The sequence below is a fragment of the Petralouisia sp. genome (assembly GCF_056822245.1).
Map to the genome: position 1 here is coordinate 1 of NZ_JBQIOP010000017.1, position 57671 is coordinate 57671.

Here is a 57671-nt window from a genome sequence, read left to right on the forward strand (position 1 = left end):
TTTTCTATATGAAATCTCTTTTTTTCTGTATTCCTATTGAATTTACTTTTTCAAAGCGGAATTTAATCTTACAAAGTGGAATTTACTTTTTCAATTCACCAAATTTTCCAGAACCTTTCTTAATGCAGGTAAATTCCTGTAAAATTGAGGCATTCCCGGACTTATAGTGTCTATAAATAGAAGAAAGCTGTTGGTTCTGATACCTGGAAGCCGGCCGTTTTTGCAGATTAAAGCTTAAATCCTTTACTGCAGCGCCAGTTATGGCAGTCTCTCGTCCGGCAGATACATTTTCCAGTTGGTATCATCTATAACAACAGCTTTCCCCGTTTTTGTAAAATTATTCCTCTTCTTTATGAAGTTCCTGCTCAGTAAAATCAATTGTCTCTTCTTCCACAGTCTCTTCGTCTATCTCTTCGTTTTCATTTCCAGGCGTTACAGCCTCTTCTTCAAAAATGGACTCGCATTTTGCGCCGCATTTATTGCAGAACACTGCATCCTGTTCCACCACTGTTCCGCAGGCGGGGCATTTTTTCTTGCCTTTTATCTCGGCTATCTCTGATTTCAACCGCTCAATCTCCATCAAAGACTCTGATATCAGATTGATTTCTTCAAATAACGGCTCTTCATCTTCTTTATGAAGTTCAAAATACTGTTTTCCGATTTCTGTATACTGCTTTTCAATGAAATCTTCTTTTGCTTTCATATCCAGATTCAGCCTTGCAAGCTCCGTCAGTTCTTTTGCTTTCTGAGATACATCTTTTCCGGTTGCCGAAATTGTTTCTCCTAACTTTGTAAAAAATGTCATAGCTTTTCCTCCTTAGGCTGCCGCTGCACCTTAACGTGTACAAATGTATCCCACATATCCGGCATACATTGCAAGCATAATCGCTCCATGTAAGCGGCTGATTTGTTTTTTGCGCCATGCAAATATCCACACAACAGCGCTCATTCCAATTAAAATTATATCATCAATCAGATTTTCCATCAAGACTTCCATGGGACTAACTGCTCCCGCCACCCCAAGAACCAATAAGATATTGAAAATATTGGAACCGATGACATTTCCAATGGCCATATCGGTTTCCCCTTTTTTTGCGGCCACTAAAGAGGTCACCAGTTCCGGCAGCGATGTGCCGAAGGCCACAATAGTAAGGCCGATCAGCGTGGGACTTAACCCAAAGCTCTCTGCTATAGCGGAAGCGGAATCCACCACAAAATCCCCGCCTGCCACAATGGCTCCCAGGCCCACCATAATATAAAGTATGCACTGCCACCCATTCAGTGCGGCAATTTCTTCTTCCCCGCTCTGATTTCTGGCCTTTTTTGCCTCCATCACCATCCATGCCAGAAATGCGGCAAATACCGCAAGCAGAATCAGCCCATCTGCTCTGCCTATCATCATGCTTTGATTTCCCATCACCCAGAGCAGTACGGCTGCCAGAATTGACAGGGGGAATTCCTGTTTCATTGTGGATTCTTTCACCGGCAAAGGCGCAAATACCGCACAGGCGCCGCAGACAACCATCAGGTTAAAAATATTAGAACCCACCACATTGCTGATCGCCATGGTATTGCTTCCTTTTAATGCAGCCGCCACGCTGACTGCACATTCCGGCGCGCTGGTTCCCATTGCCACAATGGTCATTCCGATAATCATTCCGGGAATCCTGAGCTTCCTTGCAACACTGGCGCTGCCGTCCACAAAAAAATCCGCGCCCTTTATCAGCAGTGCAAATCCTACGATAAGAAATACATAATCCAGCATCTTTCCCTCCAAAATCTGAATCCGGCAAAAACCTGCCTCTCATAAATAATTCCAATCCAGTAAGCCCGCTGCTCCATTTCCAAAAATCAAATATTAAAACAGCACTTTTACCTCTGTTCCCTGCCCCGGTTCGCTTTCCAGTGAAATCTCCGCTTTATGCTGCGCGACGATATGTTTTACAATGGCAAGCCCCAGGCCTGTTCCTCCGTTTTGTCTGGAACGGCCTTTATCCACCCGGTAAAACCGTTCAAAAATTCTCTCCTGGTGCTCTCTTGAAATACCGATTCCTGTATCCCGCACCGACAGAAGGGTTCTGCCGGCTTCTGAAGCCACCGTTACGGTTACTCTGCCGCCCCGGTTATTATAGCGTATCCCGTTGCTACAGAGATTGTACAAAAGCTCATCTATCAATTCCCTGTTGGCAAAGATCATCCGGGATTCTCCCTTCAGCTCCAGTGTTATCTCCTGTTTGGACGCCTGTATATCCATCATGTCCAGGCAGTGCTCCGCCGCCTTATATAAATCCATCTGCTGAAACTCAAATTCCTGCTCTCCCACATCCAGTTCTGACAATTTCAGGATATCATTGATCAGAGACAGAAGGCGGTCGGAGCATCTGCGTATCTCTCCGCCGAAACGTTTCGCGTCCTGTTCTTTGGCCATCCCGCTCTCAATCAGCTCCGCATATCCTGAAATGGCTGTAAGCGGAGTTTTCAGCTCATGGGAAACATTGGCGGTAAATTCCTGGCGCAGCCTGGCATGATCCAGAATATTCACATGCTGCCTGCGGATGGTCTGGATCAAGGGCAGGATTTCTTCATACACCGGCTCCTGGCTTTTGCCGTCTAAGTTGGAGGCCAGTTTTTTGATGGGCGACAGCAGCCGCCTGGTCAGATACCGGGACAGGATTCCGCACAGCAGTACGCTGAACAAAGACAGTACGGCAATCAGCGCCGCCGTATGTTTCAGAATCTGAAAAATATTTTCCGAATCCTTCCCGATTCTCAAAATCCCGCCGTTTTCCAGACGTTTTGCATAATAAAAGGTATGCACAGAGCTGGTGGCAGACCGGCGCACCGCTGTTCCCTGGCCGGATTTTCCTGCGGCTTTGATTTCCGGACGGTCTTTATGGTTTTCCATGTTCTGCTGATCGGCGCTGCTGTCATATTCCACGCTTCCGTCTTTTCTGATCAATGTAATTCTCAGTCCGTCTTTTTCCAGAAGGACACGGTTTTCCTCTAACTTCTGCTTTTCCTGGATTAATGCCTGTATTATATGAGTATCATCTTTCAGGTCATCATATACCTGATTTTTGAAAATATTATAAAATAATATCATGGAAGTAACTGAAGCGGCCACAACGGCAAAAGACGACACCATAAGAAACTGAAAATTTATCTTTTTTTTCATATTTATCTGCCCATCACATATCCTACATTCCGAACGGTTTTGATTGCACCGCCGCCTTCTCCCAGTTTCTGCCGCAGAGTCTTGATGTGCATATCCACCGTGCGGCTCTCTCCCTCATAATCGAATCCCCAGACCTGATCCATGATTTTGTTCCGGGACAGAACGATTCCCTGATTAATCAAAAGCATTTTCAGCAGTTCAAATTCTTTGAAGGTCAGCTCACAGACTGCGCCGTTTACGGTTACAATCCGTTTCTCGGTGTCCACCTCAATGCTGCCGCTGGTGAGAACAGGCGTTTCCACCATGTCTTTTGTCCGCCGCAGCAGCGCTTTTACCCGGGAAATCAGCTCCATAATGCCGAAAGGTTTGGTCATGTAGTCGTCTGCGCCCAAATCAAGGCCTTTGACCTTGTCCAGCTCTGAAGATTTGGCCGTTACCATAATAATAGGAATCCGGGAAGTGGCATTGTTTTTCCGCAGCTTTAGCAGAATATCCAATCCATCCTCCTCCGGCAGCATAATATCCAGAAGAATCAGGCTTGGAAGCGCGTCCTCCAAAGCTCTGCAGAGTTCTTTGCCGCATGAAAACTCCTGCACGTCAAACCCGCTGTTTTTCAGGGCATAGCGTTGGATTTCACGGATATTTTCATCATCTTCTACAATATAAATCAAGGGCATCTCTATTCTTTCCCTCCAAGCGAATATTTACTCTGGAAAAATTCCTGCATCTCATCAAAGCGCATTCTGGTGGTTCCTGAAAGATGGTTCACATAACCATGAGCTTCCACCGTATTGTCCTCCATCTGAATCATATACACCGCAAGATTGGAGCAGTGATCCGCCACCCTTTCATAATTGATGGCAATCTCAGACAGCACCAGTCCCAGTTCAATGGTACATTTTCCTTTTTTCAGACGCTTAATATGGCGTTTTTTCACTTCTTTGTTTAATTTATCAATTACTTCCTCCAAAGGCTCCACAGTCAACGCCATTTTCGTGTCATTCTGAATAAACGCCTGTATGGAGCGGTTTAAAATATCCTGCACCGCGCCGCCGAAAATTTCCATTTCATGTTTTGCCTTTTTCGAAAATTCCAGTTCTTTTTTCTTCATGGAGCCGGCAATTTCCGTTAAATTCAGGGCATGATCGCCGAGCCGCTCCAAATCGCTGATACTCTGCAGCAAAACAGACACGTTCTGTCCGTCTTTTTCCGACAAATCCTGGCTGCTCAGCCGGGTCAGATATGCGCTGAGCTTATCTTCATATTTATCCAGTATGTCCTCCTGCTCCTGTACAAGCTTTGCCTGTTCCGGGGAAAAACTTTCGAACAGTCCCATAGCCTCCCAAACAGCCGCTCCCGACAGCTCCGCCATTTTCTTTGTAAGGGAAATGCACTGCTCAATGGCATAGCCCGGGGTAGAAAGAAAACGTTCATCCAATACCTTGAATTCATCTTCTCTGCCGGAGCTTTTCAGCTCTTCTTCCGATACCGGAATGGTAAGGTAGGCCAGCTTCTCCAACCCTTTGGTAAATGGAAGCAGCACCAGGGTTGCAAATATGTTAAACACGCTGTGAATTGCAGCAATTCCGGCCGCTCCTACCGTCTCACCGGCAAAGCTGAACTGGAACACGGCATCGGCAATACTGTAGGCTGCCAGAAACACCACAGAGCCAATCACATTAAAGTAAAGATGTACAAAAGCTGTCCGTCTTGCGCCTTTATTGGCCCCCACTGCAGAAATCATTGCCGTCACACAGGTGCCGATATTCTGTCCCATGATAATCGGAATCACCGATCCATAAGTAAACGCGCCGGTTACCGACAATGCCTGCAGAATACCCACCGACGCGGAGGAGCTCTGTATCACTGCCGTCAGCAAAGCTCCCACCAGGATTCCCAGCAGCGGATTGCTGAATTTGGTAAGTATTCCGGTAAATTCCGGTACGTCTGCTAAAGGCTTCACTGCGCCGCTCATGGCCTCCATGCCATACATCAGCACTGTAAATCCCAGTAAAATCTCTGAAATATCTTTTTTGCGGCTGCTTTTGGCCCCCATCAGGAAAATAATTCCCAGAATTGCCAGAATAGGAGAAAAAGACGAAGGCTTCAGCATACGGACAAAGAAATTGCCCCCTTCAATCCCAGTCAGGCTTAAAAGCCAGGAGGTTAAGGTAGTGCCGATATTTGCCCCCATAATAATCCCAATGGCCTGAGACAGCTTCATAATGCCGGAATTGACAAATCCCACCAGCATTACCGTAGTGGCTGACGACGACTGTATCACGGCGGTTACTCCTGCTCCAAGCAAAACTGCTTTCAGCGGGTTTGAGGTTAATTTTTCCAAAATCCGTTCCAGTTTGCCGCCGGAAAGTTTTTCCAGGCCGCCTCCCATCACATGCATCCCATAAAGAAACAGGGCCAGTCCGCCAATCAGCGACAAAAATCCAAATATATCCATTTTTATCCTCCAGTGTATTCAAATATTTATGGTTTACATCTGAGAATATTCTACACGGTTTCTGTAAATGGAATACATAATCTGTGTAAAATCTGTGTAAAATTACACTCTTTGATTCACCCAGTCACGGAACAACGCATAAATCACAGACATCAGCGGAATGAAAATCAGCATTCCGGCAATTCCCATCAGCTTGCCGCCCACGGTTACTGCAAACAGCACCCAGATAGAAGGCAGGCCCACGGAATTTCCCACCACATGAGGATAAATCAGATTGCCTTCAATCTGCTGCAGCACCAGAAACAGTATGATAAAAAATACTGCCTGCATAGGATTTACCATAAGTATCAAAAACGCTCCCACGCAGCATCCGATAAACGCTCCCACCATGGGAATCAGGGCTGTAAACGCAATCAGCACTCCCACCAGCAACGCATAGGGCATACGGAAGATCGTCATGCTGACCAAAAACATCATGCCCAGAATCAGCGCTTCCAGGCACTGGCCGGTTATAAATTTAGAAAAAATTCTGTGGGACAGACTGCAGATGTAACATACTTTCTCCACCGCTGCCGGTTTCAGGAAGGCACGGATTACTTTATGGCACTGTCTGCCCAGGGTTTCTTTCTGAATTAAAATATAAATTGAAAAAACAAATGCGATAAAAAATGTCATAACCCCATTGATCACAGTCATAGTGGCAGACATTGTATAGGAAACCACGCTGCCTGCACCGCTCAGGGCAAAATCCTTCACGCCGTTGAGCCAGTTCACCCAGTCAAATTTCAGGGATTTAATATAAGCTTCTATCATATCCCAGTCACGGAATATATCCTCCAGCCATTTCTGCATTTGAGGCAGAAACGTGGCCATGCCTGCGCTGATGCTGTCAAAGGTTTTGCCAAGCTGGGGAATCACCACTACAATCACAATTGCAAGAACTGCCAGTACGCCCACAAGGGATAAAACCAGACTTACCGGGCGGGCCGGCTTTCCGCCTTTGGGAAACAATTTCTGTTCTATGGCCGTCATGGGGATGTTCAGGATAAACGCCATTGCAAAGCCTAAAATAAAGGGAAACAGAATTCCCCATAAAAAGGCCAGAAACGACCATACTTTTCCCATATTCATCAGCAATGCCAATAAAACCAGTGTAAATGTTATGATACCCAGTATTTTCTTTATGTTATTCTTATTGAAATCCATTCTTTCTTCCTTTCGTTATGATATAATTGGTATTACTCCGGCGGTTAAATATCGCAGCAGACAGAATTCTGCCAGGGAAGCTGTCGCGATATTTAGCCGCCGGAGTAATATGTATCATACCACAGGAAGAATGGTTTCCGCAACACACTAAAAAAAGAAACTGATTTTCTGTCTTGACAAATCCCCCTCTCCCCCCTATAATGGCATAAATAACTGCATGCAAAAGCTATGACGGGAAAGAGCAGCATACCAGAATCCTACAGAGGGCTGCCGGAATCTGAGAGGCGCAGAAAGAACCTCGTCCTTTTATGGACGGGGATTTTTTATTTTGCGGATTACTGCGAAACAATTTTATTTAATATTCAGGAGGTTACTTTATGACAGTATATGAAGAACTGGTTGCCAGAGGGCTGATTGCCCAGGTAACAGACGAAGAGGAAATCAAAGAACTGGTAAACACCGGCAAGGCTGTGTTTTACATCGGCTTCGATCCCACCGCAGACAGTCTCCATGTGGGACATTTTATGGCTCTGTGCCTGATGAAGCGTCTGCAGATGGCCGGAAATAAACCGATTGCGCTGATCGGCGGCGGCACTGCAATGATCGGAGACCCCTCCGGCAGAAGCGATATGCGCCAGATGATGACAAAAGAAACCATTCAGCATAACTGCGACTGCTTTAAGGCCCAGATGAGCAAGTTTATTGACTTTTCAGAGGGAAAAGCCATGATGGTAAACAATGCAGACTGGCTGTTGGATCTGAACTATGTTGAAGTGCTGCGGGAAGTGGGAGCGCATTTCTCTGTCAACCGGATGCTCACTGCAGAATGCTATAAACAGCGGATGGAAAAAGGGCTTAGCTTCCTGGAATTCAATTACATGATCATGCAGAGTTATGATTTTTATGCATTATTCCAGAAATACGGCTGCAACATGCAGTTCGGCGGCGACGATCAGTGGAGCAATATGTTAGGCGGCACGGAATTAATCCGACGTAAACTGGGCAAAGACGCCTATGCCATGACCATCAACCTGCTTTTGAATTCCGAAGGCAAGAAAATGGGCAAAACCCAGTCCGGGGCAGTCTGGCTTGATCCTAAGAAAACCTCGCCTTTTGATTTTTACCAGTACTGGCGGAACGTAGCCGATGATGATGTGTTAAAATGCATCCGTATGCTGACCTTCCTTCCTCTGGAAGAAATTGATAAAATGGACGCCTGGGAAGGCGCGCAGCTAAATACCGCCAAAGAAATTCTGGCCTTTGAACTTACGAAAATGGTGCATGGGGAAGAAGAGGCTGATAAAGCCAGAAATGCGGCAAAAACTTTATTTTCCAGCGGAAATGCGGCAGATATGCCTTCCGTGACTTTGACTGACGACGATTTTACAGAGGGCGTTATAGATATTTTAGGACTTCTGGTGAAATCTACGCTTACTCCTTCCCGTTCGGAAGCCCGCCGGGCCGTGGAGCAGGGAGGCGTCTCCGTAGACGGGGAAAAAGTGACAGATATTAAAACGGTATACAATGCCGATCTGTTTACGGAAGGCGTGGTACTGAAAAAAGGAAAGAAAAATTTCCGAAAGATTCTGAAATAAATTATCACTGTATAGAAGAAAGAAACGCTCTGCAGCGAGCTTTTCTTATTTGGAATGGTATAGAACTGCAGGTTGTCTGCTTCAGGGGCTGTTTTCCGACAGCCCCTTTTTCATTACACTGAAACGTATGAAACTGAGACCTATGCTTCCGCATCCATACAAATATACCTGACGTTTTCATTACACTGAAACATATCAGAATGGAACAAGGCCTGCTTTACAGTTCCTGCATCAATTCCCGCAATTCTCCTTCCGCTTCAAAAAATACGTCCAGCAGTTCCGGCTCAAAGCTTCTGCCTCTTTCTTTTTCCATAATTTCAAAGGCCTGTTCTAAGGGCATGCCCTTTTTATACTGACGCTCGGATACCAGCGCGTCAAATACGTCTGCAATTGCCAGGATTCTGGCGGAAAGGGGAATCTCTTCTCCTTTTAAATTCCTGGGATAACCGCCGCCGTTCCATTTCTCATGGTGAAATGCTGCCATATCTCTTGCAATTTCTACAAATTCCTGGTTTACAATCCGATTCATATTTTCCTGAATCAGTCTTCCTCCTGCTTCTGCGTGAAGCTGAATCAATTCATATTCTTCCTTTGTCAATGCCCCTGGTTTCTGCAAAATCCGGTCAGGAACCGTAATTTTACCGATATCATGTAAAGGCGACGCCTTCTGCATATAATTTATGTATTCAGGGGTCAGAATTTCTTTGTACAGGCCCTTTTCATGCATTTTTTCAATCAGAAGATTCACATAGGCACTTGTCCGCTTTACATGCTCTCCCGTAGTTCCGTCCCGGCTTTCAATCAAATTCGCCATGGTAATAATAATGTCCTGCTGCAATTGGGTAATTCTCTGAAGCTGCTGCTCCACCATATGTTCCAGATTCTTCTTGTATTCTTCCAGTTCTATTGTTCTCCGCACCCGCTGCAGCATAATCGCCGGCACAAAGGGCTTGCCGATATAATCCACCGCTCCCATCTGGAAACATGTCTCTTCCGTTTTCTCCGTACGGTCTGCAGTCAGAAAAATAACAGGAATTCCCTTCCACTTCCGGCTTTCCTTCAGTCTGCGCATCACTTCAAAACCATCCATACCAGGCATCTGGATGTCCAACAGCACCAAATCCGGTTCATTTTCCTCCAGGTAAATGAAGACATTTTCACCGGAATCCACCGTTTCCACGCAGTATTCTCCTGACAAAAGATCCCGTGCAATTGCAAGATTGAGTCTGCTGTCATCGACTACTAAAATTGTTTTTTTCATGAAACCTTCTCCTGCCGCCTAATGATTCCTGCGATTCTCAAGAATATTTTTGTCCTGTTTTATCATATGCCCGCTGAAATTCTGAAAGAACCGCTTGCTTTTTCAACTTTTTCTGATAAATAATATTCTATCAGATTTATCGGCAAAAAGGAACCTTTTTTCTATATGACAGCAAATAGAAAAAAGGTTCCTGCTTCACCGGTTTTCTTTATATCTGATACCAGATGATTTCATTTTCTTTTAATGACAGGGAAAAACTTTCCCCGTTTCCTTTATAGACAATGGTCTCCTGGGGTTCATAGGTATTATTCACCACGCAGAATTTACCGTTTGCCGGATATGCATGAACCTCTGCATTAAAGTTGCTGCTGTACCAACGATGAAGATTTCTCTCTTCATGGGCGCTCCAGAGAATAGAACGGTACAGCAGACGGTTGTTTTCGAAACTGTAGGGCAGGCCGCTGAAATAAACCGCCCGGCCTTTTCCAAAATCGTTCACTGCCAGCTGAACTTCTTTTTCTTTCTCTGCCAGAATCCGGGTCCCTTCTAAGGCATATACATTCTTCTGCCCTTCTCCGAAGTCGATTTCTCCTTTGCAGTCCTCGGTGATAAAATGGGTGTGGCTGTCCCAGTTGTATTTGTCATAGCCCAGGGTAAAGCCTTTCTCTTCCTCTACGCCGAATACGCTGGCAAGCTGGAAAAACCGCCCGTTGGCCTGATGCCCGCTGGGTTCTCCCACCCCGATGATTCCGCCGCCTTCGTATACGAATTTCTTAACTGCCGTAACGATTGCTTCATCGCACCACCATTCTCCGCCGGTATGAGCTGTATCTGCGCCGCCTATATTCAGCAGGACATCAATATCGTCTAAAACAGACGGATCTTCCTTTATATCTTCAAAGCTGATAAATACCACCTCGAAGGGCGCGCCGGACAAAGCTTCAATTACTCCTGCATAGGAATAATTCTGCTTCTGGTACAGTGCATGATGTACCATATGGCAGCCCCAGGCACGCATTTTCCCCCAGCAGTTTAAAACAGCGACTTTTTTCTCACAATAAGGAACGCAGCCCTTCACGTTCTCATACAGTTCCCGGAATTCTTCGCAGACACTCTTTACATACTCCACAAATTCCGGAAAATCCAGCGCCAGTTTCAGATATCCGCCGTAGCCAATCCGATCAATGGGTTTCCTTAAAATAGCCCTTCTTGCGGTAACCCAGTTGACTTTTGCTTCTTTCACCGGATCGCCGCCTTCACAGAAGGTATCCGGGAAGAAATAGGGCAAAAGCCGTCCCTCGGTATATTCCACTCCTTCAATGTCGCTGATCAGACGCAGGGTAGAGCCGTTTCCTACGCTTCCCACTACAGCGTCCAGTCCGATGGAGGCAAATTCCTCTAAGAAAGGTTCTGTGCCGATCCAGTGATCTCCCAGAAACATCATGGCTTCCTTGCCGCATTCATGGGTAATATCCACCATTTCTCTGGCAATTTTGGCTACTTCTCTGCGCTGAAACGCCTGAAAATCCTTGAATTCTTTGGTGGGAATCCGGTACTGCCCGTTATAATAGCCCTGATCAATAATATATTCCGGACGGAATTTGTAGCCGCATTCCTGTTCAAACTGCTCCAGAATATAGGGGCTGACAGAAGCGGAATATCCGTACCAGTCCACGTATTTTTCCCTGGCCAGTTCATCAAAAATCAATGTAAACTGATGAAAAAATGTGGTAAACCGCAGCACATTCACATAGGGATGCTCTTCTATAAATTTCCGCAGACGCTTCATGGTAAATTCATGGGTTTTGGGCTGACGGACATCAAAGGTAATCTGATGCTCCACATCCTTCCACCCATTGGTAACTGCATTGTACATATGTACCGGGTCCCAGATAATATATGCCAAAAAGCTGACTGTATAATCATGGAACGGAATGGAGGTCAGCCTCACTTCTCCTGCGCTCTCTTCATAACTCCACGCTTCGGGAGGCACAACCTGCCCGGTGGTACGGTCAATCACTTCCCACCAGCGGGTAATATCATCCCGGCTGTTGGGCTTTAACATATCCGGATACAGCCCTTTCATCAGAGGAATGCTGAGCTGATTGGTCTCTGACATATAAAAAGGCGTCATTACATACATCTGCTGAATTTCTTCCGGATGGGCCATAGCCCATTCATTGTCTTTTCTGGTGGTATAATAAGTGGAGTATATTTTGCCGTCCACATTCTGAAGTTCCCTGGGAAAATCTGTTCCGTCGCAGTCCCTTACTGCGTCTGCGCCCCATTGTTCCATCAATTCCAACGTCTGGGGTATTACATCTAAATCTGTGGGTATCGTCACCCTGCCTTTGGTGTTGCTCATAAAAACCCTCCGTTACAATTCAAAACTTACCAAACCTTCTACTGTTTCATGTTAATTAAGCATATCGGATAGGAAAGTTCTTTTCAAGGCATATCTTGCTTTTGATTTTAGAAATATTGCTATTTAACTAAAATGATATAAAATTAGGCTGCGGAGAATTTATATTTTATTATGCCTGTGTCCAACGTCAGAAACGCCTTGACAGGACAGAATTCCCCCTGGGATATACGCATACGTTTTTGGTTCTGCACAAATCATTCCAGAATATTCCGGTATATTCTCTCATCTTCTTCCTGAAACACATTGAAAATTACTTTCTCAATTCTGGTATCCGTCTTTAGGAATTCCTGTACCGTTTCTACCGCCAGCTCCGCCGCCCGCTCATGGGGAAAATGAAATTCCCCTGTGGAAATACAGCAGAAAGCCACGCTCTTTAAACCTTTTTCAGAAGCAAGCTCCAGGCAGGAACGGTAACAGCTCTTTAGCTGCGCGCAGTGGGTTTCTTTCAGGCTGCCGGAAACAATGGGGCCCACCGTATGCAGGACATAGCTGCAGGGCAGGTTGAACGCCGGGGTAATCTTGGCGCGGCCTGCAGGCTCCTCATGCCCCTGCTCTTTTATGAGCTTATCACAGGCCAGACGAAGCTGTATGCCGCTGGCGCTGTGTATCGCATTGTCAATGCATCCGTGACAGGGCACAAAGCAGCCCCGCAAAGCGCTGTTGGCTGCATTTACGATAGCATCCGCTTTAAGGATTGTAATGTCTCCCTTAAAGAGCGCAAGGCGGCTGTCCAGCCGGGAAACCGGCAAATCTTCACAGTTTACAATGCCTTTTTCCTCTGCTTCTTCCCTTAAATATTGATCCTGCACCTGCTGAAATTCTTCTCCGATGGGCAAAGGTTCCCGAATATTCATAAGCGTACGCAGCAGCCGTTTCTGTTTCCCTGTGTCAGACGGAATTTTCATCCCTTTGTATTGGGAGGATTCTGACAATAATTCCTGAATTAAAAATACTAATTTCTCGTTGTGCGTCATTATGAAAAACCTCCTATATCCAAAGCATCTGTTAGTCAGGTTTCTTTTTCACCATTTTAAAATCTGATTTCTTAAGTCCCCCCTTTTTTCCTGAAGGATAAAGAAATTGCCCGACTTTGTCTGCCACCTCCTGGGGAAGCGCTCCAAACTGCAGTACTTTTTCCAGCTCTCCCACCAGCTCCGGAGGCAAATCACCCAGATTCAGTTCTCCATCTTCCACCAAACTTCCCAGAAAATCCAGAAGTTCTCCCACCTGTTCTTCCTCGCTCATGGAAAAATGCCTGAAAAATTCATCCTCCACCTGGTCTAACGCAGGCAGATCTTCTTCGATGCTGATGGGGATCTTCAGCTTGCTGCAGAACATCTCTGCAAAAACATAGGTGCGTTCATCTCTTACCTTCATCTTCTTCGGGCACAGTTGTTCCCGCAAAAGGGAATCAATAAAACTATTCAGAAGTTCTTCCGGATTCTGCCGATAGCTTCCTGTTGGTTCTACCGGCAGAATATAATCCCGGTCTCCATTCACTGCCATAAAAATAATGGGGAAATAGGGAGCTTCTTCCTGATTGTTCTGCACCGGCTCTGTATACTGGATAATTTCGCATTCCCAGGTATCTGCTTTCTTCAATTTCTTTAAGGCCGCAATGCCGATTTCATTACAGCTTAAGGGCGTTGGCCAGGAATCCGGTTTTTCTTCCGGCAGCGCTGTCTTTTTCAGTACATATCCGTCCTTCTGCAGCTCCAACATTGGAATCTCCTGCATATCATACTCAACTCTGCCCAAACCAAGCTCTGAGGGGCTGTTCTCCTCCAAAAGCTGCGCCATCCTGATTGCCGCTGCCAACGCCTGGCACAAATCCTCCTGTTCTTTCTCAGAAGTCAGACGCCAGGGATAGCTTCCAGGCTGATATTTTACAAAATTGGGATATGCATTTTTGCCGGATATTCTGATTCCGTGGGCGCGGGCATAGGCTTTCGTCTCCTCCCGCTGCTCCTCGGACAGTTCATCTTTTCCCTCAAAAACGCATTGCAGGCAGTTCTGCCCCACCACTCTCTCCTGAAATTCAAAGGGAGACAGATAAAGTTCATTGGCATTCATCAGATTCCGCAGACTGTTCAGCCCTTCTTCCCCGATATAGAGTCCCAGGGCGCAATATTCCCCTAAATTTCCCATAATACTGATATATCCGATTCTGCCGTCTGAAAATTTCACTGCAAATAATTCGGATTCCCACAAGATTTTCCATAATTTTGTTTTCTTGTATGCAAATGCCAATTCGTACAATTTATCTGAAATCATCTTTCACCGCCGTTTCTAAATTTTACAGAAATTGCTCTCCGTATCCATAATGCTCCACTACATAATCAATATCTTTATCTCCTCTGCCGCTTAAGCACACCAGAATAGAACCCTGCCCCATTTCTTTTGCCTTCTTCATGGCATAAGCAACGGCATGGGAGCTTTCAATGGCAGGAATAATGCCTTCATACCTGGAAAGCTTAAAGAAGGCTTCCATGGCTTCCTCATCTCCCACTGTCTCATACTGAACTCTTCCGATATCGTGCAAAAATGCGTGTTCCGGGCCCACCGAAGGGTAGTCCAGGCCGCTGGCGATGGAATAAACCGGAGCCGGTTCTCCCTGCTGGTCTTTGAGCATAATGCTTTCAAATCCATGCATAACGCCCTTCTCTCCATATTTCATGGAAGCTGCATGATCCCCCAGTTTTTCTCCCCGGCCCAAAGGTTCTACGCCCACAATATCTACGGGATCATTTAAAAAGGGAATAAACATTCCAATGGAATTGCTTCCGCCTCCCACACAGGCGCATACCACGTCCGGGTCGATTCCCATCATTTCGCGGAACTGATCTCTGGCCTCATACCCTACAACGGACTGGAAATCACGCACCATCAGCGGAAACGGATGGGGGCCTAACGCAGAACCGATACAGTAAATGGAATCTTTATAATTTCTGGCATAAGATTCAAATGCGGAATCCACTGCTTCTTTCAAGGTCTTTAATCCATGGCTCACCGGCACTACTTTCGCCCCTAATATTTTCATGCGGGTTACATTGGGGGCCTGCTTTGCAATATCCACCTCTCCCATATGAATCTCGCACTCCAGTCCGAAATAAGCGGCAGCCGTTGCCAGGGCTACCCCGTGCTGTCCTGCGCCCGTCTCTGCAATCAGCCTCTTTTTGCCCATAAATTTGGCAAGAAGCCCTTCTCCCATACAGTGGTTCAGTTTATGGGCGCCTGTATGGTTCAGATCTTCTCTTTTTAAATAAATCTGACAGTTGCCGATCTGCCTGGAAAGCCGTTCGCAGTGGTACACCGGCGTAGGCCGTCCCTGAAATTCCCGCCGGATTCTCCGCAGCTCGTGAATAAACTGGGAGGAATGGCAAATAGTCTGATACGCCTCTGTAATCTCCTCAAAAGCCGGAATCAATTCCTGGGAAAGATAGGCGCCGCCGTACGCACCGAAGCGGCCTTCCCTGTCAGGATAGTTTCTCAAATATGTTCTGTAATCCATTGATTTTCTCCTTCTGATGAACCTTAATTTCTTTCCTATCATATCATATTTTTTCTGAATATGGTACTGATTCTCTAAAAAACCCGGGAATCGCATTCATTCCGACTCCCGGGCTATGGGGATTCTGCCTACAGCTCTTCCCCATTGTCTTCTTCCATACTCTTATTGAATTCCTCATTGAGCCTGCTGAGAGATTCGTCAATCTCTCCTGCCTTTGCAATAATGGCAGAATATTTCTCTGTAGCCATGGAGGACAATTTCCCCATCTCTCCTGCTACGATATTGAATCCCCGTCCGGCTTCTCCGGCTCTCGCCGCCTCTATGGAGGCATTCAGGGCAAGGATATTCTGCTTCCTGGAAACCTTGGTTAAATCCTGCACCATGCCTTCAATCTGTTTCACATTCTTGGTTGTAACTTCAATCTCCTGATCTATGGTGCCGATCTTTTTCTTCTCCCGGTAACGGGTGTATTCTGAATTGATCAGCATATTGATCATCTCTCCCATTAAGTCTGCCGACGCACGGATAGATTCTTCCGTCTTAATGGGCACCTGCTTCAATGCTTCAATATATTCATCCGGATCAACGCCGATTTCCTCCGCCACCTTGCGGAATTTATCAAAATCAGGAGGCGCCGGCAATACCTGACCGCCCAGAATTGCCCCCAGCTTCTCGCCTTCCACTACAATATCCGCTGCAAAATCCATCAGTCCTGCATGGCAGAAATAAGTGCCTACACCTTCCATGTCGCATTTCTGGCAGCGTTTTAATCCAATTTCGCTTCCTCTTGTATATTTCATACAAAAATCCAGGAAATTACTGACTTCTGTCACATGCCTGCCTTCCCTGTCAATCATGCTGACGGCCACCCCTGTTGCTGTCGAAAATAAATCCTGAAGCTTCTGAAGCTTCTCTTTGTCAATTAAATCTAATATTTCCATGGCATTTTTCTCCTTTTCCCGGCAATTTCAGGCAATTCCATAGTATTGCAGATTCCTTCGCATACCTGATCAGATATACCTTTTGTAATATAAAAAACCGCACTATAACATCTGTTGACATTATAGCACGGTTGTCCCCATAAAACAATAAAATTTGCTTTTTCTTTAATTTCTGCTGTTCTGCTTTTTATTTACAAAATCAATGATTAAATCCACAGCATCCTCTATGCTTATGACGCTGCTGTCAATGGTAAGCTGATAGCCGTCCGCTTCATTCCATTTCTCATCTGCATAATATGTATGGAAACCGGCTCTTGCCTTATCTTCCTTCTCCACCAGCTTTCTGGCTTTCTCTGTGCTGATTTTGCGGCTTGCAGCGGTTTTGTCAATGCGGTATTCCAGGGGCGCGTGGATAAATACGCTTGTCATATCCGGATGATCTTTCAAAATAAAGTTCCCGCACCTTCCCACAATCACGCAGTCCTCCTTTTGGGCCAGGTTTCGGATAAATTCAAAGGGCACCTTCCGCTGCCCGTGGGCGCTGTTGTCTGTTGCAATCACATACAGCAGGCTGTTTACCGGCTGCTCCTGGTAAAAGTCACGCAGCTCATCGTATTTACCTGTCTTTTTCGCTTCTTCCGCCATTGATTCTTTATCATAATATTTCACACCTAACTTTTTGGCCAGTTCCCTTCCAATGACATGGCCGTAGCTTCCGAATTCTCTGCCAATTGTAATAATCATACGCTTCACTCCTTGGTTTCAATTTTTCATTAATATCATTATAGCACGATGAGTAGAGATTGCAATTGGGGATTTGAACCGAGTTCCATCTATCGGCTGTTCCAAAAATCAGTATATAAAAACAAGGATAATTCATGGCTGCAGTCCACAAATTATCCTTGTTTTTCTCTTATTCTTCTGTAATTCCATGCTCAATACCTACATGCTTTTTGCCAGGCTCTTGAGTACTTCTGCATTCAGGTTTCCGTTCATCATCATGCAGGATGCGGTAATCTGAGCGCCGTATTTTTCAAAGTAGCTTTTAATTGCATTCGTAATTTTCTTCATAATATCATCTCTCCTTTATGTTTGCTGTTGTTCTTTACATTGACTATCATACTATCCTGAAGCCGGAAAATATAGGGGGTATTTTGACTTATTTCAAGTCGATATTGACTTTATTGTTTTTATTTCTTATAATTTAACAAACACAGGAGCTTTATTTCAGATGTTTGAAGCATGCGCGGCAACGGAAAGGAATGATTATTTGAAACAGCCCTATTATGAAGTTTTCAGAGACGTCAACGAACTGGGGATACAGCTGGCATACCGCACCACCCCCGGCGGATACCATCCCCTGCACTGGCATGAGGAGCTGGAGCTTTTGTTCCCTCTGAACGGAGACGCCACGGTCACCATAGACGGAAGCACTTATCAATTAAGACGCAGGCAGCTTCTGGCCATTGAATCCGGACAGGTGCACAGTACCAACACTTACAGCGACCAGCTGATGCTTCTGTGCATCCATATTTCCAAGCGGCTGATGGAACGGTATCTGCCGGATATTGAATTGTTTCGGCTTTATTGCATTCCCGATGAAATTACCGATCAGCAGTTTCCTGAATATCTGAACCTGTGCCAGATGGCGGAAACACTGACACGGCTTTATATAGAAGAGGCTGCCGCTGGATTTCTGGAATCTGAGGGGATTATTCTGCAGATTTTAGCCCGGCTGATCCGTTACTTTTCCATCCGTTCTGCGCCGGAGGTGTCCTCTGCAGATATACAGGCCCGTCAGAGGCTCCGGGACATTATCACTTACGTGGGAGAACATTTCCGTGAACCTGTATCTTTACAGGACGGCGCTGATTTGCTTGGGCTGAACAAGGAATATTTCTGCCGCTTTTTTAAAAAACATATGGGGCTTTCGTTCCTGCAGTATCTCAATGAGATACGGATTACCCATATTTATCAGGAGCTTCAGAATACAGACGCCTCCATAACCGAAATTATGGAGGCAAATGGGTTTACCAATCAGAAATTATTCAATAAAACATTTAAAGAAATTTATGGGTGCACGCCCTCGGCTGTCCGGAAAGGCTCTCTGAGTCAGCATCCTCTTTAAAACAAATTCAGGCATCATTACCGCTGCACTCTTGCTCCTGCGCCGCCCATAATGGCTTCTACTTCTTTTTTGCTTGCCATGGTGGTGTCGCCCGGCGTTGTCATTGCCAGCGCGCCGTGGGCTGCGCCGTAATTTACTGCCGTCTCTGCATCTGCTGTGGTCATCAGGCCGTAGATTAAGCCGGAAGCAAAGGAATCTCCGCCGCCTACCCGGTCCATAATTTCCAGTCCTTTGTAGTCTTTGGCTTTATAGATTTCCCCGTCTGCCCAGCAGATGGCGCTCCAGTCGTTGACAGTAGCGGTTTTCACCTCACGCAACGTTGTGGCCACTACCTTAAAATTAGGATAGGTTTCTGCCGCATGGTTGATCATTTTCTTGTAGCCCTCCAGATTCAGTTCCTTCAGGTTCTTGTCATTTCCCTCGATTTCAAATCCCAGACAGGCAGTAAAGTCCTCTTCATTTCCAATCATAACGTCCACATATTTGGCGATTTCCTTATTTACCTCCTGAGCTTTGGAACGTCCGCCGATGGCGCTCCACATGGAAGGACGGTAATTCAAATCATAGGAAATCACGGTGCCGTATTTTTTGGCGGTTTTAATGGCTGCAAGAACTGTCTCGCAGGCCTGTTCAGACAATGCCGCATAGATTCCGCCGGTATGAAGCCACCGGGCTCCCAAAGTTCCGAAAATATAATCAAAGTCAAAATCTTCCGGCGTCGCTTTGGAAATGGCTGTGTTGGCCCGGTCAGAGCATCCCACTGCACCCCGGATGCCGAAGCCCCGTTCAGTAAAGTTCAGCCCGTTTCTGCAGATTCTTCCGATGCCGTCGGTTTTCATCCATCGAATCAGGGAAGTATCCACGCCGCCCTGAAGAATAAAGTCCTCCATCAACATACCCACTTCATTATCCGCAAAAGCGGTGATAACTCCGGTTTTCATGCCGAAGCATCTGCGCAGGCCCCGGACTACGTTGTATTCTCCGCCGCCTTCCCAGGCCCGGAAGCTTCTTGCCGTGCGGATTCGGCCTTCGCCCGGGTCAAGACGGAGCATGACTTCGCCTAAGGATAACGCGTCATATTTGCATTCATTTTCTGGTCTTAAGTTTAATTCCATGATTTCCTCCTTATTTACGGATCGAAGCTGCAAGTTCTACGGCTTCCTTAGTCAGTGCGCGGATCTTGTCAAATTCACCGTTTTTAATCAAATCGCCCTTTACCATCCAGCTTCCGCCGCAGCAGAGAATTTTATCAAAGGAAAGGTAATCCTTCAGGTTATTCACGCCGATTCCGCCTGTAGGCATAAATTCCATCATGGTATAAGGCGCTGCCATTGCCTTGATTCTGGCAATGCCCCCTGCCTGCTCTGCCGGGAAGAATTTGATGACTTTCATGCCCCGCTTTGCTGCCTGAGCCACCTCGGAAGGCGTAACGCAGCCTGGAAATACCGGAATCTTCTTTTCCAGACAGTAATCTACGATTTCCGGATCAAATCCCGGGCTGACAATGAATTTTGCCCCTGCCGCAACTGCCCGATCCACCTGTTCTATGGTAAGGACGGTTCCCGCGCCTACCAGCATCTCAGGATATTTCTCACTCATCAGCCGGATGGATTCTTCTGCCGCTTCTGTACGGAAGGTCACTTCCGCGCAGGGAAGGCCGCCTTCTGTCAACGCTTCTGCCAGAGGAACCGCGTCCCTAGCGTCATCCAGCACTACCACCGGAACTACTGCATACTCACGGAATTGTTCTTCAATTGTTTTCATAATCATTCTCCTTATCTTTTAATATCATAATTCATATTCATCAGATTCCGGATGGCCGCCGCATCGTCTGTGATATTGGCGTCTCCACGAATCGTATGCTTCAATGCGCTGCTGGCTACGGCGAAATTCACCATATCCATAGGTTTGTTCTGATTCATCATAGCGTAAATCAGGCCGCTGGCAAATGCATCGCCGCCTCCCACCCGATCCAGAATATTAAAGGTAAACAGCCTGCTCTCATACGTATGCCCTTCATACCACATATAGGCTTTCAGGCTGTTCTCACTGCCGCTGTGGGCATAACGGACATGTCTTGCAATACATTTCAGATTGGGATATTTCTCTGTAAATCTGCAGAAAATTTCATCCTGCTGCATAAAATCCGGCTGAAGGGGAAGGCCGTCTTTCCAGTCGCCTTTGCTGTGATCCTCTTCGTCTTTCCATAAATGATAGGGCTCAATTCCAAACAGCACGTCCACATAAGGCAGGCACTGGGTACAGAATTCCCTTGCTTCCTCCCAGGTCCAGAGAGTGCTGCGGAAGTTTCCGTCAAAGCTGATGGTAATTTCCTGTTCCCTGGCAGCTTTCAGGCACTTCAGAATCATTTCCCGGCAGTTATTCCCCAAAGCCGGCGTAATGCCGCTTAAGTGAAGCCAGGTAAATCCTTCCAGCAGCCTGCCAAAATCATAATTGCTGAAATCATATTCTGTGATGGCGCTGTGCCTGCGGTCGTAAATTACCTTGCTGGCGCGGATTCCGTATCCTGTTTCTAAATAGTAAGTGCCCAGACGGTGGGAAGGCGTCTCTTCCGGAGTGCTTAAAATCACCGGCGTACAGTGCACATCATTGCTTCTTAACAGCCGGACGGCGCTTTTTCCCAGACTGTTATTGGGAACCACAGTGAAAAATGTACTGTCAATTCCAAGGTTTGCCAGAGCCAATGCGATATTCGCCTCACTGCCGCCGTAACTTGCTTCGAAACTGGAAGCCATTCTGATTTTCTCATAATTGGGCGGCGTCAGACGGAGCATAATCTCTCCGATGGTGATAAATTTGTGGGAACTGCGGTTTTCCTTCCATAACGGGTTTGCATGATCCATGGACATTCCTCCTGACATCTGACGTCTTTTGTTAAGGTAAGTTCATCATAAAGTCTTGCGTTTCTTTTTTCAATACATCTGATGTATTTATTTTTCTTTCTCTTTTTTGCACAAAAAAGATGGCATTTATTTGAACGTAAAAGCCATCTTTTTGTATAAAATACCTATTTTATTAGAAAAGCCGTTTGAAAGATCTTCGATACATCTGATGTATTACATTTCCTGATCCCGTTCCTCCAACAGTTTCACAATCGCCTGGCGATTATAGGTCAAATGCATCATCATGGCGCATCTGGCGCCCACCGCATCCCGTTTGAGCATGGCTTCCGTCACTGCCCGGTGGGTTTTCAGCGTTTCCTCAATCAGCAGGCGATGAGTTAAGCTGGCAAAGGTATAGTCTGCCGTATTCATCGCAGGAATCAGCGTTTCCGCCACCTGGTTTTTGCTGCAGCGGGCAATCCAGGCATGAAATTCAATATCCTTGCCGATATGGTTATGGCCGCCCCGGTAAAGCTGTTCTGTGGCGTCGCACAGCATTTTTAACTTCTGCAGCTCCTCCCGGGACGCATTTTTGCAGGCCAGGGCGGCAAGCTCAGGCTCGATCATAAGACGCATTTCAAATAAATCAAGGGCCATCTTGTATTTGTCCTCTGTCTTGCTTAAACCCAGGGGATCTTCTTCATAGGTATTGGTATTAATCACATAGGTGCCGGAGCCTCTGCGCACTTCTAAGATGCCCCTGGACACCAGCCCTTTCACCGCTTCTCTTATGGTGCTGCGGCCAACGCCGAACTGTTTGGCAAGTTCAAATTCATTGGGAATTTTCTGTCCCGGCTCCACTGGTTTCTGGAGGATATATTTCATCAGCTTGTCCTCCGTCTGGGCGCCCAGGGGCTTTTTACTCATTTTTTCAAAGGTATACATGTTGGGCTTTTCCTTTTATTCTTTCAAAACGGGCAGGAAAATATGCTCCTTCTGCCGGTATTTTTCATTTTGGAAAATAAACCGGCATCCCATTTATAATTTACACAGCAAAGCAACCGCTTCATAGGGCCTGATCTGCATACTGCTGTCTATTGCAGCATCACTGTAGTTACCTATGAGCTTTATGGTATTCTCTGGTTGGCTGCACCATTCCGGCAAAACAAAGTCCCTTGTGTTTTCGGAAAAATTGCAAATAACCAGCAGTTTCTCTGCCCCCAGGGTTCTCGTATACACATAAAGATCCGGATCATCCGGAAGCAGCAGATCATAGCTTCCATAAACGATAATCTCATGGGTCTTTCTCAGGCGGATCAGCTCTTTATAATAGGAAAATACAGAATCTTCTCTGGCTGTCTGATCTTTGGCATTAATCCATTTGTAATTGGGATTTACCATAATCCAGGGCTTGCCTTCTGTAAATCCGGCATTTTCACTGTCGTCCCACTGGAAGGGAGTTCTGGCATTGTCCCGGCTCTTATATCTTAAGTATTTCAGCATTTCCTCCTGGCTGTACACGCCCCGCTCCGTCAGTTCCCGATAGGCATTCACACTCTCCAGATCTCTGAAATCTTCAATGCCCCCAAAGGGTACGTTGGTCATTCCAAGCTCCTGGCCCTGGTAGATATACGGCGTCCCCTGCATCAGATGCAGGCAGGCTGCAAGCATTTTGGCGGATAATTCCTGATATGCTTCACTGTCATTCCCATAGCGGCTGACGGATCGCGGCTGATCGTGATTTTCCCAGAACAGGCTGTTCCACGCTACGCCTTCTAACCCTTTCTGCCACCGGGTCAGCACTTCTTTCATTTCTCTTAAATCAATTTTCTTGTCTGTCCATTTATTTCCCTGGTCGGCGTCCACATCCATGTGTTCAAACTGGAACACCATATTCAGCTCTTTTCCGTCGCTGCGGGCGTATTTTTTGGCCTCTTCCAAGGTGACCCCGGAGCATTCTCCAACGGTCAGGGTATCCGCCCGGTTCAGTACCTTCTGCCTCATTTCCTGAAGATACTCATGGACATGGGGGCCGTTGGCTGTATCTGAAAAACCGGCGTAGCCTTCTATTCCGGCTTTTCCGTCCACAAACTCAGCAGGCTTGGAAATCAGGCTTATGACATCCATGCGGAAGCCGTCAATGCCTTTGTCAATCCACCAGTTCATCATTGCAAAAACTTCATTTCTCACCATCTCGTTGTCCCAGTTCAAATCCGGCTGTTTTTTGGAAAACAGATGCAGGTAATACATCTGTGTTTTATCGTCATACATCCAGGCGGAACCGGAAAAGCAGGAACCCCAGTTATTGGGCTCTTTCCCGTCCTTCCCTTCTCTCCAGATGTAATAATCCCGGTAAGGGTTGTCTTTGGATTTCCTGCTTTCCACAAACCAGGGATGTTCATCGGAGGTGTGGTTTACCACAAGATCCATCACAATTTTTATTCCCCTGTCATGGGCGGCGGCAAGCATTTCATCGAAATCCTCCATGGTTCCGAATTCTTCCATTATGCTCTGGTAATCGCTGATGTCATAGCCGTTGTCATCATTGGGGGACTGGTAAACCGGAGACAGCCAGATTACGTCAATCCCAAGCTCCTTCAGGTAATCCAGTTTTTCTGTAATTCCATTCAAATCTCCGATTCCGTCCCCGTTGCTGTCTTTAAAGCTGCGGGGGTAAATCTGGTATACTACGCTTTCTTTCCACCATTTTCTGTCTGATTCCGCTTTCATTAATTATAACCTCCACTTTCATAATAATATAGATCCTGAAAAGAACAGATCACCTGGCTGCAATCTGTTCTTTTCGGCTCTTTTGAGCAAATTCATTATCCTTCATCCGGCAGGTAATTCCGGCTGCCGTTTTTATTCAACCATAAATGGTTTACATCATCTGGAATCTATCTTTGATCGTTTTCAGCTTCAGTTCTGCTGTATGCAAAAGCAGGTCGGCTTCCTCCATCTCGCAAGGCGTTCCTACTCCTACCGCTTTCATTCCTGCCCGGTGAATTGCTTCAATGCCGGTACGCGCATCCTCAACGCCCACACATTCTTCCGGAACAAGTCCAAAAGCCTCCATTCCTGCCAGAAAAATATCCGGAAACGGCTTTGCATTCGGTATCTTAGCAGCATCTGCAACATAATCAAAATACTGCTCCAATCCAAGCTGATTCAGAATAAACGGAGCATTTTTGCTTACAGAGGCAAGAGCGATCCGAATCCCCTCTGCCTTCAGTTCTTCTAAGAATTCCCGAATTCCGGGAAGAATATCCGCCGGGGTAATCTGCTTGATTAATTCTTTATAATAATCATTTTTCTTCTCTGCCATGGCGGCTTTCTCACTCTCTGTATAATTCCCGCAGGCATTTCCGTTTTCCAGTATCAATTCCAGACTCTCCATTCTGGAAACCCCTTTCAGTTTTTCATTATATACTTCGTCAAAGGGAATGTCCAGTTCATCTGCCAGTTTTTTCCACGTAAGATAATGATAGCGTGCAGAATCTGTAATCACTCCGTCCAAATCGAAAATCACTGCTTTTAATTTATTTTTCTCCATCCATTCGCACTCCTACCAGAAAATATCTGTTAAAAATCAGGTAAATGATAATAATCGGGAACACAGATATACATGCCGCCGCCATCACCTGATGCCACATGGTTCCTGCATTCTGGGTCTGAAAACTCTGCAGGCCCAAAGTCAGCGTATATTTAGACGCCGTTTTAATATAAAGCATTGGTTTGGTAAACTCATTCCAGAACCCCATGAAAACAAAGATTGCCTGGGTCGCTATGGTGGGCTTTGCCAGAGGCATGCAGATCCGGAAAAACCTGGCATACCTTCCCAATCCGTCAATACTTGCCGCTTCTTCCACTTCTTTCGGAAAGTTCATAAAAAACTGTCTCATAAGAAATATATTTCCAATATTGGCCGCTGCAGGCAGAATCAAAGATGCATAGGAATCCAACAGCCCCATTTTCTGCAAAATCAGATAGTTGGGAATCAGCAGCACCTGAGAAGGCACCATCAGCATCAGCAGCAGCCCGTGGTAAATCTTATCCCTTCCCGGAAACGTCAGCCTGGAAAGGGAATAACCCGCCATGGTATTGATAAATACATTTACGGCAGTGCCGATCACAGCCACAATAAATGAGTTTAAAAACCATTTTGGAAACAGGGAAGATCTTCCGAAAATATATTTATAATTATCCAATGACATATTTTCGGAAATCAGGGACATGTTTCCTCCCACAATTTCTTTCAAAGGCTTAAAAGACGCGGACACCATCCAGAGGAAGGGATACACGGTGGCAAATGCCGCCAGCCCCAGTACGAGATACAGCAACAGTTTCCCAAAACTTTTTTTCTTCTTCATCTTCGCACCTCCTAATAGATTCGTTCTTCCTTATTTGCCTTTTCCGCAATTCTGGAAATCACCATAATTACAATTGCAAGAATCACCGCCATTGCCGCTGCGTAACCCATTGCATTCTGTGTGCCGAACGCATATCTGTAAATCATCAGTGATACCGTCAGCGTTGAATTCTCCGGCCCGCCGGAACCATTGGAGAAAATATACGCCTGATCAAACATCTGCAGCGTACCGATAATACTGGTCAGAAGCACATAGGTAGTAATGGGCTTTAAATAAGGAACTGTAATGTACCAGAACCTTTTAATGGGGCCGGCGCCGTCAATGTCAGCCGCTTCGTACATGGAAGCCGGCAGATCCTGTAGACTGGCCAGATACATGGTGGTATACATCGGCACTGTAGACCAGATATTCATAAGCATAATCACTTTAAGGGCAAAGTCCGGCTCCTGCAGAAAATTAATCCCCTGAGAAACCAGGTTCAGATTCATCAATACATTGTTGACAGGGCCTGTAACACTGAACATAAACATAAAGATCATGGTCAGCGCAGAGCTTGAAGTCAGCGTAGGCAGAAAATATACCGTGCGGAAAAAATATTTTCCCCGTATTCCGCTGTTGAGCACAGACGCAATAATCAGCGCAAACAAAGTCTGTACCGGCACAACCACCACTGAGAACATCAGCGTATTGGTAAGTCCCCGTCTGGCCACTTCATCGGTAAATACCCTCTCATAATTCTTAAGTCCCACAAAGGTGTATTCTCCGGTAAAAAGATTCACTTTCTGAAACGAAAGATAACATACAAACAGCACAGAAAGCCCTATGAATATAAACAAAATTATCAGCGCAGGCGTCAGAAAAAGATATCCCTGTCTGTGCTCTTTTTTCTCAAAATTTGAATACTTTCTTTGTACCGTTTTTGCTTTCTCCATCGCTTTTCATCTCCCTTCTTAATGGGGCAACCCCATGCGAGGATCAGTTCCCGTCCTGCTACTGTGCGTTTGCAATTTCGCTGTTTGCCTGCTTGTCAGCTTTTTCCATTGCATCTTTTGCAGATTCTTCCCCTTTGAAAACTGCCGGACAGAAGTTTTTATAAGCGGCGTCAATAATGCTGATTGTCGTTCCTTTTTGCCAGGGCAGGGCAATTTTGGTCATATCAGAATGTACTTTCCACACCGGATCGCTTTCAACATCCATTTTCTTTGCAACATCTTCCCTGGAGGGCAGACATCCTGCACCTGTACACCAGATTTCCATTCCTTCTGTTCCTGTGGCAAATTTCACCCACTCTTTTGCAAGCTCTTTTTCCTCAGTAACTGCTGAAATTCCCCATCCTACGGTAAAGGCCATGGAATACTGGGTTCCTTTGTAAGTGGGCATTTCTTTTACGCCGAAGTTCACATCATAGTCATTCTGCAGTGTTGTATACACCCAGTTTCCTTCCTCCATAATGGCTGCTTTTCCTGCGCCGAACACTTCGCCGTTCCATCCCAGGCCCATATCCTGGGGTGTTTTCCAACATCCTGCCTGGGTAAGCTCCGCCAGAAATTCCAGATTCTCCACTACGCCGTCAGAGCTTAACTGGGCATTGCCTTCTTCATCTGCGATACTTCCGCCTCCTGCTTCCAATACATAAATTTCTCTGGAAAGCTCCGGATTATAGGTCATGGCTGTTATCTGCCCCGGACCGTATTTATCATCCAGCTTCTTCTGAAGATCTGTCAAAAAGTCCTTGTAATCTTCCAATGCATCCGGAATATCCTCCGGCTTTACCCCTACAGAATCCAGCAGGTCTTTGTTATAATAGGTTGCCAGAGTAGATACATCCTTCGGCACACAGTATACGGTTCCGTCCTCTGCCGTAAAGGTTCCCACCAGATTTTCATAGTAGCTGTCCAGTCCCATTTCCTCTTTGTCCAATGGTTCCATTACACCAAGGCTGCTGTAAAAAGGAAAGACGTTGCCGTCAATGTAAAATACGTCCGGCGCTGTTTTTGCGATAAAATCCGCCTGGATCTGCGTATTGTAATCTGTGTATACTTTTGATTCCACCTTTGCGCCTGTCTGTTTTTCAAACGCATCCATCATCTTATCCAAAGCTGCCGATTCCTGATCGTTGCCGCCCCATATGCCAACTGTCAGGGTTTTGCCTGACATATCTTCGCTTTCGGAAGGCTTATCTGCGGTTCCTGCTTTGTCATTCCCGCCGCAGGCTGCCAGGCTTACCATTGTTACTGCCGCCATTGTAAGTGCCAGGATCTTCTTTGCTCTTTCTTTCATAAAAACTTCCTCCTTTAATATGTAGATTCTTTGAAACTAAAACGTTTTCGTTTTCAGTTAAAAAAAATTTAAAGCGCTGCAGCATAATTCATGCTTATTTTGTCTGTCAATTGATACTTCTCACCATAAACTTCAATTTCAATTGCCTTCGTTCCTGTTTCATTGATAATCCAGAGATTTTCATGATCCATCTTAATATGCAGCTTCTGACCATGCCAGAAAATACAGAACTCCAGGTTCTTCCAGTTGTCAGGCAGCGATGGACAGATTCTCAGACTGCCGTGAAGCATCCTTAATCCTCCGAATCCAAATACCACAGACTGCCAGATTCCTGCTATGGAAGCGGCATGAATCCCCGGATCTGAACTCTTCATATTCTCTCCCGCATCAATGCGTATGGCCCTTTGAAATAAGTCATATGCCATCTTTTTGTCTTTCATATCGTTGGCAAGAATTACGTGGGTGGACAAGGACAGTGATGAATCATGCAGCGTCTTTGGTTCATAATAATTCCAGTTTGCCTTTTTTACTTCCAGTGGAAACAGATCTTCCATCAGCAGGAAAAGAATCATAATATCTGCCTGTTTTGAAACCTGCAGATGATTCACCTGTTCCAGATTATATTCTTTAAAAAGCGTTCCCACTTCCCCCGCTTCTTTGTACTTGGCCAAATCAATGACCGGATACGTCAGGTAAGATGCATCCTGGGCTATCACCAGATCTTCCTCCCTGGGCCTGGGCAGATAAACCAGCGGCCGCCGTTCCTGCCAGATTTCATATGCCCTGTCCAATCCCATTTTCTGATTCAGTTTTGCGAACAGCTCAGGCTTTTTCTCCTTCAGTTCCTCATAGTACCGAATGGCAATCCCCAGATTCCAGTGGGCCATATAATTAGTAAATGCATTGTCATTGGCATGTTCTTTGTATTCATCCGGACCTACCACGTCATTGATATGATAGTTCTTGTCCTCTTCGCTCCACTCAAGCCTGGAAGCCCAGAACTTGGCTGTATCCATCAAAAGCTCATAGCCGCAGCGATCCATGAAATCCTGGTCGCCGGTTACCATATAATACTGCCAGATTCCATAAGCCACATCTGCTGTAATATGCTGTTCAATAAAACCAGACCAAATCTTAGTTGGCAGTCCCGTTACAATATCTGCCGCTCCCCAGACCGGCGTCGCCTCTCCGTCATCCAGCCAGGCAGATTCCCACGGAAACTGGGCTCCTTCGTAATGGTTGCCCTTTGCCTTTTGATGTGCGCCCGGCAGAGACAGATAACGGTATTCCTCCAGGGACCGCGCAACTGCAGGGTCTGTAAATGTAAAGTAGGGCAGAGCAAAAATGTCTGTATCCCAGAAAGTATGCCCTTTATACCCCTCGCCGCTTAATCCTTTTGCCCCGATATTCATACGGTTGTCATGGGCTGGCGTCATGGTATAGAGGTGGTACTGGGCAAAACGAACGGCAAACTGATCCATTGGATTGTCAGATTCTATGACAACCGGCATCCGGCTCCACACCCGTTCTTCCCACACTGCAGCGCTCTCTGCAGCCAGAGTATCATATCCTTTCTTACTGCTTTCTTTTAATGCACAAAGCCCGGTTTCCTGAAGCTCCTGAACAGTTTTTCCTGTGTGCTCCTGATCTCTGGAGGTATAGACATTGCTGATTTTTTCAATAACAAGGGTCTGTCCAGCCTTTAATTCTTTCGTGTACTCACAGCTTATCTTTCTGCGGTCCATCACAATCAGCTTCTGCATTTCACAGGGCTGCCCGTTCTCCCTAAACTCACATGCAGACGTAAACACAAAGTTCAGCTTTGTCTCTGTGGTAGTCTGGCAGGACTGCATGTATTTCCCGTCATAAAACCGTTTATCCCCTTCCGAGAAATGCTGCACTCCGCTGTTTGTCACACTTCCGTCTATTCCAGGCACAAGCTTTAGCTTCACATCATGGTTGACGGAAGTCAATGTGATTTTCTGGGCCGCCACATGCAGGTCTTTCATGGACACAATCCTCTGAAACAGAATCTCCACTTCGTCTCCTGCCGGCGATACCCATCTGACCTTCCGGCGCAATTCCCCTGTTTTAAGATTAAGCTGACGGCAATAATCTTTTACTTTTCCTTTTTCCAGAGAAAAAATTTCTCCGCCGATTTCCATAGGAATTTGAATCACATCTGCCGCATTAGGGAGTTCTGTCACCTCATTTTCATCAAACTTATTAAAGGTGCCGGCCACAAAAAACCCTCTTTTTTCTCCAAGATACTGTTCTTCCGTTGCGCTTCTGATACACATGTAGCCATTGCCAAGGCACATAACGGATTCACATTTACCCAGATATCGGCTGTCAAATTCCTTTTCTGCCAAAATCCAGTCTCTGGCCCGTGAATAATCCATAAGCGTTCTCAATTTCCACTGTCCTCCTGTTTCGTTTCATTTCCTGACCTGGTTCTCCGGCGTTCCTTACATCAGAATACGGATGGTACTACAGGTCATTCTCTGTGGCGCCGAAGCGTATTTGAAAGATGTTCAATGATAAAAATAGTGATTGGATATCAGCGCAAGGGCGGCAATTCCGCAAATATCCAGACCTGCTGCAAGAACCGCATCTATCTGCAGCGCAAAGATAAACATGCAGTCCAGCGCTATCGCAGCAGGAAGAAACAATCTCAGACTCTTCTTAAAATCGTTGGTATTCCTGTAAAGCCAGGCACAAAACCAGGCTGCCATACATATCAATAACACTGCGCCCAACAGGCAGAACGGATTCATTCTCGCCAACAGGGAATTTTCATCTGCTGCCATCTTTCTCTTCCCCTTTTCTCTGTACTTCAAAGCGATATACTACCCTGGTATTGCCGGCTAGATCATGCAGCATTCTCCCGTCTTTGCGCACAAACATCATAGCAATACTGGCTGCGCAGGCAGCCCATCCGAAAACGGGAACGATATAGAGTGATTTCACCAGTTCCCGGATTCCAACATACAGAATCGGCGCTTTCCCTCCGCCTGCATCCACGCATTTGAGCCTGCCAAAATATTTCCCCGGGGACTGTCCCCAATATTCTGTGAATAATGTGCCGCAGACTGCAAACAGAAATTGAAAAAACAGTTCCGCCTGCCTGACGGACACATTAAAAATCCCCATCATGATCATTTGAATCGGAATCATAATGATAAGTCCGTCCAGTATTCCGCATAAAATCCGCAATGCCGCTTCTGGTTTCCTCATTCCCGTTCCTCATTTACCAAAACGTTTTCGATAATTTGATAATAACAAACTGACAACCTTTTGTAAAGTCGAAAAAAGTGACAAAAATACTCTCGTATATTTGTCACTTTTTACTATGGAAGCCGTTGGCTTCCATAGTATGGATGGCCATACGGCCCGCCGGACGGCAGGCTGTGCATGATGGAGGTTTACTATGGATGGCCATACGGCCTATCGCACGACAAGCTAAGCAAGATGGGGGTTTACTATGCAACCATGTTAGATTATTAATGATCCTCTCTGACCGGCCCTGTGGTACCCCTTGGAACCAGTTCATGGGGTAAAATAACTTCAGCCGGAACCTCTTCCCCCTGTATCATCTTCCAAACCGCTTTACTTCCTTCTGAGCCCAACCTGGAGGGTCGCTGACGGACTGTGGATATTCCCTTATAAACATAATCCGCAATGGGAATATCGTCAAACCCCATCACAGAAATATCCTCCGGAACCCGCTTTCCCATAGCCTCAATGCCCCGGACGGCACCGATTGCCATCATGTCGCTTGCGCAGAACAAGGCAGTTATCTGAGGATACTTCCTTATCAGTTCCTGGGTTTTTTCAAATGCAACATCTTCTATAAAGTCACAGTATATCATATAATCCAACTGCAGCGGTATTTTTGCTTCCAACAATGCGGAAACGTATCCGCTGTAGCGTTCTCCGCATACATCAGCTGTAATTCCTCCGTTCAGCATTCCTATCTCTTTATGGCCAAGCCCAATGAGGTATCTGACCGCTTCTTTGGCCGCTGTTACATTATCAATCGTAATCTTGCATTTATTCTTGCCGGAAACCTTCATATCTATCAATGCGCAGGGAATACTGCTCTTTAAAATCTCTCCGTAATAAGGATCGTCTGTCTTAAGGCCCGTTACAACCACACCGCTCAGATTTTTTTTCTTACATAACTGCAGAAAGCTCAGTCTTTCCTGCCTGGCCTTATTAGTAGCAAGAAGTACAAACTCGCAGTCATGTTCATTGCACTGCTGAAAAATACCATAAATCAGCCCATAAACAAAACCGTTTTCGTCTTTTTCCCGTAATTCTGACGTCAGCAGTGCAATTGTCGTATCCGCTTTTCCTCCCAGTGATCTTGCGCTGGAATCCGGCGCATAATTCAGCCGTTCCACTGCTTCCTGAACCCGCTCCTTCGTTTTCTCACTGACATCTGAGTACCCATTCAGAGCCCTTGAAACAGTGGTAATAGAGACTCCTACTTCTTTTGCCACATCTTTAATACCAATTTTCTTCACCGTTCATGTGCACCTCAAATCTTTGTTATTCCTGATAAAGCATCCTCTCTTTATCTTTTTTATTGTACCACACTCAAAGCTGCCTTTCATTATATTTTTTACTGTCAGAAACGTTTTCGAATCTTCTTATATGGAACGGTAATACTTTTCATTTCTTGAAATCCCTTATGGCTTATGCTAATATAAGTCCATAAAAATGCCATGCTATCCGCAGATATTTATTTCAACATATATGCCAGAGCAGAAAGGAGACTTATGAGTTATGTCCAAAACATTCAATACCAACGGATACTGTGATCCGAAGCTGCATTACATGGTAAATCTGGACAGCCGTCTGCATGAAATAAAAAACATGATAGACGACGGAAAATACTTTACTATCACCAGGGCCAGACAGTATGGTAAGACCACAATACTGACCGCCCTGGCTGATTTTCTGGCAGAAGATTATGATGTTATCAGTCTGGACTTCCAGACCATCAGTTATGCTGATTTTGAATCTGAACAGCGTTTTGTGGCTGCTTTTGCCGGCGAATTATCCGCCCATGCTGAACATATTCCCTCAGAAACAAGAGAACTATTGGAAAGATACGCATCCCAACAGCCTCAAACTGCCACTCTTTCTGCCTTGTTCCGGACACTGACACAGATGTGCCAAAAAAACCGGCGGCAAATTGTCCTGATCATTGACGAAGCGGATTCTGGCGCCAACAATCAGGTATTCATAGATTTCCTTGCCCAGCTTCGGGCCTATTACATGCTGCGGCTGAAAGTCCCCACGTTCCAGTCTGTGATTCTGGCCGGTGTTTATGATTTGAGGAATATTCCCAGAAAAATTCAGGCGGCCGAACACTGCCGGGAAAACAGCCCCTGGAACATTGCTGCCGATTTCCTGGTGGATATGAGTTTTTCCGCTGAAGAAATTGCCGGTATGCTTCAGGAATATGACGCAGAGCATAACACCAAAATGGAGCTTAGCCAAATGGCACAGCTTCTCTATGACTATACTTCCGGATATCCTTATCTGGTATCAAGACTCTGCATGTTTATGGATGAAAGGCTTACCGCCAATCCCTGGACAAAGGAGGGGTTTCTGTCCGCGGTAAAAATGCTTCTGGAAGATGACAATCCGCTGTTTCAGTCTTTAATGAATAAATTTAATGATTTTCCTGAGCTGAACCATGTCATTTCACAATTATTATTTCAGGGCAAGAGCATTGCATATAACCCGGATGATACAGCCGTTCAGAATGCAAAAATGTTCGGCTTTGTAAAAACTGAAAACTCCACGATTTTGCTTGCAAACAGGATTTTCGAAATGCGGCTGTACAACAAGTTCCTTTTGGATTTTAATGAACAAAATACCGGGATATATACAGAAAGTATGCGAAATAAAAATCAGTTTATAACAAACGGACATTTAGATGTCAGAAAAATACTGGAAAAGTTCACAGAGGTATTCGACTATTTATTTGGTGATGAAAATGAATCATTTCTGGAAGAAACCGGCAGAAAATATTTTATGCTGTTTTTACGTCCTATCATCAATGGCACAGGCAACTGTTACGTAGAAGCCCGGACAAGAAATCAGCAGCGAATGGATTTGGTGATTGATTACCTTGGAGAACAGAGTATTATTGAAATGAAAGTCTGGCGCGGAAATACCTATCATGAACGGGGTGAAGAACAGCTTATAGGCTATCTCGATTATTTTCATCTGAAAAAGGGGTATATGCTCAGTTTCAATTTTAATAAGCAGAAAGAAATCGGAGTAAAAGAAATCCTCCTCGGTGATAAATTAATCATTGAAGCGGTTGTATAAGGCTTTCTGAATATAAGAAGTAAAAAATAATTCTGCATTTAATTTTTCAAACACTGGAGACAACACTTATAAACGCCCTCCTCTGCCATATGTTTCAGACCACAGAGACGCCATAAAATAAGCCGACAGGCTGAAAGTGCAGTCTACGGCACTTTCAGCCTGTCAGGTCTTTCTTAAGAACTGGTTCCTCACAACTCTTTTTTCTTAAAATTTTCAAACAGGGCAATCAGCTGGGGCAAACCTAATCAGGAAAACCTGGATCACATAAGTCTGAAAGAAGCTGCAGAGTATGTGGCTGAAGGACAGTTTGCGCCGGGAAGTATACTTCCAAAGACAGAAGGCGCCATGAAATTTGCACGTACTTATCCAAACAAAAAGGCAATTGACACCCTATGGAATCAGGTCTCATAGTAAACCTCCATCTTGCTTAGCTTGTCGTGTGACAGGCCGCATGGCCATCCATGCTATGGAAGCCAGGGGCTTTCATAGTACTTTTTACTCCGCTTTTATAAATATTTCTTCTTTGCTTCACAAATCATCTTTGCCGCTTCATTCACAATCTCCATATCTGTGTCAGCCAAAGCCGGAAGGGGCGCTCGAACGCTGCCAATGTCAAGCCCTTCATTCAATTTCAGAATGGCTTTCATTACTGCGTACAGGTTTCCATGGGCAGAACACATTTTGTAAATAATCTCATTGCAGGCATACTGGATCTCTTTTGCCAGTTCCATGTTATTTTCTTTGATGCACGCATCCATTTTCAGGAACAATTCCGGCATAACGCCGTAAGTGCCGCCGATTGCGCCCTCTGCCCCTATCACGCGTCCGCTGATAAACTGCTCGTCCGGGCCGTTGAACACAATATAATCCGCGCCTGCCTCCTGTTTGAACACCTGAATATCCTGTACCGGCATCGAAGAATTCTTAACGCCGATGACATTGGGATTTTTCCTCATCTCTGCAAATAGCCCGGGCGTAAGCGCAACTCCGGCAAGCTGCGGAATGTTGTAAATTACAAAATCTGTATTGGGCGCCGCCGCACTGATATCATTCCAGTACTTTGCCATTGCATGCTCCGGCAGATGAAAATAAATAGGCGGAATTGCCGCAATAGCGTCTGCTCCCAAAGATTCCGCATGTTTCGCAAGGAGCTGGCTGTCCTGTGTGTTGTTGCAGGCCACATGGGCAATTACGGTCAGTTTTCCTTCTGCAGCTTTCATTACGCTTTCCAGCACAAGCTGCCGTTCCTGAACGCTCTGGTAAATGCACTCTCCGGAAGAACCGTTAACATATACGCCTTTTACGCCTTTTTCTACAAAATACTTTGTCAGCGCTTTAACACCCTCCGGGCTGATCTTTCCGTCTTTATCATAACAGGCATAAAATGCCGGGATTATTCCTTTATATTTTTCAAGATTTCTCATTTTTTCTTTCTCCTTTTCTTTCAAACATTACTCTTTCTAAAAGAGCGGCTACCCCTTAAAGGTAACCGCTCTTTCCGCTAAACCGCCGGGAGTTCAGGCGTCGCCTTATAATGAAACTTTCAGTTCATCTATGGTGAATGTCTCATACTTCAGGATATTTTTCAAATGCAATTCATTTCTGGACCAGGAATCATATTTCTCGTATAACACTCCGATCTCGCCATTGGGAAGCTCGGTTAAACAGGAATAGGAATATCCCATCTGCGGTGTGTCAACGGAATAGCAGTATTTCCATTCCACAGAATACTTATCTGTGCCGGAATTTCCAGTATCATTGATTAATCCAATCCAGATTTTTCCGTTCTTTCTTCCGTTTGTTGCGTTTGGAGCTGACAGTAAAATTGCCGGCTTTCCGTCAATCGGCTGTGAATAGTTGATGACAGACAACTGTGTGCCGTATGATGTTGTTGCAATTCCCGAAAGAGGAACACGCTGGCTCCAGGTTTCTCCGCCGTCAGCGCTGCTGACTTCCGCAATATACCCTGAACCGGTTCTTAAATATGTTTTCAATGAGCCGTCCGGCATTTCCACGATCTGCGCTTCTGCTGTAGCTCCGCCTGTGAAATTGTCCGCTTCCACATAAGTCCAGGTGGTTCCATGGTCGTCGCTGTACATAAATCCTAACTCTGCAGATGATTTGGAATACAGAGGCACAAGCAGCCGTCCGGCATGTTCGCCTTTAGATATCTGAATTCCAACGCCAGGGCCTACCACCAGGAACTTGGATACTTCTGGCTTAAATGTACTTACAATCTGTAAATCGGACCAGGTAGTTCCCTCATCATCAGAATATCTCATTGCCAGATAATTGGTGGGGAATGCCTTAAAATCTGCATCTTTGTAGAATACATTCATATTTACGTCGGTATCTGTTTTTGTTTCCAGTAAAGTGGTTCCCTGGAAGTTATAGTCATACTGTTTACAGGTCAATGCCGTTCCGTTCTTATAGATGTTATACTCTGCATCCACACTGTATTCTGTTGCTGTATTTGCCGCGTCATTGTAAATCACGCCGTTTTCTCTGATTGTATATCCGTATGTACCTGCTGCATCGTCTTTCCAGCGCAGTTTCAGATACTTCTGACCATCAATTTCCTTGAACCCGGAGCCTACTGATGCATTAGAGCTTCCGATTCCGGCAGGCATCAAATCCGCAAAAAGGAATATGCGGCTTGTCTCTTTATCTTCCAAAAGAACCGGATCGATATAAGAAGCGCTTCCCTGAATCTGAACGTTCTTTCCGACATCATCCCGCGGCCAGTCAATGTTCTTATCTACGTAATCATCGAATTTCAGCGGTAAGGTAGGCTGCCCCCAGGTCTCACCTCCGTCTGTACTCTTCGCAAATGCAATATTAATCTTGCTCTTGGAATCATGCGTTCCGCCATACCTTGCGTCTGCCGCTGCAATCACAGTGCCGGACTTCAAAGTAAGAAGGGACGGGATACGGAAATAATTGGATTTTGTGGCGTCTCCTGCATAAAAGATATTCTTTGCATAGGTCGTCTCTCCCGTTGCTGCAATCAGCTCTTCATCGGAAAGTGCATCCTGATATACCTGGATACTATTGATTGTTCCCCCAAAAGGATACGAAACTGCACCCTGACGCACGGTTCCGCCCAACATGGCATTATCTACTCCGGTAATATCACTGATGAACTTAAATGCCGTCTGGTCGAGTGAGGCAATCAACTCTCCATTTGCAAACAGCTTGTACTGACTATTTTCTCTGTCGGCCTTCAACGCAATGGTATTCGGCACTCTTTCCCCCTTGTAACTGCCGCGTACGGCTGCCGGCCGGGACAGCGTATATTTAAACACATTGTCGTTATTCCGCAGCTCCATTCCAACTGTGCCGGTATTGGTCACATATAAATGGAAATGCCTGTTCTGGTTTCCGGCTGTACTATTCCCAACACTGAAAAGAGATTGAATCCCATTCTCACTTGTGGTCTTGTAAGAAATAAGGATGGTGCCCTGTTCCAATGCTTTTACCGCATCTATGCCCGACTCTCCGTTTAAGCTGAACCCGGCGCCCTCCTGAATCTCAATCCCTTCTTTTTGAAAAACAGGAGCCCCTGAAGTTTCACTGATTAATTCGCTCATACTTACCGCCGCGTCAGTTTGCGGTTCCTGCGCAGATACGCTCATGGGCATAATACATAATGCAGCAGCCGTCGCTACAGAAATGACTTTTTTATAGTTATACATAATACTCCTCCTATCTGATCACTCTACCTCATTTTACCTCATTTTACCTCATTTCACTTTCCGATGATTTCATTTAACTTCACTTTTCGATCCTCAAATCTTGATTTTGTGCAGGCATCCGCCGTTGCGATTGCCGCTCTTGCTGCTTCACCGGTCAGCAGCGGCCGGAATTCATCATCCACCTCTTTTCCGTGTAAAATTCCATTCAGGTATTTCATTTCATTTTTCATAATGCTGTGCAGCCACATGGGCGGTTTCTTCCCTGGCTTTCCATACATGATTGCGCCGTCCATCTCTGTACCATGATAAATCCTGGTACGGTCATCATCCTCTTCCTGGGATTCATGCACTAAAAAATGTTCCTCCTTTCCATTTACTTTCAGAGTTCCTCCGCAGTTGCACATATCAATTCTGATGGCTCCTTCTGTTCCCTGAATCAACACATAGTGCTCCGGCCAATGGAACGCAGAGCCCCATTCCAGCACAGCATAGCGGTTATCCGAGAATTCCATGTTTACAAACAGCATATCGTCCTCGTCCCCGAATGCGTCGCCCTGATGGGCAACATTTCCGCCTGTCATAGTAACCTGTTCGGGCATTCCTCCCATCAAAAACTGTACACAATCCAACTCGTGAATGTGGTGGTACAGATGACCGCCTGATTTTTCCCGGATTTTTTTCCAGGAAATGGTGGGCTGTTCTTCCTCCCAGCCGTTTCTTGCAGAATGGCAGTACAGAATTTTACCAATCACTCCGTCGTTGATCAGCTTCTTCGCATGACGCACCCCATGGAAGAAATTCATTACATGGCCGGCCATAAACACCACACCGTGCTCCTGGCAGGCTCTTACCATCTCGTCGCAATCCTGGTAGGAAAGGGCAATTGGTTTTTCACAGAAAACATTTACCCCATGTTCAGCCGCTTTGATTACTGGTTCTTTATGTAAATAATTGGGCGTTGCTATAATAACTGCATCCACATCTTCCCTGCTGTACAAAGTATCCAGATCTGTTTCCACATCACACCCCAGCTCCTCTGCCACAGACTGGGCATTTTCCGGGTCAAGGACTGCAACGATTTTCGCTCCTTCCTCTTCCTTCATAATTCTGCCAAGCTCTGCGCCAAAATATCCTGTTCCTACTACTGCATATCCTATTGTTTTCATTTTATATTTACCTCCAAATTTATTATTTCACTGCGCCTTCTGTCATACCGCCTGCAATCTTATTCTGAATAAACATAAAGAATACCACCGAGGGGACAACTACGAGAGCTGATGCTGCCATCATATCTCCCCAATTTAAAATTTCGGCTCCCTGTAATGATTTCAATGCCACCGAAACTGTCATCTTCTCTGTACTGTTAATCAGTATTAAGGAATATAAAAATTCATTCCAGGCATTGATAAATGTATAAATGGCCGTTGCCACGATTCCCGGCATTACCAGAGGAAGCACAATCTGTACAAACGTCTGAAGCTTGTTGGCTCCGTCCACTCTTGCCGCCTCTTCAATTCCAATGGGCACCGTCTTAAAGAAGCCCACCAGCATCCATACCGCATACGGTACGCTGAAAGACAGATAGACAATCACCAGTCCGATTCTCGTATTTACCAGTCCTGCCTTTGCCATTACCATGGAATATGGAATTGCAAGCAGAATCGGCGGAAACATATAGGTGGTCACAAGCACTTTGGACATAATTGAACCAAGCTTCGGGAAAAACCTTACAATTCCGTATGCCGCCATGGATGAAATCACAATGGCGATACATGTAGTCGAAATAGCTATGAGTAAGCTGTTTGCAATATTTTCCGCAAACCCAAGCTCGTTGATTACATGCAGGAAATTTTCCAGGGTAAATTGCTTCGGCAAAATCCTTGTGGGGTTCGCCGTCAGATCCCCGGATGTTTTCACAGAGCATAACAGCACCCACACCAATGGGAAAAAGGCCACCACTGCTAAAATAATCAGATAGATATGACAGAAAACATTTCCGATTTTATCTCTTCTCGTTGTCATTACTTATCCTCCTTTTCCCATTTTCCGATAATCGTAAAGTATACCACGCAAATCATCAGTAAGAATGCCAGCAGCAGCATGGTAACTGCAGAAGATCTTCCTAACAATTTAGTATTCCATCCCATGTTATAAGCATAGATCGGCATGGTTGTGGTTGCATTTGCAGGGCCGCCTCCTGTCAGCAGGTAAATAATATCAAAGTTATTAAATACCCAAATGGTACGCAGCACTACCAACAGACCTACCACAATCTTAATATGGGGAACTGTAATATACCAGAACTGCTGCACCTTAGAAGCCCCGTCAATCTGCGCCGCCTCATACTGTTCCTGAGGGATTGTCTGCAGAGCAGACAGCACATTTACCATAATCATCGGAGCGCCAAACCATACATTGATAAAAATCAGAGTCAAAAATACCAGGCCGCTGTCACTGAGGAACTGCGGCAGTTCGCTGCAGATGCCCAACTGTACTAACAGATTGGGAACAAAACCTGAAACTCCGTTTAAAATCCATTTCCAGGAAAGTGCAATAACAATTGAGGGAAATGCCCAGGGAATAATCATCAGTGTCCTGTATACTCCTTTACCCATGTTGACACGATTGATTGCAAGAGCTGCAGTAAAACCGATAAACAACTGTCCAAACAGAGAACCTACCGTCCATAGAATAGAAGTAAAAAACGCTTTGTAAAAATTCGAGTCTGAAAGTACCGCCTTATAGTTATCCACCCCTATAAAATCATACGACGCCCGAATCAGATGTTTTGTTGTCATGCTGTAATACAGACTGGAAAAAATCGGATATATCAGCAATGCACCTACAATCACCAGCGCGGGAAGGACAAAAATCCATCGGGCATAATCAAATTTTACTTTTCTTTTCATTTCATTACCATATGCCTTTCTTAATCTGCGGCCGCCGCAGGAAACATCCGGCAGTCATTGATACTGCATCCGCCTTCCTGTTTCCCTTTTCACGCGGCCGCCTCTCTACTGCAAACTACTGTACAGTAAGGAACAATTCATTTAATTTGTCCTCCGCAGCTTTTGCCGCCTCTTCCACATCTGTTCCGTTGGTAATGATGTCCTGGAACATGCTCTCAATAATTCCCTGTGAAGTAAGGAAGCCTGCCTGAACGCTGGGTCCGTGCTCGTATCCAATTGCAGTTCCTTTGTTCATTGCATCTGTAATTACTTCCACTGCATTAGAGAATTTCTGAACAGTTTCATTCTTCTGATATTCCGGTGTATCGGAAATTCCGGTGATGGAAGGAAGCATACCTACCGGAGTTGCATCCAGGAATTTGATATAAGTATCTTTCTCATAAAGTTTTTTGATAAATGCCTTACAGATATCCTGATGCTCGGAATTATTCCAAACAACCATAGGAATGTTGGAGGTCTCTGCTCCATGATCCGGGTCATCCGCATTGATCTTCGGCAGCGGCGCGCAGTCAATCTGGTCTACTAAATCCGGTGAGTTTGTCTCCACTCCGCCAATCTGGAATCCAGAGTTAAAGTCAAAGGCTGTTTTACCCTGATAGAACAGGTTCGCCTGATCCAGTACCGCATAGTTCACAGAATCTTTCGGTGAGCAGTTCTCATAAATGTCTAACCAGTAGTTGATGCCTTCAATTGCCAGGTCACTGGTCAAATCTGCCTTCAGGTCATCGGTCAGAAGGCTTCCGCCGCCCCGTCTTACATAGAAGTTCAAAAATCTTGTTCCCATCAGGTCATTGGAGCCGCATGGGAATGAACATCCATACACGCCGTCTTTGGTAAGGGCTTTTGCAGCTTCTGCAAATTCAGCCCAAGTGGTTGGTACGGAAAGCCCTGCCGCCTCTAATAAATCCTTTCTGTACCACATAACCTGTGCATGGGAATACAGAGGAAGGGAATAACATGCGCCGTCTTTCTCGCCTTCGGACAATGCAGCTTCGGAGAATTTATCTCTTCCGATGTCGTCAATCAAATCATCCACCGGCACTAATGCTTCGGAATCCATCATTTCTACCACATGTCCCGGAAGGGCCGTACTCATATCCGGCACGTTTCCAGAGGCAAGCCCTGTGGTCCACTTTGTATAAAAATCTCCCCATGAAAATGTTTCAATCGTAATTTTTACATCCGGATTATCCTTCATAAACTGATCTGCTGTTTCCTGAATCACTTCCAGTCTCGGACCCTGGGTGAAAGAATGCCAGAATGTGATATCGCCTTCTAATTTTCCCGATTCCTCCTCAGTTGTCCCGTTGGATGCCTCCTGCGATGCTGAACCTTTGTCTTTGGAACCGCAACCAGCAAGTATCGTCGTGGCAATCATAGTTCCTGCCAGTAAAATGGCCAATTTTCTTCTCATAATCTCGTCCTCACTTATACATAATGCTGTTAACTAGTTACTCCTGATTCGTGTGGCCACATCAAATCGTTTATTGTATGTACATTTTATTGTTATTTTTTGTGCATGTCTACTAAATACACTCTCAAAAATAGCATTAGACACTCATTTTTATATTTTTTCCTTTTTAATCATTCCATAAACTCCCATTTATAAAGGAAAAGCAGCTCTGACCACCAATCCGGTTTGATTATGTGTTGAGCTGCTTTCTATTACTCCGGCGGTTAAATATCGCAGTAGATTACGCAGAACAAATCTTCATATGCAAGGCGGAAGATTGAGCTGTAGCGAGTGCTACAGCGATTGATGAGGGTCTGCCCCGCTTTATCGGGCACAACGCAGCAGATGGAGGTTTGAGCAAGTAAGATACTGTGATATTTAACCGCCGGAGTAATATTATTGTGCGGTTTTCACTTTAATTTTAACAACTATTTTTTTAACTGTCTCAGGCTTCTCATTCATCATAGCCACTTTATGGGCGTCGCTTGGGTAACATACCATGAAATCACCCGGCTTCAGCAGATATCTTCCCGATTCCTGGCCTGTGTAGAATCCAATGTCCTTTTCCTGGCTGAAGGGCGTTTTAACCTGAAGGCCGCATACATCCGCCGTTGCGATTCTTTCCGCGCCTTCCATAATGTAGTGAAGGTCAATGTACTTTCTGTGCGCCTCGTAAGCACATTCTTTTTCTTCTTTGCTGACAAATGAAACCGGGTTTGCAAAACTGCAGTCCTCCTGAATCACCGTATTCGGAAGCAGTTCCTCCCATTTTCCTATCTTATCCAGATAGCACAGCGCCTGGTAAATTTCCGCATCTCCCTTATAGTTCTCCTTGTTTTTCAGGGAATCAAATATCATTGTGCCGCTCTCCTTTCTAAATCCTGCGAATCTCATTAATGGTATCTATTTTACTATTATAAGGGACAAAAAAAATTTCCGATACGGATGATACATCTATTAATAGCACTACACGCTCATTTTTGTGCTTATTTTCTGTTTTTATCAAGCGCCTGCAGACAGCAGGGGATAGAATCTGTGACAGAACGCAAAGAAAAAAGCCTTGGGAACTTGAATTCCCAGGCTTCTTCAAAGAGGCGCAGACCGGATTTGAACCGGTGAATCAGGGTGTTGCAGACCCACGCCTTACCACTTGGCTACTGCGCCGTAACGAAATTATTGAATTGTTATCTTACTGTCCGGCAGAACCATGATTCAATGCCTTAACTTATTATATTATAACAAACATCACAATATTCGTCAAGATTTATATTCCATAAAATACCAGAACCGATACCTTACAGAAATGACTCCTACGGGAATCGAACCCGTGTTACCGCCGTGAAAGGGCGATGTCTTAACCGCTTGACCAAGGAGCCGTAATATTGTCAACAACAATGACAATATTACCATAACTTTATTTTTTTTGCAAGTACTTTTTTTTATTTTTTTGCTAAAATTTCAGTACATATTTTTATCCGACTGGTACTTCATAAAACATATCTTCTGTTAATTTTTCATTCTCGCTCTGTCCGCTATTCTCTTTCCAAAAGAGCAATGCCTGGACATTTTTGGAATCTATCATTCGATTAACGCTTACAGATACCTGATAAAGATCCGAGTCTTTGTTTAGATATCCCTCACTTCCTCCATTTACAATACCTGTATAAATATTCCCATCTTTCATTTTAATACCGGCAATCCCTGGAGGTTCTGCATAAAATGTCGCTATCCCTTTCTGTTGATTTGTTTCATCATAGTAAGGCTCTTCCACTGTTTTTCGTGGCATATGATAAATAAGATTTAATGAAATCGGTGAAATTTCCGCCTTTTTCACTATGGCGCCGGAATCTCCCAGCGCTTCTTCCATTTGATATACAGCCAGCTCGTCACTTCCCTGCAGCGTCCAGGATAATTCCCAGCTTCCATCCACTTCTCCTTGCATTTCAGCTTTCTCACAGCTTCCCAGACCGGAAAATTTCACACGCACTTCTTTTCCTATGACAGTATCCATATCTTCACTAGGAGAAATCAACATACAATATTCATTTCCATCAAAGGTACTGCCATAATTATTGGCAAATTTCCCGTCAATCCATACATTGACTTCATCAAATCCCATATCGGTATTTTTTGAAAAATCATATCCTTCCACTTGAAAGGCCAGATATGCAAATCGATTATCCACAATACTCTGCACTGAGGTTACTTTCACCCCTGCATCTTCCGCAAACTGCAGAGGATAATCAGACACGACATTTTCTTCTAATAATTCCTGCTCCGCCTCTGATACGTGAAGGGTACGTTTCAAACTCTGGCTCCAGATGTGGTAAGCTGCTGCGCTGACAGTCACTGCGCTGGCACATATCAGGACTGCAAATACCGCTGCTGCCGCTCCTTTCTTACCTAATCCTACCTTTCTTCTTTTATAAAAAATCCTTACCTTTTTTGAATCATTTGTTATCCTGCCTTCCTGCTGTATCTGTCCAAATGCATCCCTGGCTTTTCTTTGCACAACTTCCGGTATTACAACTTCCTGTTTTAATTCTTCTACCATATTATCAATTCTCATGACAGCATCCTCCCTTTTTCATCCGCCCGGCAAAGAAGGGTTAATTTCTCCCTTCCTCTTGCAAGTCTGGTCCGCACCGTTGACTCAGGAATTTCCAATATTTTACTGATTTCACTGGTTTTAAATCCCTCTACATAATACAGCATAAGCACCAAACGATATTTTTTATCCAAATGGCTTAAGGTCTCGTTCCATTCCAGATTCAATAATTCATGATTTACAGCAGGCTTTTCCATAATCTTTTCCATAGGAATACAATTCTTCCGCCGTCGAATCTGATCATTGCATTTATTAATTAAAATGCGGGTAAGCCATGTCTTAAAATATCGTTCTTGTTTTAGAGAATCTAACTTTTCCCAACATGCCAAGATCGTATCCTGTATCGCGTCTGCTGCGTCTTCATCGGAATTCAGGATGGATTTTGCAATCTTGTACATCATTTGCATCTGTCCCTGAATCAATTGTTCAAAGGCATCTGGGTTCTTTTTTTGGGCATCTCTAATTAATTGTTCCATCGTCTATTTGCTCTCTCCTTTCTTTCGGTTTCGTATATCATTTGCTATTTTCGATGTTCTATTAATTAGACGCCCACTGCCTTTAAAACGTCTCAAAAATTATCCCTTTACCACGCCTACCGTTTGCAGTTTTCGGATTGGCGTAACAAGCTCCGACTGCTGAGCCATCACTTCATCAATATCTTTATAGGCAAACCGGCATTCCTCCGGTACATCATTTTTCTTGCGTTTCCCTAAAACAATTCCCTGTTCCTTTAAATCTACCATCACCTGCTCCACAGAAAAAGCCTGCATTGCCCCTGTTCTGGAATAATTTCTGCCGGCTCCGTGGGAGGATGAACAGAAGGACTCTTTGTTTCCTTTTCCTTCCACCACATAACTGTAAGAACCCATGGCTCCCGGTATCACCGCAAGCTCTCCTTCCCGCACTCTGGTAGCCCCCTTGCGGTGCACCCACACATTGGCGTCATAATGGTTTTCCAATGCGGCATAATTATGATGGCAATTGATTTCCTCTCCAAATTCCACCTTCAGGTCTGTATGTCTTTCAATGACTTCCGTTACAATTTCACACACTTTCTCCAGCATTCGCGCCCTGTTTTCAAAGGCATAATCCATTGCCAGATTCATCCAGCTGATATACTGCCGCCCTTCCCGGGACTGTACCGGCAGAAAAGCCAGGCGGTACTCATCCTTTACTTCACTGTGCCAGTTCCGGTTCAGTTCTCTGGCTGTCTCATGAAAATAATCGCAGATTGCCTTTCCCATATGGCGGCTTCCGGAATGAATCATAATACAGAGATATCCTTCTGTATCTTTTTGAAGCTCTATAAAATGATTTCCCCCGCCTAAGCTGCCCACCTGAAAATATCCGTCCTCAATGAGCGGCAGCAAGTCAGTATTTTTCTCATATTTCTCCATCTCTTCCTTTGCCCGGTCAAGGGTTTTGGACCGTTGAGGCATTTTATACCGTTCGGTATTTAAGGGAATTGTCCGCATAATATTTCCGATAATGGCCTGAATCACCGTGCCGTTACCGGTTTGGATTTCCTGTATCGCATCCATATGGATGTTAGTTGGTATAAAATCCATGCCGCAGCCGATATCAACGCCCACCGCATTGGGAATCACCGTGTCCTTTAACGCAATCACTCCGCCGATTGGCATTCCTTTGCCTGCATGGGTGTCCGGCATCAGGCAGACCCATTTATGAATAAACGGAAGCTGTGACAGGTGATATGCCTGTTCCAGACAATTTTCCTCCAACTGCTCTTTGCTTTCTAACCATACCTTTACCGGAAATCTTGTTTTTTCATTATGTAGTACAAACATATCATCCACATCCTTTCTGTTTTGCTGCTGATGGGCTTATTATATACAGGATTTGGAAAATTATCATATCAAAAAGGTTGCGAACTTTTTTAAGGCCGCTGAGGGACAGCTTTTTCGTACAGAAATTGGTCCTGCCAATATTGTTTCCTGCAAAACTTCATGGTAAACTATAGAAAACTTCTTACTTTAATACAGATGGCATTATTTCTGCACAGTTCCTAAAAACAGCTTTTATCAACTATCAGGAGAGGAAACATGTCAAATTTTCAGGAATTAATCAAAAGTTTTCCTAAAACAAGAGAATATGTCAGGGATTTCTTTGTCTACGGCTTTAAAACCCGCAATGAATTTAAGGAAAAAAGCCCCCGCACTTACGATAACGAGCGCAGACGCCTGGAAAGCTGGCTCGGCCCCTTCGTGCAGAGAGATTATGTGCCCGGCGGCTTTAATATTTCACTTGCCATCGACAGCGGCCTTTTGGATTCCAATCCCCTGTTTCGGGTATGGAAAACAAAAAGTTTTACGGACAATGACATTGTGCTTCATTTTCTGATTCTGGATCTGCTTCAGGATGGACAGTCCCTGACCGCAGAAGAACTGACAGACCGGCTGCTGACAGACTATGAGACGCTGTTTGACATTCAGACTGTCCGCCGCAAGTGCAATGCTTATGAAAAAGAAGGGCTTTTAGGCAGGGAAAAAAGCGGAAAGGCCGTCCGGTTTTTCCTGGATAATCGTCTGTCCCATTGGCTGAAATCCAATGAATCTGCCAGGGACGCCCTGGCTTTTTACCAGATGGCAGGCTGTCTTGGCATTATCGGAAATGAAATTCTGGAGCAACTGGAAAGTCAAAATCGGAGCTTTCGGGTAAAACACAGCTTTTTCGTGCATACCCTGGAAGATGAAATACTCCTGTCCCTTTTGAATGCCATGAACCGGAAATTAAACGTAGAGCTTACCATGAAAAGTTCCAAAAGAGGTCTGGAAAATACTGCAAGCTGTATCCCCCTGCAGATATTTGTCAGCGCCAGAAGCGGCAGGCGTTTTCTCTGCGGATATGTCAAAAGAAGCAAACGTTTTACCTGTTTCCGCCTGGACACTGTCAAACAGGCGGACTGCCTGGAACCTGCGCCGGAATATGACGGTTTACAGGAGAAACTGGAACGAAACCGCTGCATGCTCTGGGGCGTATCTTTTCAGGGAACGGAGCGTCATCATCTTGACACCTTAACCATGACGCTGCATGTAAAAGAGCCCCGTGAGCTCTATATCGTCGACCGCCTGAAACGGGAGGGACGAGGAGGCTCTGTCACACGGATGGGAGAAAATACCTGGCAGTACCAACGGGAGTCTTTTGACTGTAATGAAATGCTGCCCTGGGTACGAACCTTTACCGGAAGAATTCTGTCGCTGGAATGTACGGCAAAATCTGTGGAACAGCGGTTTTACCAGGATTTGGAGGATATGTATCAGATGTATCAGACAGGAGGAAACACAGATGGAACTGTTTTCTGAAATTTACAGCTGTTATTACCAGGTGATGCGCCATCTGCTGACCAGTCAGAATGCCCTTACCGCAGATGAAATCCGCAGCCGGATCTGCAAAGAAGGCTTTGAAGAAAGCCTCCTTGCCATCATTCCCAAACTGGAAAGCGGAAACTGGAATTTATTTCAAAAGGAACATGAGCTTTATTTTTCCAAAATAAATTCTGAATTTCTCACACCTCTTTCCCGCCTTCAGAAATCTTATCTGAAAGCACTGCTGTCTGATCCCCGCATCACGCTCTTTTTAAGCCGGGAACAATTACACTCACTGGAACATATGCTGAATTCTGCAGAGCCTCTCTGGCATCCGGAGCAAATTTACTACTTTGACCGGTTCACGGACGGCGATCCTTACACGGACGATGCTTACCGCAGCAAGTTCCGCACTCTGCTTTCTGCACAAAAAAACCGTCAATACGCAGATATTGACTACAATTCCTCCAACGGAACCCGGGTTCACCACTACTATGTGCCTGCGCGCCTGGAATATTCGGTAAAAAATGACAAGTTTCGGCTGCTTGCCCTGAAACATGCGAAAAATGGCAGAATGCGCCTGGAAATCCTGAATATCGCCCGCATTCAGAAGGTATGCCTGACGGACAAATTTTTCACTGGGCAGATGGATTTAAACGCCCTGATCCAGGATTCCTATTATAAAGAACCCCTCCGGCTGCATATCCTCAACAAGCGCAACGCCCTGGAACGGGCCATGCTTCATTTTGCAAATTACAAGAAAAACACCAGGAAAATCGGTGAAAACACCTATGAATGCCTGATCTATTACAATCAGGCAATGGAAACGGAATTACTGATTGAGGTTTTATCTTTTGGGCCTATGCTTAAGGTTGTGGGAAATGACAAATTTCTTAACAGTTTGAAAAAAAGGCTGAAAAAGCAGATGGAAATGACTTCTTAAATTATAGAAAAACAGGATGCTGATTCATTCCTCTCTTCTATAAATTTGGTTATTAAAAACCGCCAAATTTATAGCCCTCCGGAGGGTACGCACTCGCACAAATATGTACATGCCGCAAAGCGGCCCTGCTCGGCGCAGATTAGAGTCAATTAATCGCCATCTATATAATAAAAATCTTGACAAAACCTTTACTTAGCTCTATAATAAAACAATCAATTTAAAACGATTGTTTTAGAAAGGAGTTTTCATGCCCCCGAAAGCCAAATTTACCCCAGAAGAAATCCTGCGCGCAGCCCTTGACATCACAAGGGAGCATGGCATTGGCGCCGTTACTGCCAGAGAATTAGGAAACCGGTTGGGCAGTTCCGCAAGGCCGATTTTCACTGTTTTCAAGAGTATGGAAGAAGTCAGGGAACTTATAATTCTCAAATCAAAAGAACTGTATGGACAGTATGTAGAGGAGGGGCTAAAGAGCAAACCTCCCTTCCGGGGAGTGGGAATTGCCTATATTCGCTTTGCCATGGAAGAACCCCGGCTTTTTCAGCTTTTGTTTATGAGCCCTGTCGATTCCAAAAATATCTCTGCCATCCTGCCTGTGATAGACCAGCATTATGGCAGAATCCTGCAGTCTGTACAGGAACCTTATCATCTGGACAGAAAAACTGCAGAAAAAATCTATCAGCATTTGTGGACCTATACCCATGGCATCGCCGCCATGTTTGCCACGGGGCTATGCAGTTACACTGCAGAACAGTTGGAAGAACGATTAACAGAGATTTTTCAGGGTCTCTTGCTGTTTGAGAAAAACACTTAATTTAATCTTTTATAGAAACATGTGTAACATTTCAAACATGCTTTCCCATCAGAAAGGCAGCGCAGAATATGATTCAAATTAAAAATTTACACAAATATTACGGGACGAAAGACAGCAAAACCGAAGTGCTGAAAGGCATTTCACTGGAAATCAACGACGGAGATTTTGTAGCCATACTAGGGGCCTCTGGTTCTGGCAAATCCACCCTATTAAACGTAATTTCCGGCCTGGAACCTGCGGACGCCGGAACGGTTTGTTACAACGGCCAAAATATCTGCGGCATGAGCGACGGGGAAATCACCCTTTTTCGGAAAAAGACCATTGGATACGTGTTTCAGCAATATTTTCTGCTGCCCAATCTGAATGTGGAGAAAAATGTAAAAATGGGAGCAGATCTGGTAAAAAATAAAGACTACCGCAGTCTCATCGAGGCCGTGGGACTTGCAGGCAAAATGAAAAAGTATCCCCATGAATTAAGCGGCGGAGAGCAGCAGCGGGTATCGGTTGCACGGGCTTTGGCAAAACGTCCGAAGGTGCTGTACCTGGACGAACCAACCGGGGCGCTGGATGAAGCCACCGGCCGCCTGGTACTGGATTTAATCTGCAGTCTGAAAAAAGAATTGGCATTTACCATGGTAATGGTCACTCACAACCAGAATATTGCAGAAATGGCGGACACTGTCATCTCCATGAACAGCGGTAAAATTGTAACGCAATATCAGAATGAACATCCAAAATCCGCATATCAAATCGCATGGTAGGAGGAAGTACTATGATTGTGAATTTCAAAGATATCTACAAAATGATTGGCATGTTTATCGTAAGCTTCTGCGCCGTACTCGTTTCCACCATGTTCTTAAATTATTATCTGGATCTTATCACTGTGGAAAACCTCATAACAACAGAAGTTTCACAGATATTTTATGAAGCGCAATGCAGCACGTCAAAAGTAGTCAGCACAGTGTCCGGCGGCTGCCTGCTTTTGACTACCGTTGTTCTTTTATGTTTTGATATCAGACATTACGTTGACACCCGCCAAAAACAGCTTGGCGTTTTAAAAGCGTTGGGATACACCAGACTTACCATAGCCGGGAATTTCCGTATGTTCGGCCTTCCGGTATTTGCCGGAACCGCCCTGGGCTATGCTTTTGCCCATCTGCTGATGCCAAAATTATATGAGCTGCAGAACAAAGACGGGTATCTGCCGGAGGTTCCCATTACTTTTCACCCAAAGTTGTGCATGGCCCTCGTACTGCTTCCCACAATTTTCTTTTCTATTTTAGCAATTCTCTACAGTTACATAAAATTAAAAGTTCCTGCCCTTCAACTGATGCGGGAACAATCTGCCTATAAAATTGTTCCTGCAAAAAAAGACACTGATTTGCCCTTTTTACAGGAACTTCAAAGAAGCAATGTGAGACAGAAAAAATCCCTGATTTTTTTCATTACTTTTGCCGTATTCTGTTTCTCCGCAATGACGCAAATGTCTTTTAGTATGGATGAACTGGCAAGCCGCATGATGAGCGTTATGGTTATGGCAATCGGCCTGGTTCTTGCCGTAGTTACACTGTTCATTGCCACAACTTCTGTGATCAAAGCAAACAGAAAAACCATCACCATGATGAAAGTTTTCGGCTACAGTGCAAAGGAGTGTCAAAAAGCCGTCTTAAGCGGCTACCGTCCCTGGGCATATCTGGGGTTTGCATTAGGCACTGTTTACCAGTATACGCTTTTAAAAATTGCGGTAACTATTATTTTTAAGGATATGGAAGGCGTGCCGGACTACCAGTTTGACCTCCCGGTAATGCTGATAGCCCTGGCCGTTTTCCTTATCCTCTATGAGATGCTGATGTTTTCCTATACAAAGAAAATAGAACAATTATCTGTGAAGGAGATTATGCTGGACTGAGCCCGGCATAATCCCTCCAGTCTGCTGATTTTACTTATCCAGCTTTACCTCTATCGGAACTTTTACTTATCCGGCTTTACCTCTATCGGAATATACCTCTCTTCACACCCCTCTGCCGCAACGGTAACCTCTATCATGCCTGCTTCTTCCCCGGCCCGAACCACAAACATCACATATCCGTCATAAGTCTCCCACTCTGAATCGTCATAACTTCCAAGGGATTTAGGGTCTGCGCTGCCCATTGCTTCTAATCTGCCTGCGCCTTTTACAGACACCGAAACCCTCTTTGATGCAGAAAGATTTTCTATTCCGGCACTGTCCGTTAATTTCACCGTAACGAAGGAGAGATCCTCACCGTCTGCACGCAGTTCTTTTTTATCTGCTTCTGCACAGATGTGTACTTCTTCTCCTGCCGTCGCAAGGGAAAATCTGCCGGTTTCTTTTCCATCCCGGTAGCTTACGGCTGTCAGTTCTCCCGGCTCATAAGGCACCTCAAAGGATGCGGTAAATTCATATTCCTCTCCTGCCGGCTTCCTTCCCAGGGAACGGCCGTTTAAGAAAAGCTCTGCTTCTTCTGCATCCGCATAGATATCCACCAATGCGGTTTTTCCTTCATACCCCGGCCAGGTCCAGCTTGCGATGTTATCCTTATACATCCAGGGGGTCTTAGAGCCTTTCATACCCATCCGGTTCATGCGCACCACTGCAAGATAGGGTTCTTTGCGGAGCCCGTACACTATTTCCCGCAGATAGCTGATGGGCCGGCGGTAACCCGTCAAATCCAAATCTCCGATATAGGCTGTCCGTTCCGGAAAGACACTGGAAAAATTCACAGAATCATCGTAGTGGAAAATGCCGCAGCCTGCCTCTCCCAGATAATCATACCCTGTCCAGGTGAAATCTCCCAGTACATGCGGATGCCGCTTTACAATTCCCCACAGCCTTACAATATCTGCCGGATAGGTTTCCGTACCCACAACTGTTTTATTGGGATGCAGCTCATGTTCCAGAACATGCCGTCCGGTCAGATAATTCAGCCCGATAATGTCACTGGAAGAGGAGCATCCTTCCAATGCCTCTGTCAGCAGCGGATGGGTTGCAAAATATTCCCCCCGTTCTCCTTCCATCAGGCTCATAAAACTGTTAAACCCGTTGCTGCCTTCCTGGTTTCCTTCTCCAGCCGCCTGCACAGGGCCGAATTTTTCCATAATTTCCTGCATCAGCGGTCTTAACCGGACTCCTGCAGACATCAGCCCGTTTTGCCCCATAGTGGTATAGCGGGTATGATCCAGTTCATGAATTTTATTGCACATACTGCGGTTTATGGCGGCTCCGGCTTCCGAACCGGCTTCTGAGATCTCATTTCCGGTGGAATACAAAGCTACGGAAGGATGATTGTAATCCTTTGCCACCATCCGTTCTGCCACTTCTTCCCAACATTCTTTAAAATGCAGGGCAAAATCATTGGGGTTTTTGTGGACCGTCCACATATCGCTGATTTCATCCATCACAAGCATTCCGTATTTGTCACATGCGTCCAGCATTGCTTTGCTCATAGGATGGTGGGAGCTTCGAACACTGTTAAAACCTGCCTCTTTCAATTGTCTGATTCTTCGTTCTTCCGCCTCTTTCCAGGTGTTTGCCCCTAAAATACCGTTGTCATGGTGAATACAGGTTCCCCGCAGCTTCACTTCTATTCCGTTTAAACGGAGCCCGTGGCCTGCATCCAGCAAAAGGGTGCGGATGCCGAAGTTTTCCTTCACCTCATCCAATGTTTCTCCCCCGCTGACAATCTGCACTCTGCACTGATATAATTCCGGGGTATCGCAGCTCCAGAGTTTAGGGTTTTTTATACAAATTATATGTCTGGACCTTTCTTCTGCTTCCGGATACATAACGACCATCTGGCGGTCACTGGCAACCAGGGTTCCGTCTTTTTCCAGAAATACTTCCACTTGTATTTTTTCCCTGATTCTGCTGATGCTTTTGATCCGCACCTCCGTCTCTATCACGGCAGACTCTTTCTCCTGGGCCAGAGTTGTAATTCTGACCCCGTCTGCAGGAATATGAATCCTGTCTCCGACCATCAGCTTCACATCACGGTAAATGCCGCTTCCCGTATACCAACGGCTGTTGGGCGTTCGGCTGTTACTGGCAATTACTTTTATCCTGTTTTCCTCCCCATAATTCAGCCAGGGATTCAGTTCCACATAAAATCCGGAATATCCATACAGACTGGCTGCCGCCAAAGCCCCGTTCACATAAACCATAGCTGTCTGATAAATTCCTTCAAATTCCAGAATCGCTTTCTTTTCCTTCCATTCCTCAGGAGCAAAAAAGGTTTTCTGATAAATATATTCTCCGCCGGGATAAAAGCCGGTTTGGGCGCCGCTTTCCACCTCAGAAGACCGCTCCTCATGAATCATCGCATCATAAGGAAGGTGCACCAGCTGTACGTCGTCCGTTCCCAGAAAAGCCGCTGCCGCCGCATTGCTTCCGCCTTTCATCACCTGCCAGTCCCGGTTAAAATTTTCCCTGATCATACAAGTTCTCCTTTCTGATGCTTTTCATCCCACTCTTTATTGGCCTTTTCCACCTTCATCAGATAAACTAAAATTGCCATTACTACGCCAAAAATCAAAGGCAGTACTGCATACATAAAGAAAATCATGTTTACTGCGCCGGAAGTCTGCACTGCCGCCGTACCGTCAAAACCACCCAGGGCCAACAGCCATCCCACAACCGCGCTTCCGATTCCGCCGCCTAGCTTCACTCCGATGGAAGAGCAGCTGAACATGACTCCGTCAATTCTCACCTTCTGCGTCCGCCATGTATAGTCACTGGTTTCTGCCACCAGTGCATTCAGGGTTCCTGTCAGGGGGCCGCCTGCCATATTACGGAAAAAAGTGGCAAACAGCATTAACGGAAGATTTCGGTTCAAAGCCCCTATGATAAACACACCGCCCATCAGAAGCGTGATCACTCTGGCATACAGATTGACTTTCCACATACTTCCGAATTTTTTCACAAGCAGCGGCGTCAGCGCCAGAATAATCATAACCGGAACCAGCTGGAATAAAGAAAAGGTTCCCAGAAGCGCAGGATCTTCCATATAATAAGTCATAAAATAAATTGCTGACCCCTGGCTGATTCCGCTGTAAATATAGTTTACCAGATATAGTCCAAGGATGATAATATAATAAGGGTTCTTCAATAACAATTTTAAAGATGTTCCAAAACTTACTTTTTCCTGGCTCTTTTCAGTTCCCGCTGTTTCCTGTTCCGGTTTCGTCTCCTCATCCGGCACTTCTTTTACCATAAGAACACAGAATGTATTTACTGCAAGGGCAATTAAGGCAAAAATCAAAGCCAGTGTACGCCATCCTTTTGCACCGCCGCCGAATTTTTCCACCAGGCCCATGGCATTGTAGGATACCACCAGCGTGGTAAAGGTTGCAAAAATAAAGCGGATAGAACCAAGCTGAACTCTTTCCTGTCCGTTCTTCGTAATCTTAGCCGCCAAAGCTGCATACGCGATACTGTTTGCTGTATAAAAAATCGCGTTGAAAGCGGTATAAAATACAAAGAAATAAACATACTGCATGGTCTGGTTCATGCTTGGAATGGAAAATACCAGAAACAGGCAGGCAGAAACTCCAAACTGTCCATACAGCATCCAGGGGCGGGCCTGTCCCATTTTGCTTCTGGTCTTATCCATCAATCCCCCAAAGAAAATATCTGACACTCCATCCAGTAATTTTGAAGCCATCATTAAAGTTCCGATTACTGCGCTGTTAAGCCCTACTGCATTGGTAAGATACAGCATAACAAAACTTGAAATCAGGGCATATCCGCAGTTGGACGCCATATCGCCGGAACCATAGGCAACTTTTTGATACCATTTTAAATACTTTTTTTCATTCATTTGTTTTCTCCTTTACTTTATTGGCGATAATGTATATACTTTATCTTAAGATAGATAAATTTTAGCAATATTCACCAAAAGCGACAATGTCACAAACGTCTATCTATGCACATTTTTAGTATCATATTTGTGAATAAGACTTAGAAAGGCTGCTATGAATGAAAAAGTAATACGTTCCGGAAAAACAAGCAATATTCTGGAAATCCATAACTCAGACAGTATCGTCAACGCTTACTACGATATGTCTGCGCCGATACAGCTGACCCTCGCCTACTGCAGCGGCCTTCAGGATGATAAAGACTTCTATAATGTAGTTTCTGTATCTCCCAATAAAGATTATTTCTATACCTCCCGCATTGTCTCAGATTTCCATAAGTTCAATGCCCGTCCGCTGCATCAGCACAGCTTTTTTGAGCTTTTGATTGTTTTAAAAGGAAGCATCATGCAAAAGCTGGAGGACAAAAAATACCTGTATCCTGCCGGCTCCTGCTGTCTGATCAACCAGAATATTCTTCATATTGAGAAATATATCGGAGAAGCCCAGCTTTTATTTATCGGTTTGTCTGTGAATTTTATCAAAGAGCTGTTGGAATCCCACCGGACTGCTTATTTTCAGAAAGAAGAAACCGCTTATGACAATTCCGTGTTCCAGTTTATGAATACCAATATTCAGTCAAAAAATGAAAAAAATTATCTGGACTTTCTTCCGGCCTTTCAAAACCGCAAGAACCTGGAAAAACTGTGGAAACTCTCCGATGCTTTGATCCACTCCATGATGTTTCCGAAGTTCGGTTCCACTTATATTATTAAAGGGGTAATCTGTGAGCTTTTTCAATATCTGGATACCAAACAATTCTATCATATCAGTACGGTCAGGCTTCATTCCAGTTCCGATCAGCTTTTGTTTTCCCGTATCGGACACCTGATGGAAGAAACAGACGGCCGCATGTCCAGATCTGCTCTGGAACATACCCTGTGCTACAGCGGGAATTATTTGAATGCCATTGTCCATAAATATACAGGTATGAACCTGCATGACTATGGCCTGACTTTTACGATGAAAAAAGCTGCGTCTCTTCTGACGGATACAGATAAATCTATATCTGCCATTGAAACGCAGCTTGGCTTTACGAACCGTACGCATTTTTATAAGATGTTCAAGAATAAATACGGCGTTACGCCGGGAAAATACCGGAGTCAGATGAAAGGAGTTCAAACTTAATTTTTCTATTCTTTTATAATTTTGCAATATATTTTCCCCTGTCAGCATCCGGAATTTTCAATGCCGCCATTGCCTGCTCTGCACTGCACTTCATGGTATCCATCAGATTCCGGATTGCTTCCAGTAATGTTTCCTGTTTTGTTTCCTGTCTTGTCTCCCGCTCCTGCTTTTCAAAATCTTCTTTCATAAGTTCCTTCAATGCATCACACATAGCTTTATCACACCTCCTGATTGCCTCATAAATCTCCCTATTCGCAGAAACA

49 protein-coding genes and 2 tRNA genes are annotated in these 57671 nt (G+C 45.1%); 9 read left to right on the forward strand and 42 right to left on the reverse strand.

Features of this window, described 5'->3' with window-relative positions; translation table 11 throughout:
• Positions 1-337: 337 nt before the first annotated feature.
• From ACTO17_RS08355 to ACTO17_RS08380, 6 genes are all read right to left on the reverse strand, one after another.
• Positions 338-805 (reverse strand): zinc-ribbon domain-containing protein, encoded by a 468-nt coding sequence (locus tag ACTO17_RS08355; RefSeq protein WP_482557606.1) that lies wholly within the window; start codon positions 803-805, stop codon positions 338-340.
• A gap of 30 nt (positions 806-835) precedes the next feature.
• Positions 836-1765: a calcium/sodium antiporter gene (locus tag ACTO17_RS08360; RefSeq protein WP_482557607.1), complete on the reverse strand. Its 930-nt coding sequence runs from the start codon at positions 1763-1765 to the stop codon at positions 836-838.
• A gap of 93 nt (positions 1766-1858) precedes the next feature.
• Positions 1859-3175, reverse strand: coding sequence for a sensor histidine kinase (locus ACTO17_RS08365; protein ID WP_482557608.1), 1317 nt, complete (start codon positions 3173-3175; stop codon positions 1859-1861).
• 2 nt (positions 3176-3177) lie between these two features.
• Positions 3178-3852, reverse strand: coding sequence for a response regulator transcription factor (locus ACTO17_RS08370; protein WP_482557609.1), 675 nt, complete (start codon positions 3850-3852; stop codon positions 3178-3180).
• A 2-nt stretch (positions 3853-3854) separates the two neighbouring features.
• Positions 3855-5633: a Na/Pi cotransporter family protein gene (locus ACTO17_RS08375; RefSeq protein WP_482557610.1), complete on the reverse strand. Its 1779-nt coding sequence runs from the start codon at positions 5631-5633 to the stop codon at positions 3855-3857.
• A 102-nt stretch (positions 5634-5735) separates the two neighbouring features.
• Positions 5736-6839 (reverse strand): AI-2E family transporter, encoded by a 1104-nt coding sequence (locus ACTO17_RS08380; RefSeq protein ID WP_482557611.1) that lies wholly within the window; start codon positions 6837-6839, stop codon positions 5736-5738.
• A gap of 377 nt (positions 6840-7216) precedes the next feature.
• Here ACTO17_RS08380 and tyrS point away from each other — a divergent pair, with 377 nt between their 5' ends.
• Positions 7217-8434 (forward strand): tyrosine--tRNA ligase, encoded by a 1218-nt coding sequence (tyrS, locus tag ACTO17_RS08385; protein WP_172537194.1) that lies wholly within the window; start codon positions 7217-7219, stop codon positions 8432-8434.
• A gap of 217 nt (positions 8435-8651) precedes the next feature.
• Here the strand turns inward: tyrS and ACTO17_RS08390 are convergent, their stop codons facing one another.
• From ACTO17_RS08390 to ACTO17_RS08425, 8 genes are all read right to left on the reverse strand, one after another.
• Positions 8652-9695: an HD domain-containing phosphohydrolase gene (locus ACTO17_RS08390; protein WP_482557612.1), complete on the reverse strand. Its 1044-nt coding sequence runs from the start codon at positions 9693-9695 to the stop codon at positions 8652-8654.
• 208 nt (positions 9696-9903) lie between these two features.
• Positions 9904-12060, reverse strand: a complete 2157-nt coding sequence (gnpA, locus tag ACTO17_RS08395; protein WP_482557613.1) for a 1,3-beta-galactosyl-N-acetylhexosamine phosphorylase — start codon at positions 12058-12060, stop codon at positions 9904-9906.
• Positions 12061-12314: 254 nt separating this feature from the next.
• Positions 12315-13094: a protein-ADP-ribose hydrolase gene (locus ACTO17_RS08400; RefSeq protein WP_482557614.1), complete on the reverse strand. Its 780-nt coding sequence runs from the start codon at positions 13092-13094 to the stop codon at positions 12315-12317.
• Between the two features lie 31 nt (positions 13095-13125).
• Complete coding sequence (locus tag ACTO17_RS08405; RefSeq protein ID WP_172537190.1) at positions 13126-14394, reverse strand: DUF7309 domain-containing protein; 1269 nt, start codon at positions 14392-14394, stop codon at positions 13126-13128.
• A gap of 22 nt (positions 14395-14416) precedes the next feature.
• A complete protein-coding gene (gene trpB / locus ACTO17_RS08410; protein ID WP_172537189.1) occupies positions 14417-15631 on the reverse strand; it encodes a tryptophan synthase subunit beta in 1215 nt (404 codons plus the stop codon).
• A 128-nt stretch (positions 15632-15759) separates the two neighbouring features.
• Positions 15760-16572, reverse strand: coding sequence for a PocR ligand-binding domain-containing protein (locus ACTO17_RS08415; RefSeq protein WP_172537188.1), 813 nt, complete (start codon positions 16570-16572; stop codon positions 15760-15762).
• A 165-nt stretch (positions 16573-16737) separates the two neighbouring features.
• A complete protein-coding gene (locus ACTO17_RS08420) occupies positions 16738-17316 on the reverse strand; it encodes a cytidylate kinase-like family protein (RefSeq protein WP_172537187.1) in 579 nt (192 codons plus the stop codon).
• 198 nt (positions 17317-17514) lie between these two features.
• A complete protein-coding gene (locus tag ACTO17_RS08425) occupies positions 17515-17643 on the reverse strand; it encodes a hypothetical protein (RefSeq protein WP_482557615.1) in 129 nt (42 codons plus the stop codon).
• Positions 17644-17803: 160 nt separating this feature from the next.
• Here ACTO17_RS08425 and ACTO17_RS08430 point away from each other — a divergent pair, with 160 nt between their 5' ends.
• Positions 17804-18700, forward strand: coding sequence for a helix-turn-helix transcriptional regulator (locus ACTO17_RS08430; RefSeq protein WP_482557616.1), 897 nt, complete (start codon positions 17804-17806; stop codon positions 18698-18700).
• A 17-nt stretch (positions 18701-18717) separates the two neighbouring features.
• Here ACTO17_RS08430 and ACTO17_RS08435 read toward each other — a convergent pair whose 3' ends face one another.
• From ACTO17_RS08435 to ACTO17_RS08495, 13 genes are all read right to left on the reverse strand, one after another.
• Entirely contained in the window at positions 18718-19815 is a 1098-nt protein-coding gene (locus ACTO17_RS08435; RefSeq protein ID WP_482557617.1) for a sugar kinase, read from the reverse strand.
• A 10-nt stretch (positions 19816-19825) separates the two neighbouring features.
• Positions 19826-20464 (reverse strand): bifunctional 4-hydroxy-2-oxoglutarate aldolase/2-dehydro-3-deoxy-phosphogluconate aldolase, encoded by a 639-nt coding sequence (locus tag ACTO17_RS08440; RefSeq protein WP_172537185.1) that lies wholly within the window; start codon positions 20462-20464, stop codon positions 19826-19828.
• Between the two features lie 11 nt (positions 20465-20475).
• Positions 20476-21564: a sugar kinase gene (locus tag ACTO17_RS08445; protein WP_172537184.1), complete on the reverse strand. Its 1089-nt coding sequence runs from the start codon at positions 21562-21564 to the stop codon at positions 20476-20478.
• Positions 21565-21777: 213 nt separating this feature from the next.
• On the reverse strand, positions 21778-22488 hold the full coding sequence (locus ACTO17_RS08450; protein WP_482557618.1) for a FadR/GntR family transcriptional regulator: 711 nt from the start codon (positions 22486-22488) through the stop codon (positions 21778-21780).
• 93 nt (positions 22489-22581) lie between these two features.
• Entirely contained in the window at positions 22582-24273 is a 1692-nt protein-coding gene (locus ACTO17_RS08455) for a glycoside hydrolase family 13 protein (RefSeq protein ID WP_482557619.1), read from the reverse strand.
• Positions 24274-24424: 151 nt separating this feature from the next.
• Positions 24425-25096, reverse strand: a complete 672-nt coding sequence (gene pgmB / locus ACTO17_RS08460; protein ID WP_482557620.1) for a beta-phosphoglucomutase — start codon at positions 25094-25096, stop codon at positions 24425-24427.
• Complete coding sequence (locus tag ACTO17_RS08465) at positions 25083-25913, reverse strand: carbohydrate ABC transporter permease (RefSeq protein WP_482557621.1); 831 nt, start codon at positions 25911-25913, stop codon at positions 25083-25085. Before ACTO17_RS08465 ends, pgmB begins: the two co-directional genes overlap by 14 nt.
• Before the next feature lie 11 nt (positions 25914-25924).
• Positions 25925-26845, reverse strand: coding sequence for a carbohydrate ABC transporter permease (locus tag ACTO17_RS08470; RefSeq protein WP_482557622.1), 921 nt, complete (start codon positions 26843-26845; stop codon positions 25925-25927).
• A 58-nt stretch (positions 26846-26903) separates the two neighbouring features.
• The gene (locus tag ACTO17_RS08475; protein ID WP_172537179.1) at positions 26904-28193 is read right to left on the reverse strand and encodes a sugar ABC transporter substrate-binding protein; all 1290 of its coding nucleotides are present in this window, start codon (positions 28191-28193) and stop codon (positions 26904-26906) included.
• Positions 28194-28261: 68 nt separating this feature from the next.
• Positions 28262-30607, reverse strand: a complete 2346-nt coding sequence (locus ACTO17_RS08480) for a glycoside hydrolase family 65 protein (RefSeq protein ID WP_482557623.1) — start codon at positions 30605-30607, stop codon at positions 28262-28264.
• Between the two features lie 120 nt (positions 30608-30727).
• A complete protein-coding gene (locus ACTO17_RS08485) occupies positions 30728-31003 on the reverse strand; it encodes a hypothetical protein (RefSeq protein WP_172535251.1) in 276 nt (91 codons plus the stop codon).
• Complete coding sequence (locus tag ACTO17_RS08490) at positions 30990-31430, reverse strand: RDD family protein (RefSeq protein ID WP_172535252.1); 441 nt, start codon at positions 31428-31430, stop codon at positions 30990-30992. Before ACTO17_RS08490 ends, ACTO17_RS08485 begins: the two co-directional genes overlap by 14 nt.
• A 266-nt stretch (positions 31431-31696) precedes the next feature.
• On the reverse strand, positions 31697-32722 hold the full coding sequence (locus ACTO17_RS08495; RefSeq protein ID WP_172535253.1) for a LacI family DNA-binding transcriptional regulator: 1026 nt from the start codon (positions 32720-32722) through the stop codon (positions 31697-31699).
• Between the two features lie 262 nt (positions 32723-32984).
• On the opposite strand from ACTO17_RS08495, the gene ACTO17_RS08500 reads away from it, so the two are divergent.
• Positions 32985-34544, forward strand: a complete 1560-nt coding sequence (locus tag ACTO17_RS08500) for an AAA-like domain-containing protein (RefSeq protein WP_482557624.1) — start codon at positions 32985-32987, stop codon at positions 34542-34544.
• Positions 34545-35050: 506 nt separating this feature from the next.
• On the opposite strand, the gene ACTO17_RS08505 is transcribed toward ACTO17_RS08500, so the two are convergent.
• The 12 genes from ACTO17_RS08505 to ACTO17_RS08560 all read right to left on the reverse strand — a co-directional run bounded on the left by ACTO17_RS08505 (position 35051) and on the right by ACTO17_RS08560 (position 47077).
• Positions 35051-35968, reverse strand: a complete 918-nt coding sequence (locus ACTO17_RS08505; protein ID WP_482557625.1) for a dihydrodipicolinate synthase family protein — start codon at positions 35966-35968, stop codon at positions 35051-35053.
• A gap of 105 nt (positions 35969-36073) precedes the next feature.
• Positions 36074-38239: a sialidase domain-containing protein gene (locus ACTO17_RS08510; RefSeq protein WP_482557626.1), complete on the reverse strand. Its 2166-nt coding sequence runs from the start codon at positions 38237-38239 to the stop codon at positions 36074-36076.
• Positions 38240-38292: 53 nt separating this feature from the next.
• Positions 38293-39405, reverse strand: coding sequence for a Gfo/Idh/MocA family protein (locus tag ACTO17_RS08515; protein WP_172535257.1), 1113 nt, complete (start codon positions 39403-39405; stop codon positions 38293-38295).
• A gap of 22 nt (positions 39406-39427) precedes the next feature.
• On the reverse strand, positions 39428-40261 hold the full coding sequence (locus ACTO17_RS08520) for a carbohydrate ABC transporter permease (protein ID WP_482557627.1): 834 nt from the start codon (positions 40259-40261) through the stop codon (positions 39428-39430).
• A complete protein-coding gene (locus ACTO17_RS08525) occupies positions 40261-41148 on the reverse strand; it encodes a carbohydrate ABC transporter permease (protein WP_172535259.1) in 888 nt (295 codons plus the stop codon). Before ACTO17_RS08525 ends, ACTO17_RS08520 begins: the two co-directional genes overlap by 1 nt.
• A 115-nt stretch (positions 41149-41263) precedes the next feature.
• Positions 41264-42622 (reverse strand): ABC transporter substrate-binding protein, encoded by a 1359-nt coding sequence (locus tag ACTO17_RS08530; RefSeq protein WP_172535260.1) that lies wholly within the window; start codon positions 42620-42622, stop codon positions 41264-41266.
• 435 nt (positions 42623-43057) lie between these two features.
• Positions 43058-43519, reverse strand: coding sequence for a NanQ anomerase/TabA/YiaL family protein (locus tag ACTO17_RS08535; RefSeq protein WP_482557628.1), 462 nt, complete (start codon positions 43517-43519; stop codon positions 43058-43060).
• Positions 43520-43753: 234 nt separating this feature from the next.
• Positions 43754-43825: transfer RNA gene (locus ACTO17_RS08540), tRNA-Cys, on the reverse strand.
• 140 nt (positions 43826-43965) lie between these two features.
• Positions 43966-44037 (reverse strand) — tRNA-Glu (locus ACTO17_RS08545).
• Between the two features lie 95 nt (positions 44038-44132).
• Positions 44133-45230 (reverse strand): hypothetical protein, encoded by a 1098-nt coding sequence (locus ACTO17_RS08550; RefSeq protein WP_482557629.1) that lies wholly within the window; start codon positions 45228-45230, stop codon positions 44133-44135.
• On the reverse strand, positions 45227-45745 hold the full coding sequence (locus ACTO17_RS08555) for an RNA polymerase sigma factor (protein ID WP_482557630.1): 519 nt from the start codon (positions 45743-45745) through the stop codon (positions 45227-45229). The genes ACTO17_RS08550 and ACTO17_RS08555 overlap by 4 nt, the downstream gene beginning before the upstream one ends.
• 99 nt (positions 45746-45844) lie before the next feature.
• On the reverse strand, positions 45845-47077 hold the full coding sequence (locus ACTO17_RS08560; protein ID WP_482557631.1) for an RtcB family protein: 1233 nt from the start codon (positions 47075-47077) through the stop codon (positions 45845-45847).
• Between the two features lie 255 nt (positions 47078-47332).
• On the opposite strand from ACTO17_RS08560, the gene ACTO17_RS08565 reads away from it, so the two are divergent.
• The 5 genes from ACTO17_RS08565 (at position 47333) to ACTO17_RS08585 (ending at position 52261) form a co-directional block, all read left to right on the forward strand.
• Positions 47333-48592: a WYL domain-containing protein gene (locus ACTO17_RS08565; protein WP_482557632.1), complete on the forward strand. Its 1260-nt coding sequence runs from the start codon at positions 47333-47335 to the stop codon at positions 48590-48592.
• Entirely contained in the window at positions 48576-49538 is a 963-nt protein-coding gene (locus ACTO17_RS08570; RefSeq protein ID WP_482557633.1) for a WYL domain-containing protein, read from the forward strand. The genes ACTO17_RS08565 and ACTO17_RS08570 overlap by 17 nt, the downstream gene beginning before the upstream one ends.
• A 247-nt stretch (positions 49539-49785) precedes the next feature.
• The gene (locus ACTO17_RS08575; RefSeq protein ID WP_482557634.1) at positions 49786-50352 is read left to right on the forward strand and encodes a TetR/AcrR family transcriptional regulator; all 567 of its coding nucleotides are present in this window, start codon (positions 49786-49788) and stop codon (positions 50350-50352) included.
• Between the two features lie 68 nt (positions 50353-50420).
• Positions 50421-51113, forward strand: a complete 693-nt coding sequence (locus tag ACTO17_RS08580; RefSeq protein WP_482557635.1) for an ABC transporter ATP-binding protein — start codon at positions 50421-50423, stop codon at positions 51111-51113.
• An 11-nt stretch (positions 51114-51124) separates the two neighbouring features.
• Entirely contained in the window at positions 51125-52261 is a 1137-nt protein-coding gene (locus ACTO17_RS08585; RefSeq protein ID WP_482557636.1) for an FtsX-like permease family protein, read from the forward strand.
• A 62-nt stretch (positions 52262-52323) separates the two neighbouring features.
• On the opposite strand, the gene ACTO17_RS08590 is transcribed toward ACTO17_RS08585, so the two are convergent.
• Both ACTO17_RS08590 and ACTO17_RS08595 read right to left on the reverse strand, forming a co-directional pair.
• Positions 52324-54804, reverse strand: coding sequence for a glycoside hydrolase family 2 protein (locus tag ACTO17_RS08590; protein ID WP_482557637.1), 2481 nt, complete (start codon positions 54802-54804; stop codon positions 52324-52326).
• Positions 54801-56186, reverse strand: coding sequence for an MFS transporter (locus ACTO17_RS08595; RefSeq protein ID WP_172536686.1), 1386 nt, complete (start codon positions 56184-56186; stop codon positions 54801-54803). The genes ACTO17_RS08590 and ACTO17_RS08595 overlap by 4 nt, the downstream gene beginning before the upstream one ends.
• A 154-nt stretch (positions 56187-56340) precedes the next feature.
• On the opposite strand from ACTO17_RS08595, the gene ACTO17_RS08600 reads away from it, so the two are divergent.
• Entirely contained in the window at positions 56341-57408 is a 1068-nt protein-coding gene (locus tag ACTO17_RS08600) for a helix-turn-helix domain-containing protein (RefSeq protein WP_172536685.1), read from the forward strand.
• Positions 57409-57421: 13 nt separating this feature from the next.
• Here ACTO17_RS08600 and ACTO17_RS08605 read toward each other — a convergent pair whose 3' ends face one another.
• Positions 57422-57619 (reverse strand): hypothetical protein, encoded by a 198-nt coding sequence (locus ACTO17_RS08605; RefSeq protein WP_482557638.1) that lies wholly within the window; start codon positions 57617-57619, stop codon positions 57422-57424.
• Positions 57620-57671 lie beyond the last annotated feature (52 nt).

What these genes read in the sequence shown, in the direction of transcription:
- ACTO17_RS08355 (WP_482557606.1), bottom strand. Translation starts at nt 805, where the DNA reads ATGACATTTTTTACAAAGTTAGGAGAAACAATTTCGGCAACCGGAAAA.
- ACTO17_RS08360 (WP_482557607.1), bottom strand. Translation starts at nt 1,765, where the DNA reads ATGCTGGATTATGTATTTCTTATCGTAGGATTTGCACTGCTGATAAAG.
- ACTO17_RS08365 (WP_482557608.1), bottom strand. Translation starts at nt 3,175, where the DNA reads ATGAAAAAAAAGATAAATTTTCAGTTTCTTATGGTGTCGTCTTTTGCC.
- ACTO17_RS08370 (WP_482557609.1), bottom strand. Translation starts at nt 3,852, where the DNA reads ATGCCCTTGATTTATATTGTAGAAGATGATGAAAATATCCGTGAAATC.
- ACTO17_RS08375 (WP_482557610.1), bottom strand. Translation starts at nt 5,633, where the DNA reads ATGGATATATTTGGATTTTTGTCGCTGATTGGCGGACTGGCCCTGTTT.
- ACTO17_RS08380 (WP_482557611.1), bottom strand. Translation starts at nt 6,839, where the DNA reads ATGGATTTCAATAAGAATAACATAAAGAAAATACTGGGTATCATAACA.
- tyrS (WP_172537194.1), top strand. Translation starts at nt 7,217, where the DNA reads ATGACAGTATATGAAGAACTGGTTGCCAGAGGGCTGATTGCCCAGGTA.
- ACTO17_RS08390 (WP_482557612.1), bottom strand. Translation starts at nt 9,695, where the DNA reads ATGAAAAAAACAATTTTAGTAGTCGATGACAGCAGACTCAATCTTGCA.
- gnpA (WP_482557613.1), bottom strand. Translation starts at nt 12,060, where the DNA reads ATGAGCAACACCAAAGGCAGGGTGACGATACCCACAGATTTAGATGTA.
- ACTO17_RS08400 (WP_482557614.1), bottom strand. Translation starts at nt 13,094, where the DNA reads ATGACGCACAACGAGAAATTAGTATTTTTAATTCAGGAATTATTGTCA.
- ACTO17_RS08405 (WP_172537190.1), bottom strand. Translation starts at nt 14,394, where the DNA reads ATGATTTCAGATAAATTGTACGAATTGGCATTTGCATACAAGAAAACA.
- trpB (WP_172537189.1), bottom strand. Translation starts at nt 15,631, where the DNA reads ATGGATTACAGAACATATTTGAGAAACTATCCTGACAGGGAAGGCCGC.
- ACTO17_RS08415 (WP_172537188.1), bottom strand. Translation starts at nt 16,572, where the DNA reads ATGGAAATATTAGATTTAATTGACAAAGAGAAGCTTCAGAAGCTTCAG.
- ACTO17_RS08420 (WP_172537187.1), bottom strand. Translation starts at nt 17,316, where the DNA reads ATGATTATTACAATTGGCAGAGAATTCGGAAGCTACGGCCATGTCATT.
- ACTO17_RS08425 (WP_482557615.1), bottom strand. Translation starts at nt 17,643, where the DNA reads ATGAAGAAAATTACGAATGCAATTAAAAGCTACTTTGAAAAATACGGC.
- ACTO17_RS08430 (WP_482557616.1), top strand. Translation starts at nt 17,804, where the DNA reads ATGTTTGAAGCATGCGCGGCAACGGAAAGGAATGATTATTTGAAACAG.
- ACTO17_RS08435 (WP_482557617.1), bottom strand. Translation starts at nt 19,815, where the DNA reads ATGGAATTAAACTTAAGACCAGAAAATGAATGCAAATATGACGCGTTA.
- ACTO17_RS08440 (WP_172537185.1), bottom strand. Translation starts at nt 20,464, where the DNA reads ATGAAAACAATTGAAGAACAATTCCGTGAGTATGCAGTAGTTCCGGTG.
- ACTO17_RS08445 (WP_172537184.1), bottom strand. Translation starts at nt 21,564, where the DNA reads ATGGATCATGCAAACCCGTTATGGAAGGAAAACCGCAGTTCCCACAAA.
- ACTO17_RS08450 (WP_482557618.1), bottom strand. Translation starts at nt 22,488, where the DNA reads ATGTATACCTTTGAAAAAATGAGTAAAAAGCCCCTGGGCGCCCAGACG.
- ACTO17_RS08455 (WP_482557619.1), bottom strand. Translation starts at nt 24,273, where the DNA reads ATGAAAGCGGAATCAGACAGAAAATGGTGGAAAGAAAGCGTAGTATAC.
- pgmB (WP_482557620.1), bottom strand. Translation starts at nt 25,096, where the DNA reads ATGGAGAAAAATAAATTAAAAGCAGTGATTTTCGATTTGGACGGAGTG.
- ACTO17_RS08465 (WP_482557621.1), bottom strand. Translation starts at nt 25,913, where the DNA reads ATGAAGAAGAAAAAAAGTTTTGGGAAACTGTTGCTGTATCTCGTACTG.
- ACTO17_RS08470 (WP_482557622.1), bottom strand. Translation starts at nt 26,845, where the DNA reads ATGGAGAAAGCAAAAACGGTACAAAGAAAGTATTCAAATTTTGAGAAA.
- ACTO17_RS08475 (WP_172537179.1), bottom strand. Translation starts at nt 28,193, where the DNA reads ATGAAAGAAAGAGCAAAGAAGATCCTGGCACTTACAATGGCGGCAGTA.
- ACTO17_RS08485 (WP_172535251.1), bottom strand. Translation starts at nt 31,003, where the DNA reads ATGGCAGCAGATGAAAATTCCCTGTTGGCGAGAATGAATCCGTTCTGC.
- ACTO17_RS08490 (WP_172535252.1), bottom strand. Translation starts at nt 31,430, where the DNA reads ATGAGGAAACCAGAAGCGGCATTGCGGATTTTATGCGGAATACTGGAC.
- ACTO17_RS08500 (WP_482557624.1), top strand. Translation starts at nt 32,985, where the DNA reads ATGTCCAAAACATTCAATACCAACGGATACTGTGATCCGAAGCTGCAT.
- ACTO17_RS08505 (WP_482557625.1), bottom strand. Translation starts at nt 35,968, where the DNA reads ATGAGAAATCTTGAAAAATATAAAGGAATAATCCCGGCATTTTATGCC.
- ACTO17_RS08510 (WP_482557626.1), bottom strand. Translation starts at nt 38,239, where the DNA reads ATGTATAACTATAAAAAAGTCATTTCTGTAGCGACGGCTGCTGCATTA.
- ACTO17_RS08515 (WP_172535257.1), bottom strand. Translation starts at nt 39,405, where the DNA reads ATGAAAACAATAGGATATGCAGTAGTAGGAACAGGATATTTTGGCGCA.
- ACTO17_RS08520 (WP_482557627.1), bottom strand. Translation starts at nt 40,261, where the DNA reads ATGACAACGAGAAGAGATAAAATCGGAAATGTTTTCTGTCATATCTAT.
- ACTO17_RS08525 (WP_172535259.1), bottom strand. Translation starts at nt 41,148, where the DNA reads ATGAAAAGAAAAGTAAAATTTGATTATGCCCGATGGATTTTTGTCCTT.
- ACTO17_RS08530 (WP_172535260.1), bottom strand. Translation starts at nt 42,622, where the DNA reads ATGAGAAGAAAATTGGCCATTTTACTGGCAGGAACTATGATTGCCACG.
- ACTO17_RS08535 (WP_482557628.1), bottom strand. Translation starts at nt 43,519, where the DNA reads ATGATATTTGATTCCCTGAAAAACAAGGAGAACTATAAGGGAGATGCG.
- ACTO17_RS08550 (WP_482557629.1), bottom strand. Translation starts at nt 45,230, where the DNA reads ATGAGAATTGATAATATGGTAGAAGAATTAAAACAGGAAGTTGTAATA.
- ACTO17_RS08555 (WP_482557630.1), bottom strand. Translation starts at nt 45,745, where the DNA reads ATGGAACAATTAATTAGAGATGCCCAAAAAAAGAACCCAGATGCCTTT.
- ACTO17_RS08560 (WP_482557631.1), bottom strand. Translation starts at nt 47,077, where the DNA reads ATGTTTGTACTACATAATGAAAAAACAAGATTTCCGGTAAAGGTATGG.
- ACTO17_RS08565 (WP_482557632.1), top strand. Translation starts at nt 47,333, where the DNA reads ATGTCAAATTTTCAGGAATTAATCAAAAGTTTTCCTAAAACAAGAGAA.
- ACTO17_RS08570 (WP_482557633.1), top strand. Translation starts at nt 48,576, where the DNA reads ATGGAACTGTTTTCTGAAATTTACAGCTGTTATTACCAGGTGATGCGC.
- ACTO17_RS08575 (WP_482557634.1), top strand. Translation starts at nt 49,786, where the DNA reads ATGCCCCCGAAAGCCAAATTTACCCCAGAAGAAATCCTGCGCGCAGCC.
- ACTO17_RS08580 (WP_482557635.1), top strand. Translation starts at nt 50,421, where the DNA reads ATGATTCAAATTAAAAATTTACACAAATATTACGGGACGAAAGACAGC.
- ACTO17_RS08585 (WP_482557636.1), top strand. Translation starts at nt 51,125, where the DNA reads ATGATTGTGAATTTCAAAGATATCTACAAAATGATTGGCATGTTTATC.
- ACTO17_RS08590 (WP_482557637.1), bottom strand. Translation starts at nt 54,804, where the DNA reads ATGATCAGGGAAAATTTTAACCGGGACTGGCAGGTGATGAAAGGCGGA.
- ACTO17_RS08595 (WP_172536686.1), bottom strand. Translation starts at nt 56,186, where the DNA reads ATGAATGAAAAAAAGTATTTAAAATGGTATCAAAAAGTTGCCTATGGT.
- ACTO17_RS08600 (WP_172536685.1), top strand. Translation starts at nt 56,341, where the DNA reads ATGAATGAAAAAGTAATACGTTCCGGAAAAACAAGCAATATTCTGGAA.
- ACTO17_RS08605 (WP_482557638.1), bottom strand. Translation starts at nt 57,619, where the DNA reads ATGTGTGATGCATTGAAGGAACTTATGAAAGAAGATTTTGAAAAGCAG.